At 73.9% G+C, this 57,671-nt stretch carries 46 protein-coding genes (1 of these 46 running past the window's edge); 32 read left to right on the top strand and 14 right to left on the bottom strand.

Annotated elements, in window-relative coordinates:
* Together I003_RS36380 and glnII are read right to left on the bottom strand one after the other, a co-directional pair.
* Positions 1-1,433 carry the 5' portion of a phosphoinositide-specific phospholipase C-related protein gene (locus I003_RS36380; protein ID WP_486584127.1) on the bottom strand. 1,408 nt of this gene lie to the left of the window's left edge, so the window shows 1,433 of its 2,841 coding nt (coding positions 1-1,433); the start codon lies at positions 1,431-1,433; its stop codon lies beyond the left edge, outside the window.
* A gap of 319 nt (positions 1,434-1,752) precedes the next feature.
* A complete protein-coding gene (gene glnII / locus I003_RS0107395) occupies positions 1,753-2,796 on the bottom strand; it encodes a glutamine synthetase (protein WP_027770940.1) in 1,044 nt (347 codons plus the stop codon).
* A gap of 318 nt (positions 2,797-3,114) precedes the next feature.
* Here glnII and I003_RS0107390 point away from each other — a divergent pair, with 318 nt between their 5' ends.
* The 9 genes from I003_RS0107390 to I003_RS0107350 all read left to right on the top strand — a co-directional run bounded on the left by I003_RS0107390 (position 3,115) and on the right by I003_RS0107350 (position 18,191).
* The gene (locus I003_RS0107390; protein WP_027770939.1) at positions 3,115-4,407 is read left to right on the top strand and encodes a sensor histidine kinase; all 1,293 of its coding nucleotides are present in this window, start codon (positions 3,115-3,117) and stop codon (positions 4,405-4,407) included.
* Positions 4,371-5,021 (top strand): response regulator transcription factor, encoded by a 651-nt coding sequence (locus tag I003_RS0107385; RefSeq protein ID WP_078563798.1) that lies wholly within the window; start codon positions 4,371-4,373, stop codon positions 5,019-5,021. Before I003_RS0107390 ends, I003_RS0107385 begins: the two co-directional genes overlap by 37 nt.
* A gap of 120 nt (positions 5,022-5,141) precedes the next feature.
* The gene (locus I003_RS0107380) at positions 5,142-8,246 is read left to right on the top strand and encodes an alpha-N-acetylglucosaminidase (RefSeq protein ID WP_027770937.1); all 3,105 of its coding nucleotides are present in this window, start codon (positions 5,142-5,144) and stop codon (positions 8,244-8,246) included.
* Between the two features lie 62 nt (positions 8,247-8,308).
* Positions 8,309-10,798, top strand: coding sequence for a hypothetical protein (locus tag I003_RS31670; RefSeq protein ID WP_027770936.1), 2,490 nt, complete (start codon positions 8,309-8,311; stop codon positions 10,796-10,798).
* 302 nt (positions 10,799-11,100) lie between these two features.
* Positions 11,101-12,462: a type I glutamate--ammonia ligase gene (glnA, locus tag I003_RS0107370; protein ID WP_027770935.1), complete on the top strand. Its 1,362-nt coding sequence runs from the start codon at positions 11,101-11,103 to the stop codon at positions 12,460-12,462.
* Between the two features lie 97 nt (positions 12,463-12,559).
* Positions 12,560-13,156, top strand: a complete 597-nt coding sequence (locus I003_RS0107365; RefSeq protein WP_027770934.1) for a MarR family transcriptional regulator — start codon at positions 12,560-12,562, stop codon at positions 13,154-13,156.
* Positions 13,149-14,093: an EamA family transporter gene (locus tag I003_RS0107360; RefSeq protein ID WP_027770933.1), complete on the top strand. Its 945-nt coding sequence runs from the start codon at positions 13,149-13,151 to the stop codon at positions 14,091-14,093. The genes I003_RS0107365 and I003_RS0107360 overlap by 8 nt, the downstream gene beginning before the upstream one ends.
* A 121-nt stretch (positions 14,094-14,214) precedes the next feature.
* A complete protein-coding gene (locus I003_RS0107355) occupies positions 14,215-17,313 on the top strand; it encodes a bifunctional [glutamine synthetase] adenylyltransferase/[glutamine synthetase]-adenylyl-L-tyrosine phosphorylase (protein WP_027770932.1) in 3,099 nt (1,032 codons plus the stop codon).
* 221 nt (positions 17,314-17,534) lie between these two features.
* Entirely contained in the window at positions 17,535-18,191 is a 657-nt protein-coding gene (locus I003_RS0107350) for a DUF11 domain-containing protein (protein ID WP_027770931.1), read from the top strand.
* A gap of 57 nt (positions 18,192-18,248) precedes the next feature.
* Here I003_RS0107350 and I003_RS0107345 read toward each other — a convergent pair whose 3' ends face one another.
* The 5 genes from I003_RS0107345 to I003_RS0107325 form a co-directional block, all read right to left on the bottom strand.
* Positions 18,249-20,315: an AAA family ATPase gene (locus tag I003_RS0107345; protein WP_027770930.1), complete on the bottom strand. Its 2,067-nt coding sequence runs from the start codon at positions 20,313-20,315 to the stop codon at positions 18,249-18,251.
* A 45-nt stretch (positions 20,316-20,360) separates the two neighbouring features.
* Positions 20,361-21,005: a TetR/AcrR family transcriptional regulator gene (locus I003_RS0107340; RefSeq protein ID WP_027770929.1), complete on the bottom strand. Its 645-nt coding sequence runs from the start codon at positions 21,003-21,005 to the stop codon at positions 20,361-20,363.
* A gap of 67 nt (positions 21,006-21,072) precedes the next feature.
* Complete coding sequence (locus tag I003_RS0107335) at positions 21,073-21,807, bottom strand: phosphatase PAP2 family protein (protein WP_027770928.1); 735 nt, start codon at positions 21,805-21,807, stop codon at positions 21,073-21,075.
* Between the two features lie 343 nt (positions 21,808-22,150).
* On the bottom strand, positions 22,151-23,002 hold the full coding sequence (locus tag I003_RS0107330; RefSeq protein WP_027770927.1) for a hypothetical protein: 852 nt from the start codon (positions 23,000-23,002) through the stop codon (positions 22,151-22,153).
* Positions 23,003-23,060: 58 nt separating this feature from the next.
* Positions 23,061-23,474 carry an HIT family protein gene (locus tag I003_RS0107325; RefSeq protein WP_027770926.1) on the bottom strand — a complete coding sequence of 138 codons (414 nt, stop codon included), beginning with the start codon at positions 23,472-23,474 and terminating at the stop codon, positions 23,061-23,063.
* Positions 23,475-23,713: 239 nt separating this feature from the next.
* Between I003_RS0107325 and I003_RS0107320 the strand changes: the two genes are divergently transcribed.
* The 3 genes from I003_RS0107320 to I003_RS31665 all read left to right on the top strand — a co-directional run bounded on the left by I003_RS0107320 (position 23,714) and on the right by I003_RS31665 (position 26,866).
* Complete coding sequence (locus I003_RS0107320; RefSeq protein ID WP_027770925.1) at positions 23,714-25,753, top strand: hypothetical protein; 2,040 nt, start codon at positions 23,714-23,716, stop codon at positions 25,751-25,753.
* Between the two features lie 39 nt (positions 25,754-25,792).
* Positions 25,793-26,497 carry an NADPH-dependent F420 reductase gene (gene npdG / locus I003_RS0107315; RefSeq protein WP_027770924.1) on the top strand — a complete coding sequence of 235 codons (705 nt, stop codon included), beginning with the start codon at positions 25,793-25,795 and terminating at the stop codon, positions 26,495-26,497.
* 135 nt (positions 26,498-26,632) lie between these two features.
* Positions 26,633-26,866, top strand: a complete 234-nt coding sequence (locus I003_RS31665) for a hypothetical protein (RefSeq protein ID WP_037720316.1) — start codon at positions 26,633-26,635, stop codon at positions 26,864-26,866.
* A gap of 27 nt (positions 26,867-26,893) precedes the next feature.
* On the opposite strand, the gene I003_RS0107305 is transcribed toward I003_RS31665, so the two are convergent.
* Together I003_RS0107305 and panB are read right to left on the bottom strand one after the other, a co-directional pair.
* Entirely contained in the window at positions 26,894-27,217 is a 324-nt protein-coding gene (locus I003_RS0107305) for a hypothetical protein (protein WP_027770923.1), read from the bottom strand.
* A gap of 162 nt (positions 27,218-27,379) precedes the next feature.
* Positions 27,380-28,261 (bottom strand): 3-methyl-2-oxobutanoate hydroxymethyltransferase, encoded by an 882-nt coding sequence (panB, locus tag I003_RS0107300; protein WP_027770922.1) that lies wholly within the window; start codon positions 28,259-28,261, stop codon positions 27,380-27,382.
* 226 nt (positions 28,262-28,487) lie between these two features.
* On the opposite strand from panB, the gene I003_RS0107295 reads away from it, so the two are divergent.
* Both I003_RS0107295 and I003_RS0107290 read left to right on the top strand, forming a co-directional pair.
* On the top strand, positions 28,488-30,053 hold the full coding sequence (locus I003_RS0107295) for an MFS transporter (protein ID WP_027770921.1): 1,566 nt from the start codon (positions 28,488-28,490) through the stop codon (positions 30,051-30,053).
* Between the two features lie 270 nt (positions 30,054-30,323).
* Positions 30,324-31,361 carry an endonuclease/exonuclease/phosphatase family protein gene (locus tag I003_RS0107290; RefSeq protein WP_027770920.1) on the top strand — a complete coding sequence of 346 codons (1,038 nt, stop codon included), beginning with the start codon at positions 30,324-30,326 and terminating at the stop codon, positions 31,359-31,361.
* 27 nt (positions 31,362-31,388) lie between these two features.
* Here the strand turns inward: I003_RS0107290 and I003_RS0107285 are convergent, their stop codons facing one another.
* Positions 31,389-33,140: an NAD+ synthase gene (locus tag I003_RS0107285; protein ID WP_027770919.1), complete on the bottom strand. Its 1,752-nt coding sequence runs from the start codon at positions 33,138-33,140 to the stop codon at positions 31,389-31,391.
* Between the two features lie 202 nt (positions 33,141-33,342).
* Between I003_RS0107285 and I003_RS0107280 the strand changes: the two genes are divergently transcribed.
* The 3 genes from I003_RS0107280 (at position 33,343) to I003_RS0107270 (ending at position 36,596) form a co-directional block, all read left to right on the top strand.
* Complete coding sequence (locus I003_RS0107280; protein ID WP_027770918.1) at positions 33,343-34,500, top strand: alkaline phosphatase PhoX; 1,158 nt, start codon at positions 33,343-33,345, stop codon at positions 34,498-34,500.
* Positions 34,501-34,607: 107 nt separating this feature from the next.
* Positions 34,608-35,225 carry a hypothetical protein gene (locus I003_RS0107275; RefSeq protein WP_027770917.1) on the top strand — a complete coding sequence of 206 codons (618 nt, stop codon included), beginning with the start codon at positions 34,608-34,610 and terminating at the stop codon, positions 35,223-35,225.
* 66 nt (positions 35,226-35,291) lie between these two features.
* On the top strand, positions 35,292-36,596 hold the full coding sequence (locus tag I003_RS0107270; protein WP_027770916.1) for an MFS transporter: 1,305 nt from the start codon (positions 35,292-35,294) through the stop codon (positions 36,594-36,596).
* A gap of 15 nt (positions 36,597-36,611) precedes the next feature.
* Here the strand turns inward: I003_RS0107270 and I003_RS0107265 are convergent, their stop codons facing one another.
* Positions 36,612-36,845 carry a hypothetical protein gene (locus I003_RS0107265; RefSeq protein ID WP_027770915.1) on the bottom strand — a complete coding sequence of 78 codons (234 nt, stop codon included), beginning with the start codon at positions 36,843-36,845 and terminating at the stop codon, positions 36,612-36,614.
* A gap of 79 nt (positions 36,846-36,924) precedes the next feature.
* Here I003_RS0107265 and map point away from each other — a divergent pair, with 79 nt between their 5' ends.
* Together map and I003_RS0107255 are read left to right on the top strand one after the other, a co-directional pair.
* Complete coding sequence (gene map, locus I003_RS0107260; protein ID WP_027770914.1) at positions 36,925-37,785, top strand: type I methionyl aminopeptidase; 861 nt, start codon at positions 36,925-36,927, stop codon at positions 37,783-37,785.
* Between the two features lie 102 nt (positions 37,786-37,887).
* Complete coding sequence (locus tag I003_RS0107255) at positions 37,888-38,868, top strand: aldo/keto reductase (protein ID WP_486584126.1); 981 nt, start codon at positions 37,888-37,890, stop codon at positions 38,866-38,868.
* 294 nt (positions 38,869-39,162) lie between these two features.
* Here the strand turns inward: I003_RS0107255 and I003_RS0107250 are convergent, their stop codons facing one another.
* A complete protein-coding gene (locus I003_RS0107250) occupies positions 39,163-40,191 on the bottom strand; it encodes a LacI family DNA-binding transcriptional regulator (protein WP_027770912.1) in 1,029 nt (342 codons plus the stop codon).
* A 150-nt stretch (positions 40,192-40,341) separates the two neighbouring features.
* Between I003_RS0107250 and I003_RS0107245 the strand changes: the two genes are divergently transcribed.
* From I003_RS0107245 to I003_RS0107225, 5 genes are all read left to right on the top strand, one after another.
* Positions 40,342-41,745, top strand: a complete 1,404-nt coding sequence (locus I003_RS0107245) for an extracellular solute-binding protein (RefSeq protein WP_027770911.1) — start codon at positions 40,342-40,344, stop codon at positions 41,743-41,745.
* 39 nt (positions 41,746-41,784) lie between these two features.
* Positions 41,785-42,717: a carbohydrate ABC transporter permease gene (locus I003_RS0107240; protein ID WP_027770910.1), complete on the top strand. Its 933-nt coding sequence runs from the start codon at positions 41,785-41,787 to the stop codon at positions 42,715-42,717.
* 3 nt (positions 42,718-42,720) lie between these two features.
* A complete protein-coding gene (locus I003_RS0107235; protein WP_027770909.1) occupies positions 42,721-43,626 on the top strand; it encodes a carbohydrate ABC transporter permease in 906 nt (301 codons plus the stop codon).
* A gap of 60 nt (positions 43,627-43,686) precedes the next feature.
* Entirely contained in the window at positions 43,687-45,240 is a 1,554-nt protein-coding gene (gene arfA / locus I003_RS0107230; RefSeq protein WP_027770908.1) for an arabinosylfuranosidase ArfA, read from the top strand.
* Between the two features lie 279 nt (positions 45,241-45,519).
* Positions 45,520-46,968: a sugar transferase gene (locus I003_RS0107225; protein WP_486584125.1), complete on the top strand. Its 1,449-nt coding sequence runs from the start codon at positions 45,520-45,522 to the stop codon at positions 46,966-46,968.
* 137 nt (positions 46,969-47,105) lie between these two features.
* Here I003_RS0107225 and I003_RS0107220 read toward each other — a convergent pair whose 3' ends face one another.
* Positions 47,106-48,044 (bottom strand): GDP-L-fucose synthase family protein, encoded by a 939-nt coding sequence (locus tag I003_RS0107220; protein ID WP_027770906.1) that lies wholly within the window; start codon positions 48,042-48,044, stop codon positions 47,106-47,108.
* Between the two features lie 50 nt (positions 48,045-48,094).
* Between I003_RS0107220 and gmd the strand changes: the two genes are divergently transcribed.
* The 8 genes from gmd to I003_RS34165 all read left to right on the top strand — a co-directional run bounded on the left by gmd (position 48,095) and on the right by I003_RS34165 (position 55,014).
* Complete coding sequence (gene gmd / locus I003_RS0107215) at positions 48,095-49,108, top strand: GDP-mannose 4,6-dehydratase (RefSeq protein WP_027770905.1); 1,014 nt, start codon at positions 48,095-48,097, stop codon at positions 49,106-49,108.
* 66 nt (positions 49,109-49,174) lie between these two features.
* Entirely contained in the window at positions 49,175-51,298 is a 2,124-nt protein-coding gene (locus tag I003_RS0107210) for a CBM96 family carbohydrate-binding protein (protein ID WP_027770904.1), read from the top strand.
* Positions 51,298-51,756, top strand: coding sequence for a hypothetical protein (locus I003_RS0107205; protein ID WP_027770903.1), 459 nt, complete (start codon positions 51,298-51,300; stop codon positions 51,754-51,756). The genes I003_RS0107210 and I003_RS0107205 overlap by 1 nt, the downstream gene beginning before the upstream one ends.
* Before the next feature lie 9 nt (positions 51,757-51,765).
* Positions 51,766-52,620 carry a glycosyltransferase family 2 protein gene (locus I003_RS0107200; protein ID WP_027770902.1) on the top strand — a complete coding sequence of 285 codons (855 nt, stop codon included), beginning with the start codon at positions 51,766-51,768 and terminating at the stop codon, positions 52,618-52,620.
* Between the two features lie 48 nt (positions 52,621-52,668).
* The gene (locus tag I003_RS36770) at positions 52,669-52,803 is read left to right on the top strand and encodes a hypothetical protein (RefSeq protein ID WP_486584124.1); all 135 of its coding nucleotides are present in this window, start codon (positions 52,669-52,671) and stop codon (positions 52,801-52,803) included.
* Between the two features lie 66 nt (positions 52,804-52,869).
* Positions 52,870-53,229, top strand: a complete 360-nt coding sequence (locus tag I003_RS36765; protein ID WP_486584123.1) for a Scr1 family TA system antitoxin-like transcriptional regulator — start codon at positions 52,870-52,872, stop codon at positions 53,227-53,229.
* Complete coding sequence (locus I003_RS0107190; protein ID WP_027770901.1) at positions 53,226-53,471, top strand: DUF397 domain-containing protein; 246 nt, start codon at positions 53,226-53,228, stop codon at positions 53,469-53,471. Before I003_RS36765 ends, I003_RS0107190 begins: the two co-directional genes overlap by 4 nt.
* 52 nt (positions 53,472-53,523) lie before the next feature.
* Positions 53,524-55,014, top strand: a complete 1,491-nt coding sequence (locus I003_RS34165; protein ID WP_051368130.1) for a serine/threonine-protein kinase — start codon at positions 53,524-53,526, stop codon at positions 55,012-55,014.
* 291 nt (positions 55,015-55,305) lie between these two features.
* On the opposite strand, the gene I003_RS0107180 is transcribed toward I003_RS34165, so the two are convergent.
* On the bottom strand, positions 55,306-56,448 hold the full coding sequence (locus tag I003_RS0107180; protein ID WP_027770900.1) for a glycosyltransferase: 1,143 nt from the start codon (positions 56,446-56,448) through the stop codon (positions 55,306-55,308).
* Between the last annotated feature and the right edge of the window lie 1,223 nt (positions 56,449-57,671).

Here is a 57,671-nt window from a genome sequence, read left to right as displayed (position 1 = left end):
GTGCCCGCGGTGAGGGCGCGCGCGGCGACGGTGCGGTGCAGCGTTCTGCGGGCGGCCGTGGCGGCGGTGAGGGCGGTGGCGGCGAGGGCGAGAACGAACAGGGCCGCCGCCCAGGCCAGGGCCGCGTCGCGGTAGAGGCCGGTCACCACGTCCGTGAGGAGGGCCGACACGCTCGGCGGCAGCCCGTCCGGCACCACCCGGCCGGACGCCGGCAGCGCCGCCCACACCGCCGTCCCCGCGGCGGCCGTCAGTACCGCCCCGCCCGCGCACGCCGCCGCGGCGGTCCGCGTCCGCGAGCGCCCGCCCCGGGCCGCCGCGCGCAGCGCCAGCGCCCCGGCCCCGAACGCCGCGGCGGTCACCGCGGCGACGGCCCACCACGACACGGAGGCGGCGAGCACGGTCCGTACCACCGCCCCCCGCTCCGGCAGCCACCCGACCGGTCCCGAAGAAGCGGCCGGAACCGGATCCGCACCGGCCCCGGCCGCGTCCTCCGCCACCAGCGGCACCCGCTCCTGCCCCGCGGCACCCGCCGGCGCAGCCTCCCGCCGTCCGGCCGCGTCCCCGGGCGCCGCGGACTCCGCCCCGGATCCGTCCCCGCGCGACGGCCCGCGCGACTCCGGCCCGCGCCCGTCCGGCGCGGGCGAACCCGCGGCACCACCCGCCGATTCCGCCGCCTGCCCCGCCGACGCCCCCCGCGGTGACGCCCCGTGCTCCACCCGTGCGTCCGCGCCCCGCCGGGCGACGGACCACGTCTCCGGCGGCTCCACAAGCGGCGGACGGATCTCCGCCCCCGCGTTCCCGTCCTCGGCCGGCGGCCGGGGCGGTTGTGCTCCCGGCAGCAGCCCGTCCAGGGCCGTCATGATGCGCCGTGCGGTGCTCGGGGGCCACGTGTCGTGGACGAAGCCCGCCACCGCCGCCCGCAGTGCCGACGCCGGGGCCGGCGACGGGCGGTGGGGGGTCACGTACGCCCGGAGGCGGTCGATGAGGTGGGTGAGACCGCGGGCCGCGGAGGGGTCCGCGTCGGCGCGCAGCGCGCGGAGTTGGTCGCTTCCCGCCTCGGTGGCGCTCTTCGTGACCGGGTCGCGCCAGTCGTCGCCCGGCGCCGGGCGGCCGGTGCCCGTCAGCGCCGCGACCAGGGCCCGCGCCTGCCGGTCCGCCGCCTCCTCCAGCGCGGGCCGCGGCACCAGCAGTGGCAGGTTGTCGACGACCGCGTTGCTGGGCAGCGGGATGCCGAGCGCGCCCGTGCGCAGCGCCCGGCGCACCTCGGGGTCCGGCAGCACCTCGTCGTAGACGCGCCGGTAGCCGTCGGCCTCGCGCACCGCCGCCGTGTAGTACGCCGGGTCGGCCACCGTGTAGCGGCACAGCAGCAGCATCGTCAGCGCGCTCAGCAGCGCGGCGGCGACCGCCGTCCAGATTCGCCGCGCCCCTGACATGCACTCAGCCTCGGCATCCCCCCGGCCGCGGGCCAGCGCAACGCGGCCGAACGGGCGAGCGGAAAAGCCGGTTGCACCAACGGTTACCGCCGTCGGCCCCACCGCCCGCGGGTGCGCCGTCGCCGAGGCCGGCCGCGCGCCCGCGGGCGCCGGCCACCGCTACCGCAGGACAGCGACCGCCGCGACGGCGAAGACCGCCGGGGCCGGGAGCGCAGCCGCGACACCGCTCGCCGAGCGCCGCGGGCCGGCGCGCTTCCGGACACCCGCACTCGCCGGCGCGGCTCCGGCCCGTCCCCGTACGACGGGCCGGAGGCGGTCCTCAGGCCAGTCCCGCCTTCTCCAGCGCCGTGCAGCAGGTGTCCACCATCAGCCGCGTCACCACATACGGGTCCACGTTCGCGTTCGGCCGCCGGTCCTCGATGTAGCCCTTGCCGTCCTTCTCCACCTGCCACGGGATCCGCACCGACGCCCCCCGGTCCGACACCCCGTACGAGTACTCGTCCCAGGGCGCCGTCTCGTGCGCCCCCGTCAGCCGGCTCTCCACGCCCGCGCCGTACGCGCGCACGTGCGCCAGCGGCCTGTCGCCCTCGCCCAGCGCCTCGCAGGCGGCGACGATCGCCTCGTAGCCCTCGCGCATCCGGCGGGTGGAGAAGTTGGTGTGCGCGCCCGCGCCGTTCCAGTCGCCCTTCGCCGGCTTGGGGTCCAGGGTGGCGGAGACGCCGAAGTCCTCGGCCGTACGGTAGAGGAGCCAGCGCGCGACCCAGAGCTGGTCCGCGACCTCCAGCGGGCCGAGCGGGCCGACCTGGAACTCCCACTGCCCCGGCATGACCTCGGCGTTGATGCCGGACAGGCCGATGCCCGCCTTGAGGCAGTTGTCGAGGTGGGCCTCGACGACCTCGCGGCCGAAGATCTCGTCGGCGCCGACGCCGCAGTAGTAGCCGCCCTGCGGGGCCGGGAAGCCGTTCTCGGGGAAGCCGAGGGGGCGGGAGCCGCGGAAGAAGGTGTACTCCTGCTCGATGCCGAAGACCGGCTCCTGGGCGGCGAAGCGCTCGGCGACCTCGCGCAGCTCGGCGCGGGTGTTGGAGGCGTGCGGGGTCAGGTCCGTGTCGAGGACCTCGCAGAGCACGAGCACGTCGGCGCCGCCGCGCAGCGGGTCGGGGCAGGTGAAGACGGGCTTCAGGACGCAGTCGGAGGAGCGGCCCTCGGCCTGGTTGGTGCTGGAGCCGTCGAAGCCCCAGACGGGCGGCTCGGCGCCGGCCTCGACGATCCTGGTCTTCGAGCGCAGCTTGGCGGTGGGCAGGGTGCCGTCGATCCAGATGTACTCGGCCTTGTAGCGCTCGGGGTGGCTCGATGCGTGGCTCACGGTCGCCGTCCTTACGTGCGTGCGGGCGTGGGCGGGTGCGGGCGCCCCGCCGTGGTGCGGTGTCGTCCTGCTGGCAGCCTGGCAAGCCGCGGTTTCCCGACCGTTGCCCGGAAGTAAACCCGGTGTGTCCCCGCCCTCCCGTACGGCGTGGTGGTGCTAGCTACACCCCGGTCACGGGGGTACGGGCCCGTGCCCCCCGCCGGGCCGGCGCGGCAGACTGTGGGAGGCGCCCGGAGGACGGGCCGCGCGAGCCGGCTCCGGCCGCACGACGGGCCCGCGACCGGCGCTGACCGGCAGGAACAGAGGGGAACAACGGAGATGATCTTCCGGAACTGGGCGCTCGCCGGGATACGGGCGCTGGCGCTGACGGTGCTGTGCACCGCGGCCTCGATCACGCTCTTCGCGCTGACCGTCGTCTCCGTCGTCCTCATACCCGTGCTCGGCATCGGCCTGATCACCACGCCCTGGGTGCTGGAGGGCGTCCGGATGCAGGCGAACCTGCGCCGGCTGCTCGCCGCGCAGTGGTCGGACGTGCGCATCCCCGCCTCGTACCGCCCCTGGCCGCCGAACCTGCAGGGCGGGCCCCTCGGCCAGGTGCAGCGGACCCGCCTCATGCTCACCGACCCGGCGACCTGGCGCGACGTGCGCTGGCTCTTCACCGACATGATCGCGGGCACGGTCCTCGCCGTCGTGGCAGTCGCGCTGACCTTCTATCCGCTGGAGGGGTACGTGATAGCCGCCGGCGTCTGGGACCCCGTGACCGGCGGCGGCGACAGCACGTACTGGTACGGCTTCGTGCCGGTGTCCTCGCAGAGCACCGCGTTCATGGCGGCCGGTCTCGGCACGGCGCTGCTCGTCGTCGGCCTCTTCACCAGCCACCGCCTGCTGGAGATGCACTTCCAGATGACCAAGGGCGTGCTGGCGCCCCGCGAGGTCGAGCTGGCCGAGCGGGTCGCGCGGCTGACCGAGACCCGCTCGGACGCCGTCGACAACTCCGCGGCCGAGCTGCGCCGCATCGAGCGCGACCTGCACGACGGCGCGCAGGCCCGGCTGGTCGCCATGGGCATGAGCCTGGGCACCATCGAGGCGCTCATCGAGAAGGACCCGGCGAAGGCGAAGGAGCTGGTGTCGCGGGCCCGCGGCGAGTCCGCCGAGGCGCTGACGGAGCTGCGCGACCTGGTACGGGGCATCCACCCGCCGGTGCTGGCCGAGCGCGGGCTCGCGGACGCGGTGCGCGCGCTGGCGCTGCGCATGCCGGTGCCGGTCGAGGTGGACATGGACCTGGGTACGCCGCCGGGGCGGGCGGCGGAGCCGGTGGAGTCGGCGGCGTACTTCGCGGTCAGCGAGGTGCTGACGAACGCGGTCAAGCACGCGGAGGCGAAGCGCGTGTGGCTGGACATGGGGTACCGCGACGGCATGCTGCGGATCGCGATCACGGACGACGGCCGCGGCGGCGCGGCGGTGGCCAAGGGTTCCGGGCTCGCGGGGGTGGAGCGCAGGCTCGGTACATTCGACGGCGTACTGGCCGTCAACAGCCCCGTCGGCGGCCCCACGATGGTGACCCTGGAGATTCCGTGCGCGCTGTCATCGCCGAAGACCTCTTCCTTCTGAGGGACGGTCTCGTCCGTATGCTCGAAGCGTACGACTTCGAGATCCTGGCCGCGGTGGACAACGGTCCGGAGCTGACCCGGGCGCTGGACGAGCTGGAGCCGGACGTCGCGGTCGTCGACGTGCGGTTGCCGCCGTCGTTCTCGGACGAGGGCCTGCAGTGCGCGCTGCAGGCGCGGGCGAAGCGGCCGGGGCTGCCGGTGCTGGTGCTCTCGCAGCACGTGGAGCAGTTGTACGCGCGCGAGCTGCTGGCCGACGAGCGCGGCGGGGTGGGCTATCTGCTCAAGGACCGGGTCTTCGACGCCGACCAGTTCATCGACGCGGTACGGCGCGTGGCGGGCGGCGGTACGGCGATGGACCCGCAGGTCATCTCGCAGTTGCTGAGCCGGCGGGCGGCGCAGGACCAGCCGGTGAACACGCTGACCCCGCGGGAGCGCGAGGTGATGGAGCTGATGGCGCAGGGGCGGTCCAACGCGGCGATCGCGGAACGGCTCGTGGTCACCGAGCGGGCGGTGGCCAAGCACACCTCGAACATCTTCGCCAAGCTGGGGCTGCCGCCGTCGGACGACGACAACCGCCGGGTGCTGGCGGTGCTGGCGTATCTGGACCGCGGCTGACGGCCGCGGACCCCGGCGGCGCGGCCGGAGACAGCGCTTGCCGTCCCGCCCGTGCACGGGCCGCTTTTCGCCCGTTTCCCTCCGTTGCCCCCGCGAGCCGCGCGTGGCTACGGTCCGCTGATGACGGAGATGACGCGACGCACGATCCTGGGTACGGCCGGTGCGCTCGGCGCCGGCGCGGCACTCGTCGGCGGGCAGGCGCACGCCCGTAGCGTGACAGCCGGAGGCGGTACGGCGGCGGGCAGGGGGTTCGACGTGGAGGCGGCCCGGGAAGCGCTGGAGCGGCTGCTGCCCGGTCACGCCCGGCAGTTCGCCCTCTTTGCCCTCGACGGCGACGAGCGGTTCACCGTGCGCGGCCGGGCCGGCCGGATCGAGGTCGGCGGCACCAGCCCCGCGGTGCTCCTCACCGGCGTGCACTGGTACCTGAAGTACACCTGCCGTGCCGTCGTCTCCTGGTCCGGCAGCCAGACCCGGCTGCCCGGCCGGCTCCCCGCACCCGACGCACCCATCGAGCGCCGCGCCACCGTCCCGGCCCGGTTCGCGCTCAACGACACCCACGACGGCTACACCGGTCCGTACCACGACTGGCCGCGCTGGGAGCGGTTCCTCGACGTGCTCGCCCTGCACGGCTGCAACCAGGTGCTCGTCACCCCCGGCACCGAGGCCGTCTACCACCGGCTGCTCCAGGACTTCGGCTACTCCGACGCCGAGGCCCGCGCCTGGCTGCCCGCCCCCAGCCACCAGCCCTGGTGGCTGCTGCAGAACATGAGCGAGTACGGCGGCCCCGTCAGCCCCGCGCTGCTGGCCGAGCGCACCGAGCTGGGCCGCCGCATCACGGGCCGCATGCGCGAGCTGGGCATCTCCCCCGTCCTGCCCGGCTACTTCGGCACCGTCCCCGGGGGTTTCGCCGACCGCAACCCCGGCGCCCGCACCGTCCCGCAGGGCACCTGGGCGGGCCTGCCCCGCCCCGACTGGCTGGACCCGCGCACCGACGTCTTCCGCGACGTCGCCGCCGCGTTCTACCGCCACCAGGAAGAGCTGTTCGGGCCCGTGCAGCACCTGAAGATGGACCTGCTGCACGAAGGCGGCGACCCCGGTGACGTGCCCGTGCCGGAGGCCGCACGCGCCGTCGAGACCGCGCTGCAGACCGCCCGCCCCGGCGCGACGTGGGTCATCCTCGGCTGGCAGGAGAACCCGCGGCGCGACCTGCTCGACGGCCTCGCCCACCCCGAACGGATGCTCGTCGTCGACGGCCTGTCCGACCTGGAGCGGGTCACCGACCGCGAGGCGGACTGGGGCGGCGTGCCGTACGCCTTCGGCACCATCCCCAACTTCGGCGGACGCACCACGATCGGCGCCAAGACCCACATGTGGGCGGAACGCTTCGCCGCCTGGCGCGACAAGCCGGGCGGTGCCTGCGCCGGCACCGCCTACATGCCGGAGGCCGCCGAGCGCGATCCGGCCGCCCTGGAACTCTTCAGCGAGCTGGCGTGGCGGGCGGAGCCGGTGGACCGCGAGGCGTGGTTCGACGAGTACGCCGCCGTGCGCTACGGGGGCGACGACGCGGCGGCGCGCGAGGCGTTCGCGGCGCTGCGCGAGACGGCGTACGCGATCTCCAGCGCCGACGGCCGCCCGCACGACTCCGTCTTCGCCGCCCGGCCGTCGCTGGACGCCCGCTCCGGTGCGTACTACGCGACCAAGACGCCGGCCTTCGACCTCGCCGACTTCGACAAGGCGTTCGGCGCGCTGCTGGGCGTCGCCCCGGCGCTGCGCGCCTCCGACGCGTACCGGCACGACGTCGTCGACCTCGCCCGGCAGGCGCTCGCGAACCGGTCGCGGGTGCTGCTGCCGCAGCTCAAGGCAGCGTACGGGCGCGAGGACGCGGAGACGTTCCGGACCCTGTCCGACCTGTGGCTGAAGCTGATGGCGCTCAGCGACGAGACCACCGGCGCGCACCGCGCGTTCCTCCTCGGACCCTGGCTCGCCGACGCCCGCCGGATGGCCGCGGACGACGCGGAGGCCGCGCACCTGGAGCGCACCGCGCGGGTGCTGGTCACCACCTGGGCGGACCGCCCCACCGCCGACGGCGGGCACCTCGCGGACTACGCGAACCGCGACTGGTCGGGGCTGATCCGCGACGTCCACGCGCCGCGCTGGCGCGCCTATCTGGAGGAGCTGCAGGACGCGCTGGCGGCGGGGCGGGAGCCGGAGACATTCGACTGGTACGCGGTCGAGGACCCCTGGACACGGCTGAACAACCGCTACCCCGAACGCCCTTCCGGCGACGCGCACACCCTTGCGCGGCGCGTCCACGACGTGCTGGCCACCGCCCCGTACCAGGGTGTCGTCACCGCCGTCGCGGATCCCCCCGCGCTGGCCCCGGGCGAAGCGGGGCGGCTGACCGCCGGGTTCCGCAACATGTGCGGGCTGGCCGCCACGGGCGCCGTGGAACTGGAGCTGACGGGCCTGGACGCCACGCCGCCGGGCCCGGCGTCGCTGCCGCCGGTGCCGGCGGCCGGGAGCGCGGAGTTCGCGTGGGAGGTCCGGGCGCCCGCCGGGCCGCCCTCGGAGCCGCTGACGCCGCTGTCGTACGAGGTGCGCACGGCGTACGGGATGGCGGGGCAGAAGCCGGTGACGGTGCACACGCCGGGGACGCTGTACGTCGCCGGGCCGCTGGACGACAGCGTCGCCACGGTCACGACCAACGACGCCGTCTTCGGGCAGCTCGGCGACCGCTTCGCGGTCGACGGGGGCGGGGCGGACATGTGGAAGGCGACGACCGAGTTCGGCGCGGTCTTCCGGCCCGGCGCGCTGGTCTCCGGCGGCTCGGTGACGCTGACGGTCGACGCGCAGGATCCGACCGGGCCGTGGGCGCGGGCGGGCATCGTCGCCCGCAACGAACTGCGGACGGCGGGGGCGGCCGGATTCCTCAACCTGGCGGTGACACCGGCGAACGGGGTGGTGCTCTCCTACGACTCCAACGGCGACGGCACACTGGACACCTACCGCCGGATCACGGGCATCACAGCGCCGGTCACGCTGCGGCTGACGCGTGCGGGCGAGGAGTTCACGGGCGCGTGCTCCACGGACGGCGGGGCGACGTGGCAGACGGTGGCGACGGTCACGGTGCCGGGAACCGCGGGGACGCAGGACGCGGGGCTGTTCATGTCGGCGGCGGCGGGGGTGCGCGGGACGGTGGCGTTCAGCGGGTGGACGAGCGGGTGAGGAAGGCGCGGCCGGCCCCCGCGGCGGGGTGACCATCCGAGGATTCACTCGTTCAACCCAGTGTGGATCAGCAGGCCGTCACCACCCCGGGGGCCGCGGGCCCGCCACCCGACGAGACCGTCGCCTCACCTGTCGACGTCGAGCAGGCCGAGGCCGCCGTCGTCGAGCACTACGGGCATCTGACGCGGCTCGCGTATCTGCTGCTGCCGGGCTGGGAGAGCCGCGGCAAACGGGTGCTGGCGGCACACGGCCTGGTCCAGCGCGCGCTGCCCCGCGGACGCACGGCACCGGGCGCGCCGACGACCCGCGGGGCGCGGGCCGGCGGAAGACCGCCGGGCACGGTGCCGGGCGCACGGGCGAACGCGGACGGAGGGCCGCCGGGCGCGGGCACGGTGAGCACGGGCGGCGGGCGCCGCCCCGCCGAAGGCCACACCGCCGGCGGGATCACCCGGCCCGGCCCCGGCCTCGGGGCCGCGGACGCGCGCGGGGGCCGACCAGGGGGTTCCCCGGCGGCGGAGCCGGGCGGCCCGTACGGCCCCCAGGCGGGGCCCGGCATCGGTCGTCCCCGCCGGCGGCCCCCGGACGGCCTCCCCGGCTCCAACGGGGGCGTGGAGCGGGGCGGCCCCGGAGGCGTGGCGAACGGCCGGGCGTACGGGCCGGAGGGCGGGCCCGGCGGGGGTGCGGCGTGGCGGCCGGCGGGGGAGGCCGAGGCGGGCTACGCCTACGTGCGGCTGCGGATCGTCCGGGCCGCGCTGGACGCCGGCCGGCCCCGCGGCCGGCTGGGGCTGCCGCGGGCCGGAGCGCTGCCGAGCCCGCTGCCCCGGCTCTGGGGGCTGCGGCTCCACCCGCGCCCGGGCGGCTGCGACGAGCTGGCTCTCGACCGCGCCCTCGCGGCCCTCCCCGCACCGGCCCGCGCCGCGTACGTGCTGCGCGGCCTGGAAGGGCTGCCCGACCCCGCCGTGTGCCGGCTCCTTGAGGCGGCCGGTGCCCAGGACCCCCGGGCGGCGCTCGCCGCAGCCGGCGCCGTCGCGGAGCCGCCCGGCAGCGCGGAGCGGCGGCTGCTGTTCTCCCCCGAGTTCGACCCCTGCGCGCTCCAGGCCCGCCCCACCGACCTGCTGCGGCGCCGCCGGCACAGCCGCGCCGCGCTCGCCGCCGCCGCGGCCCTCGTCGCCGTCGTCGCCCTGCTCGGCGCCCCCGGCGCCGGGGGCGGCACGGACGACGCGGCGGCGGCCCCGTACGCCCGCAACGCCTTCGCCGAGCAGGCGCTCGACCCGGCGCGGCTGGCGGTCGCGGGGCACGACGACTGGGAGCGCGCCGACCGCGCCGACTTCGCGGTCTGGCCCGCCCGCGGCACCCGTAAGGGCGACTCGGCGCTGCTCCGCCGGGCCCTGGCGGTCTGGGCCCGGCCGGGCGGGTCCGTACGGCTCTCCGCGACGCCCGGCACCGCCGCCGGCCCGCCCGCGGGACCGCCGCGGCTGCTGTACGCGGGGGACGTCGACCGGGCCACCGTCGTCCTCTTCCACGACGGCCTGCGGCTGGTGCGGTACGCGGAGGCGCGGGGCGAACCGGGCGCCGCGGGGCTGGACTTCGCCCGCGCCGACGCGGCGGACCCGGCGAGCGCGCTGGCCGTCGTGGTCGGCCGCAGGGACGGCAAGGTCCGCTATCTGACCGCCCCCTGGGTCTCCGGGGTCTCGCTGCGCGAGCTGCTGGACCCGGAGGCGGAGCCCCGGCGGGTCGGCCGCGGCACGGACGGCGTCACCGTCCCCGTCCCGAGCCCTCCGCTCCCCGCCACCGCGCCCACGGACTCAGGCTCCCCCGGGCCCGGCGAAGGGACGGACGCCACGGCGACGACCGACACACCCGCCGCCGAGCCCTCCCGCGGTGGCTCCTCCCCCGGCGTCTCCCCGTCCGCCGCCGACCGGCCCTGCACCACCTGGCCCGTCCTTGAGCTGCGGACCAGCCCTGCCGCCGGCACCGGCGCTCCCGCCCAGCTCACGACCGACCTCGGCGAGCTGGTACCGGCCAGGCTGACGTACGGCTCCCCGGCCGCCGCCGCCGACGTCGCCGGCGCCGCGGCCCGCGACCGCTGGGCCCGCACCGCGTGCCACCTGGCCGCGCTCCGCGCCCACGGCGTACGCACGGTCAACTCCTGGACGTTCGCCGGCCAGCGGCTGCCCGAGGCGGGCGGCACCGCCGCCTGGGTGTGCACCCGCGCCGACACCTGGCGCGGCACGGGCGGGGTGGCCCTGGCGCAGTTCCAGCCGCCGGCGACCGACCCGGGCCGGCAGGGGGCGGTGGCGGCCCGCGCGCGCGGCACGACGGCGTGCGGGCCCCGGGCGCCGCACGCGCTGGCGGGTGTGCTGTGGAAGGCGCGCTCGGGCACGTGGTACGTGCTGGCGGCGGGCAGCCGCGACGTCACCTCGGTCACCGCGTCCGGCGGCGTCAGCGGCTCGGCGGAAGGCCGGTTCCTCGCCGCGGCGGCGAAGCGCGGCGCCCGCGCCAGGCTGACCGCGACCCTCCCGGACGGCTCCACGCTCCGCCCCCCGTCGTAGCGCCCGGCCGCGCCGTCGACGCGGCCGGGTACCCGCCTGGCCGCCGTCAGGGGCAGCGCATGGTGGCCCGCAGCGCTGCAGACCTGCGCGAACGCGCCCCGGGGGCGCGAGCCCGGCCGGGGCGCGCCGAGGACGGGCCGGGCGGCCCGCCGCGTACTCCTCCCGCCGCCACCCGCGCCGGCCTGCGCAGCCGTCACCGCCGGCGACGGCACTGCGCGGGGTGCGAAACGCGGCGGAAACTCCCTACCGTGATACTGAGGGCTCGCGCCCACGCCACCGAGTCACCTGCGAGGATGTGGACCATGGAGAAGCAGCAGGAGTTCGTGCTCCGGACCCTGGAGGAGCGCGACATCCGTTTCGTGCGGCTGTGGTTCACCGACGTGCTGGGTTTCCTGAAGTCCGTCGCCGTCGCCCCCGCCGAGCTTGAGCAGGCGTTCGACGAGGGCATCGGGTTCGACGGCTCCGCCATCGAGGGCTTCGCCCGGGTGCACGAGTCGGACATGCTCGCCAAGCCCGACCCCGGCACGTTCCAGGTGCTGCCCTGGCGCGCGGAGACCCCCGGCACGGCGCGGATGTTCTGCGACATCCTCATGCCCGGCGGCTCGCCGTCCTTCGCCGATCCGCGGTACGTGCTCAAGCGGATCCTCGCCAAGACCTCCGACCTGGGCTTCACCTTCTACACCCACCCCGAGATCGAGTTCTTCCTGCTGAAGGAGAAGCCGGTCGACGGCAGCCGGCCGGTGCCCGCGGACAGCTCGGGCTACTTCGACCACACCCCGCAGAACGTGGGGATGGACTTCCGCCGGCAGGCGATCACGATGCTGGAGTCGATGGGCATCTCGGTGGAGTTCTCGCACCACGAGGGCGCCCCGGGCCAGCAGGAGATCGACCTGCGCTATGCGGACGCGCTGGCCACCGCCGACAACATCATGACGTTCCGCCTGATCATGAAGCAGGTGGCGCTGGAGCAGGGCGTGCAGGCGACGTTCATGCCGAAGCCGTTCTCGGAGCACCCGGGTTCGGGGATGCACACGCACCTGTCACTCTTCGAGGGCGACCGCAACGCCTTCCACGAGTCGGGCTCGGAGTACCAGCTCTCGAAGGTCGGCCGCTCCTTCATCGCCGGTCTGCTGCGGCACGCCGCGGAGGTGTCCGCGGTGACGAACCAGTGGGTGAACTCGTACAAGCGCATCTGGGGCGGCTCCCAGCGCACCGCGGGCGCGGGCGGTGAGGCCCCGTCGTACATCTGCTGGGGCCACAACAACCGCTCCGCCCTGGTCCGCGTCCCCCTCTACAAGCCGGGCAAGACCGGCTCCACCCGTATCGAGGTCCGTTCCCTCGACGCCGGCTGCAACCCCTACCTGGCGTACGCGATGCTCCTGGCCGCCGGCCTGAAGGGCATCGAGGAGGGCTACGAGCTGCCGCCCGGCGCGGAGGACGACGTGTGGGCGCTGACCGACGCGGAGCGGCGCGCCATGGGCATCGAGCCGCTGCCGCAGAACCTCGGCGAGGCGATCGGGCTGATGGAGCGCAGCGAGATCTGCGCGGAGACGCTCGGCGAGCATGTCTTCGACTTCTTCCTGCGCAACAAGAAGCAGGAGTGGGAGGAGTACCGCTCCGAGGTCACGGCCTTCGAGCTGCGCAAGAACCTCCCGGTGCTGTAGAGCGCGCGTCCGCCCGTCGTTCGCGTACGGCCCCTGCCCCGCATCGATCACGGTGCCGCGGGTTGAGGATGTCCGCGCGATGAACTATGCATGAGTTATGCATGAAACAGACGAGATCCGGACCGCGAACCTCCTCGGCGCCGCCGCGCTCGCCGTGGCCGACCGGATGACGGCCGCCGCCGCGGCGGCGGCAGGTGTCAGCGTCAGCGGGACGGCCGCGCTGGTCACGCTGCGGGGCGCGGAGGGCATCGGGGTCACGGAACTCGGGCTGCGGATCGGGCTGAGCCAGCCCGCGTGTGCCCGGATGCTCGACCAGCTCGCGGCCCGCGGGCTGGTCGAGCGCGAGCGGAGCGGCGGGCGGCAGGTGGCGCTGCGGCTCACCGGGGCCGGGACCGCCACCGCCGCGCGGGCGGAGGCGGCGCGGCGGGACGGGCTGCGCCGGGTGCTCGCGGGGCTCCCCGCCGAGCGGAAGGCGGCGCTGACGGAGGCGCTGGAGCTGCTGCTCACCGAGGTGTACGGGGAGGTCGGCTCGGAGGACGTGGTGTGCCGGCTCTGCGACCGCGGTGCCTGCCTGGCCGGGAGACACCTCTGCCCGGTCGGGCAGGCCGCACGCGCCGAACGGGCCGCAGGCGCCGGACAGGCGGCACGCGCCGGGCGGGGTGCCCGCGGTGGGCGGGGTGCCCGCGGTGGGTGAGGTACTCGCGCTCTCGTCCGCCGTCAGCTTCGGCCTCACGCACTTCGTCGCCGGACTCGCCGCCCGGCACACGGCGGGGGTGACCGTCGCGTTGTACGCGCAGGTGTGCGGCACGGCGGTGAGCCTGGCCGCCGTGCCGGCCGCGCCGGGCTCGGGCGCCCCGGACGCGGCCGGGGTGGGCTGGGGCACGCTGTCCGGGGTGGGCACGGGCGTGGGGGTGGCCTTCCTCTACCGCGCCCTGGCCAGGGGGGCGATGAGCGTCGTGGTGCCGGTCAGCGACGTGACGGCGGTGGCCGTCCCGGTGGTCGTCGGCATCAGCCTGCTCGGCGAACGCCCGGCCGCGGCCTCCCTCGCCGGTATCGGGGCGGCGTTTCCCGCCCTGTGGCTGGTGTCGCGGGGCCCGGACGTGCGGGAAACGAGGGCGGGGCGGCGGGACCGGCCGCGGCGAGGCCGGGCGGAACGGGACTCGGTCCCGCGCGGGCACCCGGCCGGGGCGTACCCCGGCGGCGGGACCGGCCGCCGGCCGCGCGGGTCCGCCTCGGCGGACGCGCTGATCGCCGGCGCCGGGTTCGCCACGCACTTCGTCGCCCTCGCCCGGCTGCCCGCCGAGGGCGACCTGTGGGCCGTCACCCTCAGCCGCGCCGTGTCCGTCGGCGTCGTCGCGGTCGCCGTGCTCGGGGTCGGGGCGCCGTGGCGGCTGCCCCGGCGGTGTGTGCCGCACGCGGCCGTCGCGGGCGCGCTCGGCACCCTCGCCACCGTCCTGTACCTCTACGCGGCCCGCGCGGAGTTGATGGCCGTCGCCACCGTGCTCGCCGCGCTCTACCCGGCGATCCCCGTGCTGCTGGCCCTGCTCGTGCTGCGGGAGCGGCTGACGCCGCTGCAGTCGGCCGGGCTGGTGTGCGCGGGGGCGGCGATCGGGCTGATCGCGATGGCGTGAGCACGGGGGCGGCGAGGGCCGGCGCCGCATCCCTCCGGGCCCCCGCGGCCGTCCCCGCGGCGAGTCCCGCGTCGTAAGCTCGTAGCCCGGCGTGATCACGGGACGGGAGGCGGTGCGCGCGATGGCGGTTCCGCAGGGGCGCAGGAGCAGCGCGTTCACCCGGCTGCTGCGGTACGGGTTCGCCGAGCCGGCCGACGCCGGGCGGCTGCTGGAGTCCGCGGCGCTCGACGGCGTACGGGACGATCCCGTCCTGCTCGACGCGCTGGGCGGCACCGCGGATCCGGACCGGGCGCTGCTGGGTCTGGTGCGGCTCTCCGAGGCGCTGCGGCCGGAGCGGCGGCAGGCGCTGCTCGACACCCTGGTGACCGCCAAGCCGCTGCGTGACCGGCTGCTGGGGGTGCTCGGCGCGTCCGAGGCGCTGGGGGACCATCTGGCGCGGCACCCGGACGACTGGGAGTCGCTGGTCACGTACGAAGCGCCCGATCTGCATCCGACGACCGCGGAGTTCGAGCGGGCGCTCGCCGAGGGCATCTGGGGCGCGCGGGGCGCGGAGCTGCCGCGGGCCGACGCGCTGCGCGTGGCGTACCGGCGGGCGCTGCTGGGGATCGCCGCGCGGGACGTCTGCGGCACGACGGACGTGGTGCAGGCCGCGGCGGAGCTGGCGGACCTGGCGACGGCGACGCTGCGGGCGGCGCTGGAGATCGCCTGCGAGGAGCAGCCCGAGGACGCCGCGCTCTGCCGGCTGGCGGTGATCGGGATGGGCAAGTGCGGCGGGCGGGAGCTGAACTACGTCTCGGACGTCGACGTCATCTTCGTCGCCGAGCCGCACGAGGACGGCAACGGGGGCGAACCCGCCGACGAGCGCGCCGCCGTGCAGGCCGCCACCCGGCTCGCCGGCCGCCTCATGCGCGTCTGCTCCGACACCACCGCCGAGGGCACCATCTGGCCCGTGGACGCCAACCTCCGCCCCGAGGGCCGCAACGGTCCGCTCGTCCGCACCCTCTCCTCCCACCTCGCGTACTACCAGCGCTGGGCCAAGACCTGGGAGTTCCAGGCCCTGTTGAAGGCCCGCCCGGTCGCGGGCGACACCGAGCTGGGCGCGGCGTACGCGGAGGCCATCGCCCCGATGGTGTGGCAGGCGGCGGAGCGCGACAACTTCGTGCCCGACGTGCAGCAGATGCGCCGCCGGGTGGTGGCGAACATCCCGGCGGCGCAGGTCGACCGGGAGCTGAAGCTGGGCCCCGGCGGGCTGCGGGACGTGGAGTTCGCGGTGCAGTTGCTCCAGCTCGTGCACGGCCGCGCCGACGCCTCGCTGCGCAGCGGCACGACGCTGGACGCGCTGGCCGCGCTCGCCGCCGGCGGGTACGTGGGCCGCGCCGACGCCGCCGCGCTGGACGCCGCGTACCGGTTTCTGCGCTCGCTCGAACACCGCATCCAGCTCCAGAAGCTGCGCCGTACCCATCTGGTGCCCGAGGGCGAGCAGGAACTGCGCGCGCTCGGCCGCTCGCTGGCGCGGCTGCTGCCCGAGGAGGGCCGCGGCGACGACCCGGTGTCGCAGTTGCGCAAGGCGTGGCGGCGGCACTCCTTCGAGGTGCGGCGGCTGCACGAGAAGCTGTTCTACCGCCCGCTGCTCGACGCCGTCGCCCGGCTCGCGCCCGGGGAGGTGCGGCTGACGCCGGACGCCGCCCGGGAGCGGCTGGTGGCCCTGGGGTACGAGGATCCGGCGGCGGCGCTGCGGCATCTGGAGGCGCTGACGTCGGGGATGAGCCGGAAGGCGGCGATTCAGCGGACGCTGCTGCCGGTACTGCTGGGCTGGTTCGGTGACTCGGCCGACCCGGACGCGGGGCTGCTGAACTTCCGCAAGGTCTCGGACGCGCTGGGCAGTACGCCCTGGTACCTGCGGCTGCTGCGGGACGAGGGCGCGGCGGCGGAGAACCTGGCGCGGGTGCTGTCGTCGGGCCGGCTCGCGCCGGACCTGCTGCTGCGGGCGCCGGAGGCGGTGGCGCTGCTCGGCGACGAGCAGGGGCTGCGCCCGCGCGGGCGGGCGCACCTGGAGCAGGAGATCCTGGCGGCCGTGGGCCGGCACACGGACCCGGAGTCGGCGGTGGCGGCGGCCCGCGGGGTACGGCGGCGGGAGCTGTTCCGTACCGCTGCGGCGGACCTCATCACGGCGTACGGGGCGCACACGGAGCCCGGCGAGGAGGACACCGGGGCCGCGCGGGAACCCGACGGGGACGAACACGCCCGGATCGCCGCCGCCGTCGACCGCACCGGCGAGGCTCTCAGCGACCTCAACGCCGCCACCGTCGCCGGCGCCCTGCGCGCCGCGACCGCCGCCCGCTGGGGCGACACGCTGCCGACGCGGTTCGCGGTGATCGGCATGGGCCGCTTCGGCGGCCACGAGCTGGGTTACGGCTCGGACGCCGACGTGCTGTTCGTGCACGCGCCCCGCGAGGGCGTCTCCGACGAGGAGGCGGGCGCGGCGGCGTTCGCCGTGGCCAACGAGCTGCGCCGGCTGCTGCAACTGCCCAGCACCGACCCGCCGCTGCTGATCGACGCCGACCTGCGCCCCGAGGGCAAGTCGGGGCCGCTGGTGCGCACCCTCGCGTCGTACGCGGCGTACTACGAGCGCTGGTCGCTGACGTGGGAGCGCCACGCGCTGCTCCGCGCCGAGCCGGTCGCCGGCGACGCGGGTCTGGGCACACGGTTCACGGAGCTGATCGACCCGCTGCGCTACCCGGCGGGCGGGCTCGGCGAGGACGCCGTCCGCGAGATCCGGCGGCTGAAGGCGCGGATGGAGGCGGAGCGGCTGCCGCGCGGCGCGGACCCGGCGCTGCACGCGAAGCTGGGGCGCGGCGGGCTCGCGGACGTGGAGTGGACGGTGCAGTTGCTGCAGTTGCAGCACGCGCGCGAGGTGCCCGCGCTGCGGACGACCCGCACCCGCGCGGCGCTCGCCGCGGCGCTGGAGGCGGGGCTGCTGGACGCGGAGGACGCGCGGATTCTGGACGACGCCTGGCTGCTGGCCACGCGCCTGCGCAACGCGGTGATGCTCGTCCGCGGCCGGCCCGGCGACACCTTCCCCGCCGCTGAGCGCGAACTCGGCGCGGTGGCACGCTACTTCGGCTACGGCCCGGGGCAGTCCGGCGAGTTGCCGGAGGAGTACCGGCGGACGACGCGGCGGGCGCGCGCGGTGGTGGAGCGGCTCTTCTACGGCGACTGACGCCGCCGCACGACCGCCCACAAACTGCCGCAGGCACCGCCGGAAGACCGGCGGGATACCGGCGTACACGCCGCCCGGCCCGTTCCTCCGAAGGGGGGACCGCCCGGCGGGCCGTTCGTAGCATCGGCACCTTGATCGCGCGATTCGCCCTTTTTCTTGACGACGCCCGCTGGTAGACCGGCCGCACGGACCGGGTGGCACCGACAGCGAGGTGGCAGGGCATGCGTACGGCGATCGCTTCCGCGGCGATGCTCGCCGGCGCGCTGGCGGCCCTCGCCCCCTCCCCGCCGCTCTCCCCCGGCACGCCCCCGCCCGTCGCCCCGCCGTCGCCGATCCGGCTCGCCCTGGACAGCCGGTCGGCGGCGGGCGGCGGCACGACGTACGCGATCACGGTGCACAACACCTCCGGGACGGACGCGCCGCACGGCCGGGTCACCCAACTCCTGCCCGACTCCCTCGCGTACGTCTCCGCAAGCCCGCGGGCCGAGACGGCCGGGCAGCAGGTGACCTGGCGGATCGAGCTGCCCGCGGGCACGAGCCGGGAGCTGACGGTGACCGCCGCTCCCGGCCGTGCCGAGCGGAAGGGCAAGGATCCGCACGCCGCACGCGCGTCCGAGGACGCACGCGCCCCGCGCGGGACCGGTACCGGGAAGGGCGCGCCCCCCTCCGCCACCACGGTCTGCTTCCAGGGTGGCACCCGCGGCGAATGGCTCACCTGCACCAGCGCCGACGACGAGTGGTCCCCGGAGCCCTGGGTCTCCTCGAACAAGGTCTACGCCGCCGGCAGCGCCGCCGCCGCGCTCCTCGTCGGCATCGCGGGGATCGTGATCCTGCGCCGGCGCCGGTCCCGGGACACGGAGGACGACCAGGGGCAGTGACCCGCGGGGGCGGGACGAGTGGTTCCCGCGGGTTCGGCAGCCGCAGGCGGCACCGTCTCAGGTGGCCTTCGCCGGGAACGGCAGCGGGCGGCTGTGCACCACGTCGAGGCGGGAGACGGCGCGGGTCAGCACGACGTACAACCGGCGCAGGCCGGTCCGCCCGTCCTCGGCGTCGGCGATCGCCGCCGGTTCCACCGCGACGACATGGTCGTATTCGAGGCCCTTGGCGGCGGTGGCGGGCAGGACGGCGACGCGGGCGGCGAGGTCGTCCGGGCCCGCCGTCGCGATGCCTGCTTCCTCCAGAACCGAGCGCACCCGGTCGACGTCGGCCGCGGCGGCGACCACCCCGATCGAGCCCTCGCTGCCGAGAGCCTGCCGTACCGCGTCCCGGGTCGTGGTGAGCACGTCCGGGGTGGGCAGTATCCGAAGCGCGCCGTCCCGGCGCAGGGAGCGGGCGGCGGGGACGTCGACGTCGAGGTGGCCGAGGAGGCGGTTGGCGAGGTCGACCACGGCGGCCGGCACCCGGAACCCGGTGGTGAGCGCCGCGATCTCGGCGTTCGGCCGGCCCAGGTGGGCGAGGAGTGAGGGCCAGTCACGCGCGGCCCACGGCGTCGTGCCCTGTGCCAGATCGCCGAGCACCGTCAGCGAACCGAACTCCGCGCGCCGCGCGATCACCCGTGCCTCCATGGGGGAGAGGTCCTGCGCCTCGTCGACGACGATGTGACCGTAGCCCGCGGGGCGGTCCAGGAGCCCGGACAGCTCGTCGAGGAGTACGTGGTCGGCGGCGCTCCACTTCGCCGACGTGAAGGACCGCGGCGGCTTCGTCCACAGGAGCGCCCGCTGTTCGCCGGCGTTCAGGATGCCGTGGGCGGCGCGGGCCAGTTCGCCGGCGTCGGTGAACAGCGCGGTGAGCACCTCCGCGGGCTTCACCCTGGGCCACGCGGCGTCCAGGAAGGCGCCGATCGGCCGGGCCCGGCCGGTCCGCTGCGTCCAGGCGGCCGTGACGGTCACGGCCCGGCGCTCGGCCTGCCGCCGGATACGGTCCACGATGCGGCTGCGCACCCGCTCGCGGCCGACCGCGTACGGCGGCCGCTCGTCGCGTACGCCCGCGACGATCTCCGCGAGTTCCGCGTGCGGCACCCGCCACCACACGGAGCCGTCGCGGATCGCCACCCCCTCGGTGATCCCGTCCGCCGACACCCGTGCGTACAGCGCCCGCCGCAGCACCTCGGCCATCCGCACGTCGTGCTTCAGCGCGGCGACCGACGCGCTGTCCTCCGCACGCACCGGCTGCTCCCCTGCCGCCAGTTCCGCGACCGTCGACTGCCGCACCCCGGTCTCGCCGAGCGCCGGCAGTACGGCCGAGATGTACGACAGGAACGTGCGGTTCGGGCCGAGGACGAGCAGACCGCCGCGCTGGATCTGCCGCGCGTAGGTGTAGAGCAGATACGCGGCGCGGTGCAGGCCGACGGCGGTCTTGCCGGTGCCCGGGGCGCCCTGCACACAGACGGAGACGCCGAGTTCGCGGCGTACCAGGTCGTCCTGGTCGGGCTGGATGGTGGCGGCGATGTCGCGCATCGGGCCGGTGCGCGGGCGCTCGATCTCGCCGGTCAGGATACGGCCGCCACGGGTCGCCTCCGCGGCGGGCCGTTCGTCCTCCAGGCCGGTGAGTTCGCCGGAGGCGCCGGTGCTGCCGGGGGCCCAGCCGAACCGGCGGCGGATCTCGACGCCCTGCGGGTCCTTCGGTCCCGCCTGGTAGAAGGCGCGTGAGACGGGTGCGCGCCAGTCGATGACGAGGGGCGGTGCGGACGGGTGCGCGGTGATGCGCATCCGGCCGATGTGGTAGCGCTGTCCGGCGTGGTCGCCCGCCTGCCCGGCGTCGTCGGCGAAGTCGAGGCGGCCGAAGAACAGCGGCCCGGGCGGCAGTTCGCGCAGTTCCTTCGCGTGGCCGCGCAGCTCGTAGCCGAGCACCTCGGCGTCGGCGCCGGACGCGGACGCCTGCTCGCCGAGGACCACCTGCCGGTCGGCGCCCGCGAGCATCGCGTCGAGGGCGGCGCGGCAGGTGTCGTGATAGCGGCGTTCGTCGGCGAGGGAGGTCTCGGCGGGGGTGTGTGCGGTGCCCATCCACCCAACATAACGCAACTCGGTTACATTTTTTACTCGGTAACGTTATGCGGCGGGGTTCCGTCCCGGTTCGATCCCTTGCGCAAGCTGCCGGAACGCGAGCTCGGCCGCCCCCCTCGCCTCCGGTGCCACCGCGTCCGCACTCTCACCGTCCGCGATCCGCCGCGCGTTCTCCTCCGCGAGAATCCGCTGCACCGCCGCGATCTGCCCGGCCGCGAGCCGGGCCGGCACCGCGGGCCCGCCCAGCGCGCCGGCGAGCGCCCGCTCCGCACGCTCCTGCCAGCCGGCGAGCCGCGCGACGAGGGAGGGCGTCCCGTAGAGGAGCCGCTGGTACGCGATCACCTCCGGGTGGTCGCAGAGGCCGGTCACCGGGTCGCGCCGCTCAAGCCCTTCCAGGAAGTTCCGGCGCAGCGCCGCGAGCGGCGACTCGCCCTCCTTGCGGGCCGTCACGACCCGGGCCGCTTCGTCCTGGTGATCGGCGAACCGGTGCAGCACCAGGTCCTCTTTGGAGGGGAAGTACCGGAAGAGTGTCGGTTTCGACACGTCCGCCGCAGCCGCGACCTCCGCCACGGACACCGCGTCGTACCCCCGCTCCAGGAAGAGCCGGACCGCGGTCTCGGAGAGCAACTGCCGCGTGCGCTGCTTCTTGCGTGCGCGCAGACCGGGAACGGGGGTGTCGGGGCGGGTCATGGGGTCGAGGATAGGAGGCGGCGATCGGCTGCCGTCCCTCGCAACCGTGCCGCGGAAGGCCGCGAAGCTAGGTGGACGCGACCCTCTGTGGCAGCCGGTAGGCGAGCGTGCCGTACCAGGCGTACGAGACCGCGAAGCCGAAGGCGAGGCAGATGAGCCCGCCCACCGCGTCCATCCAGAAGTGGTTCGCCGTCGCCATGATGACCAGCAGCGTCAGCACCGGGTAGAGCACGCCCAGCGCCTTCACCCACAGCGGTCTCGCCAGTACGGCGATGGTGATGCCCGCCCACACGGACCAGCCCACGTGCATCGAGGGCATGGCGGCGTACTGGTTCGAGACGTTGGCGAGGTTGCCGGACGACATCGAGCCCCAGGTCTCGTGCGCCCGCACGGTGTCGATGAAGTCCATGCCCTCCATCAGCCGCGGCGGCGCCAGCGGGAAGCTGTAGTAGCCGACGAGGGCGAAGCAGGTGGTGATGGCGAGGGCCAGGCGTACGGCGGCGTAGCGGCCGGGCTGCCAGCGGTAGAGCCAGACGAGCACGCTGAGGGTGACGACGTAGTGGAGGATGCCGTAGTAGTAGTTCATCGACACCACGAGCCAGGTGACGCCGTCGACCGCGTGGTTGAGCGAGCGCTCGAAGGCCAGGCCCAGGCTCTCCTGGAGGCTCCAGATCCGGTCCGCGTTCTTCAGCGCCTGCGTCTCCTGCTCGGGCACCGCGTTGCGGATGATCGAGTACGTCCAGTAGACGAGCGCGACGAGCATGATCTCGAACCAGAGCCGCGGCGGGCGCGGCGAGCGCATCCGGTCGAGGAGGACGCCCAGCCGCTCCCGCGACGGTGCCGGAGATCTGCGTTTCTCCTCGGCCTCCGTGTCCGCCGAGGAATCGGGTGTCCGCCGGTCCTGGAGAGTCCTCGCAATCTCCGCTGGCCGGGGAGCAAGGTCCCGGGAATACGACGCGCCCATGGGCAGACAGTTTGCCAGACGGACGGCCGCGTCAAATCATCCCCCGGTGCCGCATGAGGACGGGTATATCCGCCCCGGGCCGTGGACCACGGCGTGTCGGCGCGGGACCCGGCGGGCGAGGGCGGGTCCCGCGCCGGATGGGGAGGGACGGCGCGGGACCCGGGTCGTGGGGTGGTGCGGGTCAGCCGACGGGCTTGAGCCAGCCGCTCAGCCGGACGGTGTCCTCGCCGTACGTGCGGTCCAGCTCACGCCGCAGCTCGGGGGTGGCGGCGACGACTTCGAGGGTGACGGCGTTGTGCACCGGGTCGACGCCGGAGGTGAGGAGCCCTTCGACGTCCTTGTCGAGCTGTCGCTGGATGCGGGTCAGCTCCTCCTGGGTGTGCTCGGCGCCGACGACGCACAGCGGGCCGTCCCAGACGTCGCGCAGCGCGCGCTCGGCGGCGTCGGGACCGCCGTCACCGTCACGGGTGTCGGCGACCCTGACGTTGACGATGGCGCCGTCGAGCCAGGAGCCGGCGTAGCCGGGCATCTTCTCGGCCTCGCGCAGCACCCGCTGATGGTCGGCGTCACCGGAGGCGCCCGGGTCCTTCCCGCCGTCCTTAAGCTCCGTGCAGGGGGTGTCGAAGTCCGCGCCGGCCCCGGGTTCGGCGGCCCCGTCCGCGGGGCGCGGCTTCTCGGCCAGGGTGAAGCGTCGGCCGTCCCAGGTGCCGACGAGCTCCAGCGGATCGGTGTACGTGGTGTCCCTCGCGCGGTGCGCGCGTACGTCGTCCCAGTCCCAGCCGACGACGTCCGGGCCGGCGCACTGCGGCGGCATCGACTCGGCGAGCGTGCGGCAGATCTGCGGGCCGTGCTCGCCGTTCGCCAGGACGGTGGCCTGGACGCGGTAGAGCTGGGCGGAGGGGTCGACGTCCCCGCGGCCACCGTCACCGGCGGACCCGGAGGCGTCCTCCGAGCCGCAGCCGGCGGCGATCACCGCGGCGGCGAGGGCGGCGGCGGTGGCCGCCGAGGTGCGTAGGGGGGTCGTTCGGTTCATGTCTCTCGGACGGCGCCGCTCCGTATCGGGTTCCCTCCCGGCCGATCGGGCGCGGCGATCACTCGTCGAGCGCCGCGCGGATCAGCCGCGCCGTCCCGGCGGCGTGTTCCTCGTCCCGGTACCTGGTCCGGGGCCAGAAGAAGCCGCGCAGGCCGTCCTTGCGGTTGCGGGGTACGACGTGGACGTGCAGGTGGGGCACGGACTGGCTGACCCGGTTGTTCATCGCGACGAAGGACCCGGCCGCGTCCATGCCCCGCTCCACGGCGCCGGTCAGCCGGCGGACCCGGACGAAGAACGGGCCGACCTCGGGCTCCGGCAGATCGGTGAGCGTCTCCACGTGCTGGCGCGGGATGAGCAGGAGGTGACCGGGGAAGAGCGGCCGGGCGTCGAGGAAGGCGACGGCCACCTCGTCCGCGAAGACCCGGTGGCTCGGGAGGTCACCGCGGGCGATGGCGCAGAAGGTGCAGTTCACCCCTCCAGTCAACACCGGGCCGATGACATCGCAGGGCACACGGCGGGCAGATGCACCGCACGCGACCGCAGCTCGGACAGACGGGTACAAGCGCGTTCATGACTCCAATGTCCCCTACCGGCCTGAGAATTGTGTGAGAACCGCGTGCATTACCGCTGAAGCCTCCGCCATTGACAGCACCCGCTGCCCTGACTAAGTACCTCGGTGAACTGTTCGGTAACCACCCGTTGGAGGCCCCGGTGCGCGCTCGGCTCACGGTCCTGACCACCGTCGCGGCACTCGCGCTCGGCTTCCTCGCCCCCACCGCGCTCGCCGATCCGGCCGGACAGCCCGTACGGGCCGGGGAGCCCCGCGGCGGGGAACGCCCCGGCTGCGACCCCATCGGCCCCGCCGACTGCCTGCTGCCGTTCCCCAGCGACTGGTACACCGAGCCCGACCGCCGTACGGACACCGGCCGCCGGGTGGCGTTCGAGCCGTCGGCCATGCCCGCCAACGCCGCCGGCACCCGCATCGACCCCGCGGAGTGGAACCGCAGCGACGGCTTCTCGCCCGGCTCGATGATCCTCGCCCACGTGCCCGGCCTCGACCTCGGCGAGACCGGCGCCGCGCCGCTCACCGACATCGGCGCCTCGCTCGACCGCGACGCGCCGATCGTGCTCCTCGACGCCGACACCGGCAAGCGCCATCCGTACTGGGCCGAGCTGGACGCCAACGCCACCGACCCCGCCCGCCAGGCCCTCATCGTGCGGCCCGCGCGCAACCTCGAAGAGGGCCACCGCTACGTCGTCGCCCTGCGCCGCCTCAAGGACGCCGAGGGCCGCGCCATCCCCGCCCCCGCCGCCTTCCGCCGCGTCGACGGCCCCGCGCTGCGCCGGAGCGACCCCCTCTACGAGCGCCAGCGCGACCACCGCCAGGTCCGGCGCGACCTCGACCGCGCCGGCGTCCGCACCGGCGGGCTCCACCTCGCCTGGGTCTTCACCGTCGCGAGCGAACGCAGCCTGAGCGAGCGGATGCTGCACATCCGCGACGACGCCTTCGCCGGCCTCGGCAAGGGCGTGCCGGAGCACCTGGTGTACGAGGTCGAGGAGCACCCCGCCGACGACCCCGTCGCCCGTACGGTCCGCGGCGTCTACAACGTTCCCAGCTACCTCGACGCCCCCGGCGGCCCGCCCGGCGCCGGCTTCCACCGCGCCGGCGCCGGCAAGGACGCACTGCCCGCCCGGTTGCCCGGCAACAACCAGGTGGTGCCGTTCCAGTGCGAGATCCCGCGCACCGCCCTCGGCGGTCCCGGCGGTCCCGGCGAGGCGGGCCGGCCCGTCCTGTACGGCCACGGGCTCCTCGGCAACGAGACGCAGGTCGGCTCCCGTACGCAGCGCGAACTGGCGGCCCGCGGCAACTTCGTCATGTGCGCCACGAAGTGGCAGGGCATGTCCGACGAGGACATCCCGTTCGTCGCGAGCACGCTGCAGGACCTCGGCCGCTTCCCCGCGGTCGCCGACCGGCTCCAGCAGGGCGTGCTCAACACCCTCTGGCTCGGCCGCCTCATGCGGCACGCGGACGGGCTCGCCGCGGACGACGCCTTCCGCGGCGCCGGCGGCGCGAGCGCGATCGACGTGCGCGCCCGCCTCGGCTTCGTCGGCCACAGCCAGGGCGGCATCATGGGCGGCATGTACACCGCCGTGGCGCAGGACAGCACGCGCTCCGTGCTCGGCGTACCGGCGATGAACTACAGCACGCTGCTCAACCGCAGCGTCGACTTCGCACCGTTCCAGCAGGTGCTGGACCAGGCGTACCCCGACAAGCTGCACCAGCAACTCGGCTTGGCGCTCATGCAGATGCTCTGGGACCGCGGCGAGGCGAACGGCTACGCGCAGCACATGACGTCCGACCCGCTGCCGCGCACCCCGCGCCACCAGGTGCTGATGCACGTCGCGTACGGCGACCACCAGGTCTCCCCCACCGCCGCCGAGGTGCAGGCCCGTACGGTCGGCGCCCGGATCCACCGCCCCGCGGTGGCCGAGGGGCGCAGCCCCGACGAGGAGCCGTACTGGGGGATACGCAAGCTGCGCTACCCGTCCACCGGTTCGGGGATGCTGATCTGGGACAGCGGCAGCCCGTACCAGCCGCTGACGAACACCCCGCCCACGGAGGGCCGGGACCCGCACGGCGACCCGCGCAGCTCGCCCGCCGCGCAGCGGCAGATGGCGGAGTTCCTGAACTCCGGCAGGATCGTGGACGTCTGCGGCGGCGCGCCGTGCACGGCGGATCCGGCGGGGTGAGCCGCTGCCGGTGAGCGGTGATCGCCGTACGATCGGCGCATGACTTCGAGTGAGCAGAACACCCCGCCCGCGCGTAAGGACCCGTGGGCCCTGCCCGACGTCTCGGGCCTGGCCGTCGGCGTGCTGGGCGGCACCGGTGACCAGGGCCGGGGGCTGGCCTACCGGCTGGCGCGGGCCGGGCAGCGGGTCGTCGTCGGCTCCCGGAAGGCGGAGCGGGCCGAGGCGGCGGCGGCCGAGCTGGGCAGCGGCGTGGAGGGCGCGGACAACGCGGAGTGCGCGCGGCGCAGCGACGTGGTGATCGTCGCGGTGCCGTGGGAGGGGCACGAGGCGACGGTCTCGGCGCTGCGTACGGAGCTGGCGGGCAAGCTCGTCGTGGACTGCGTGAACCCGCTGGGGTTCGACAAGAAGGGCGCGTACCCGATCCGTCCCGCCGAGGGCAGCGCGGCCGAGCAGGCGGCGGCGCTGCTGCCCGAAGCGCGGGTCACGGCGGCGTTCCACCACCTGTCGGCGGTGCTGCTCCAGGACCCCGCGGTGGAGCGGATCGAGACGGACGTGATGGTGCTGGGCGAGTCCCGGGAGGACACGGACGTCGTGCAGGCGCTGGCCGGTCTGATCCCGGGGATGCGCGGGGTGTACGCGGGCCGGCTGCGCAACGCGCACCAGGTCGAGTCGCTGGTGGCGAACCTGATCTCGGTCAACCGCCGCTACCGGGCGCACGCCGGGGTGCGGCTGACGGACGTCTGACGGACATCTGACGGACGTCCGGGAGTCACGCGGGCGGCGCCGGCAGGCGGGTGCCCGGCGTCGAGGGCCGGTGCCGGACGGGTGCGGCGTGGGGGCACAATGGATCCGCACGCCACACCCGAGGAGCCCGCCCCCATGCCGTCCGAGCCCCGCCAGCCCACGTCCTTCCTCGCCGGGTCCGACCGGCTCGCCGTCTTCACCGCCGTCGTGTGCGTGCTGTCGGTGGCCGCGGCCGTGGTGTCCTTCGTGAAGGGCTACTGGATCGGGGTGATCTGGGTGCTGCTGGCCGGGCTGTCGTCGAACATGACGTGGTTCTACGTACGCCGCGCGCGGCTGGCCCGCGACCAGGACCGGGGTCCGGCGAGCTAGTCCGGGCGAGCCCGGCCGGCGGGTGGGTCAGGCCGTACGGCGCCGGCCCCAGCCGAAGAGGTACACGGCCGCGCCGAGCGAGACGGCGAAGACGCCGCTCGCGGTGATCGCCGGCCAGGCGTCGTCGCCGCGGACGGCGGGGGCGCCCGGGGAGCCCATCGCGGGCGCGCGGCCGGGGTTCTTGCCGTCGACGGTGGTGTGCGGTGCGTCCTCCTGCTGGACGGGGACGGCGGCCCGCGGCGTGACGGCGGGCGGCGCCACGGCCGCGGCGGGGGCGATGACGGCCGCCCAGAGCAGCGGCGCGGCGAGGCCGGCGAGCAGCAGGCGGCGGCCGGGGTGTCCGGGGGGCATGGGCGGGGGTCCTCTCCACGGGGCCGACGGGCGTCTTTCCGCCAGCGTCCGCGCGGCCCCCGCCGGTGCCGTGTCGCCACGACGGCGGGCACCCGCATGCAGTTAATAAGATCACCGCATCGGCGCATCTCCGGCGCCCGGGTGCCCGCCGCCCCCGCGGGCTCAGTGGAAGCTGTGCTCCTCGGCCGGGAACGCCGCCGAGCCGACGTCCTCGGCGAAGGCCCTGGCCGCGTCACCGAGGCTCTGCCGCACCTGCGCGTACTGCTTGACGAAGCGCGGCAGCTTGCCGCCGGTCAGCCCCACCATGTCCGTCCAGACGAGCACTTGGGCGTCGGTGCCGGACCCCGCACCGATGCCGATCGTCGGGATCTCCAGCGAGCGCGTCACCTCGGCGGCCAGCTCCGCCGGCACCAGCTCCAGCACCAGCGCGAACGCGCCCGCGTCCTGCGCGGCCTTCGCGTCGCGCAGCAGCCGGTGGGCGTCCTCGTCGGAGCGGCCCTGCACGCGGTAGCCCATGGCGTTGACGGACTGGGGGGTGAGACCGAGGTGCGACATCACCGGGATGCCGGATTCCACCAGCAGTTCGGTCTGGCGCAGCGACCGCTCGCCGCCCTCCAGCTTCACCGCACCCACGCCGGCGTCCTTGACCAGCCGCGTCGCCGAGCGGAGCGCCTGGACCGGGCCTTCCTGGTATGAGCCGAAGGGCAGGTCCCCGACGACCAGGGCGCGCCGGGTGCCGCGGACCACCGCGGCGGCGAGCATCGTCATCTCGTCCAGCGTGACGGGCACGGTCGTGTCGTACCCGAGGTGGACGTTGCCCATGGAGTCGCCGACCAGCAGCACGGGGATACCGGCCTCGTCGAAGATGCCGGCGGTGGTCGAGTCGTACGCGGTCAGCATGGGCCACTTCTCGCCGCGCCGCTTGGCGGCGGCCAGGTCCCGGACGGTCACCCGGCGGCCCCGGCCGCCCCCGTCCCCGCCGTACAGCGCCGGGGCGGAGTCGGCCCCGGCGGGCGTCGTGCGGGCATGCGAAACGTGCGTCATCGCAAACGCTCCTTCGTCATCTCGAGGCGCCCTGACGGCGTCCCCGGACCACTTCCATGCTGGCACGCCGCAACGGCGAACGACACCCCGTCCGGGCACGTGTGCGGAAGGTCGCACCCGCCCGCATGTCGGGCCTGTGACCTGCTGCTCTTCTCCCGGTCCCGGCCCCGGCGACCCCTCCGGTACGAAACGGCGCCGTACCGGAATGCACGCTAGCGTGGATTTCATGGACACCGCGCAACGGATTGCCCCGGAGGTCCACCGCCGCCGCTGGGTCATCCTCGGGGTGCTCGTCTTCAGCCTGCTCGTCGTCGTCCTCGACAACTCCATCCTCAACGTCGCGATGAAGACGATCGCCAGCCCCGCCCCCACCGGCCTGGGCGCCAGCCAGAGCGAGCTGGAGTGGGCGATCGACGCGTACACCCTGGCCTTCGCGGGCCTGCTGTTCACCGCGGGCGTCCTGGGCGACCGGCTGGGGCGCAAGCGGGTGCTGCTGGGCGGCATGGTCGTCTTCGGCATCGGCTCGGTGCTCGCCGCGTTCTCCGGCAGCCCGGGCGAGCTGATCGCCTTCCGCACCCTGATGGGCCTGGGAGGCGCCTTCGTCCTGCCCGCCACGCTGGCGATCATCGTGAACGTCTTCGAGCGCGACGAGCAGCCCCGGGCCATCGGCATCTGGGCCGGGGCCGTGGGCCTGGCCATCGCCATCGGGCCGATCACCGGCGGGCTGCTGCTGGAGCACTTCTGGTGGGGTTCGGTCTTTCTGGTCAACGTCCCGATCATCCTCGTCGCTCTGACCGGGATGACGCTGGTGGTCCCCGACTCCAAGGACCCGGCCCCCGGCCGGATCGACCCCCCGGGCGTGCTGCTGTCCATCACGGGCCTGGTGCTGATCGTCTACGGCGTGGTCCGGGGCGGTCAGCGTGCCGACTTCGGTGCGCCGGAGGTCTGGGGCACGATCGTGGGCGGAGCGGTCGTCCTCGCGCTCTTCGTCCGGTACGAGCGCCGCAGCCGGCACCCGGCGCTCGACGTCCGGTGGTTCCGCAACCCGCGCTTCTCCGCCTCGGTCGCCGTCATCGGCCTGGTGTTCTTCGCGCTCATGGGCGTGACGTTCTTCATGGTCTTCTACATCCAGAGCGTGCGCGGCCTGTCGCCGCTGGACTCCGGGCTGCTCCTGCTGCCGCTGGCCATCGCCCAGTTGATCTTCGCACCGCGGTCCAGGCTGGTGGTCAACCGGTTCGGCGCCCGGGCGGTCTGCACCGTGGCCATGGTCGGCGTCGCCGTCGCCTTCGCCGGCTTCCTGCTGCTGGACGAGTCGTCGCCGCTGTGGATCCTGGAGGTGCTGTTCTTCCTCATGGGCAGCGCGATGGCGCACGTCATGCCGCCGGCGACCACCTCGATCATGCAGTCGCTGCCGCCCGAGAAGGCCGGCGCCGGCTCCTCGGTCAACAACACCTTCCGGCAGGTCGGCGGCGCCCTCGGGGTCGCCGTGCTCGGCTCGCTGCTGTCGTCGGTCTACCGCGGCCAGGTGTCGCTGCCCCCGCAGGCGCCGAGGGCGGCGGGCGAGTCCATCGAGGCCACCCTCACCTTCGCGGAGCGCGCCGGACCCGCCGGGAAGAAGCTGATCGCCCAGGCCGACGACGCGTTCATCCACGCGATGCACGTGACGTCCCTGGTGGCGGCGGGCGCGGCGCTGATGGGCGCGGCGGTGGCCGCGGCGTTCATGCCGGCGAAGGGCCGCGACACCGCCGCGCCGGCACGGGGCCGGGAGAATACGCCGTCCACGCGGCACTAGCGGCGCACGAGGGCGGTGTACGAGGGGCGGCGCACGGCATGGTGGCCCGCAGGCCGTACGCTGCCCGGGACGGCCGCCGCCCGCGGAACAGGCCGCGCGGGTCGTCGGCGCCGTGCCCGGCGGGGTGCCTTCACCGGTCCGATGAAATGTCCCGGTTTCGCTACGGTGACCTTCGCGCGCGCCCTGTCCGCAACTCACGGCGCCGTCCCGTTCGTCAGGTAGGGGGGAACGGGGGCGGACCGGCGACTGCAGTGACGTGAGGAACAGCGCATGACGCACGTGGACATGGCGGAAACCGGACGCGGCAGCGGGACGACGCACGCGCCCGCTCCCGCGGAGTCGCGCGCGGTGTACTGGCGCCGCCGGCTCCGCGAGGGCCTGGGCCCCGGCACCTGGCGCCGCGGCCTGGTGGTCGCCGCGCTCGCGCTGCTGGACGGCCTCGTGATGATGGGCCACGCGGCGATCCCCAACCGGGTCGGCAGCCTGGGCAGCCTGGTCGAGACGTTCCTGCCGTGGTTCGGGCTGGCCGTCCCGGTGCTGCTGGTGTGCGCGCTGTGGCGGCGGTCGATGACCGCCGTGTGCGCGCTGGTGCTGCCGGTGTTCGTCTGGTTCAACCTCTTCGGCGGCCTGCTCACCGACAAGTCGTCGGGCGGCGGCGACCTCACCGTCGTCAGCCACAACGTCGCCGAGGAGAACACCGACGTCGCCGGCACCGCCCGCAAGCTGGTGGACTCCGGCGCCGACGTGCTCGCCCTGCAGGAGGTCACGCAGGACAACAGGGCGGCGTACGAGGACGGCCTCGCGGAGGCGTACCCGTACCACGAGGTGGCGGGCACGGTCGGGGTGTGGAGCAAGTACCCGCTGTCGAAGACCCGGCCGGTGGACCTCCACATGGGCTGGACCCGCGCCCTGCGCACCACCGTCGCCACCGACAGCGGCCCGCTCGCGCTCTACACCGCCCACCTGCCGTCCGTGCGGGTGAAGGCCGACGCGGGGTTCACGGCCAACCGGCGCGACGCGAGCGCCCACGCGCTCGGCGAGGCCATCAGGGGGGAGGCGGCCGAGCGCGTGGTCCTCCTCGGCGACCTCAACGGCACCATGAACGACCGGGCGCTGGCGAACGTCACCTCGCAGGTGCGCTCCGCACAGGGCGCGGCGGGCAGCGGCTTCGGCTTCAGCTGGCCGGCGGACTTCCCGATGGCGCGGATCGACCAGATCCTCGTGCGCGGGGTGGAGCCGGTCAGCTCCGACGTGCTCGGCGCGACGGGCAGCGACCACCGCCCGGTACGGGCCTCGGTGAACCTGTGACGCCCGCGCGCCGCGCGGCCCCGCCGGCTAGACCCGCTCCCGCCAGCGGTTGGTGATCGGCAGCCGGCGGTCCTTGCCGAAGCCCTTGGGCGAGATCTTCGTCCCCGGCGGGTACTGCCGGCGCTTGTACTCCGCCGTGTCGACCATCCGCAGCACCCGCTCCACCAGCTCCGGCTCGTACCCGCGGGCGACGATCTCCGCGCTGCCGCAGTCGCGGTCGACGTACAGCTCCAGGACCGCGTCGAGCACGTCGTAGTCCGGCAGCGAGTCGGTGTCGAGCTGGCCGGGGGCCAGCTCGGCGCTGGGCGGCTTGGAGATGGAGTTCTCCGGGATCGGCGGGATCTCGTTGCGCCCGGCGGCGACCGCGTTGCGCCACTTCGCGAGCCGGAAGACGACCGACTTGTAGACGTCCTTGATCGGGCCGTAGGCGCCGACGGAGTCGCCGTAGAGCGTGGAGTAGCCCACGGCCAGCTCGCTCTTGTTGCCGGGGGCCAGGACGAGCTGGCCCTCCTGGTTGGAGACGGCCATGAGCAGCGTGCCGCGCAGCCGGGACTGGAGGTTCTCCTCGGCCAGACCGGTCAGCGCCAGGGATTCCATGTAGGCGTCGAACATCGGGCCGATGGGGACGCTGCGCAGGTGCAGCCCGGTGCGGCGGGCGAGCTCCGCGGCGTCGTCGCGGGAGTGCTGGGAGGAGTAGCGCGACGGCATGGAGATGCCGTACACCTGCCCGGCGCCGACGGCGTCGCACGCGACGGCGGCGACGAGGGAGGAGTCGATGCCGCCGGAGAGCCCGATGAGGACGGAGCCGAAGCCGTTCTTCTCGACGTACGCGCGCAGCCCGGTGACCAGCGCCGTGTACATCTCCTCCTCGTCGGAGAGGCTCTCGGCGACGACCCCCGGGTACCGGCGCGCGTACGGCGCGACGGGTTCGGCCGAGAGCGTGACGTGCTCGATGCGCAGCCCGTCGTCGGCGACGCCGGCCGGCGGCTGCGCGGGGGCGGCGGGCAGGTCGAGGTCGACGAGCAGGCACTCCTCGGTGAACTGGGTGGCGCGCGCGACGACCTCGCCGCGCCCGTCGACGACGATCGAGTCGCCGTCGTAGACCAGCTCGTCCTGGCCGCCGGTCATCGCGACGTACGCCGTCGTGCAGCCCGCCTCCTGGGCGCGCTTGCGGACCAGCTCCAGGCGGGTGTCGTCCTTCTTCAGCTCGTACGGCGAGGCGTTGACGGTCACGAGCAGCCCGGCGCCGGCGATCCGCGCGGACGGCACCCGGCCGCCGTCCTGCCACAGGTCCTCGCAGATCGCCAGCGCGACGTCGACGCCCCCGACCCGCACGACGGGCATGGTGTCGCCGGGGACGAAGTAGCGGAACTCGTCGAAGACGCCGTAGTTGGGCAGGTGGTGCTTGGCGAAGGTGAGAACGACCTCACCGCGGTGCAGCACGGCCGCCGCGTCCTTGGGGGAGCCCGCGGGCTGCCCGAAGCGGTGGCGCGAGTCACTGCGGTCGAGGTAGCCGACGAGGACGGGGGTCTCCCCCAGGCCCTCGTCGGCCAGCCGCCCGGCGAGGGTGCGCAGCGCGGCGCAGGACGCCTCGACGAAGGAACGGCGCAGGGCCAGGTCCTCGACGGGGTAGCCGGTGAGGACCATCTCGGGGAAGGCCACGAAGTGCGCGCCGCGGTCGGCCGCGTGCCGGGTCCAGCGGACGACGGCGTCGGCGTTGCCGTCGAGGTCGCCGACGGTGGCATCGATCTGATTCAGCGCGAGGCGAAGTTGAGGCACACGGCCATTTTATCGTCTCTCTGACGCGATGTCGTGTGCGGGCGGCGCGGGCTGCGTCACAGCCGCGGACCGCCGATCACAGAAACTCCGCGCAGATTTGTGATCCGGTCCAGTTCACCCGTCACGGCCGCGTGGGCATCGTGGCGCGGGCACCCCTTCGCCCCCGCACGCAGCCACCGACACCCGGACCGGAGGACCCCTCATGGAGCGCCGCTCGTTTCTCCGCGCAGTCACCGCAGGCACCGGCGCCGTCGCCGTCACCGGCGGACTCTGGCACGCCGCCGCGGCACCGGCGGCGGCAGCCGCGGCGGACAGCCCGTACGGGCCGCTGCTGGCGCCCGACGCCAACGGGCTGGCGCTGCCGGAGGGCTTCACGGGCCGCGTCGTCGCCCGCTCCACCCGCCCGGTCGGCGGCATCACGTGGCACGGAGCGCCCGACGGCGGCGCGTGCTTCGCCGACGGCGACGGCTGGATCTACGTCTCCAACTCCGAACTCCCGCTGATCGGCGGCGTGTCCGCGCTCCGCTTCGCCGCGGACGGCTCGGTGACGGCGGCCCGCCGCATCCTGAACGGCACGAACCTCAACTGCGCGGGCGGGGCGACGCCCTGGAACACGTGGCTGTCGTGCGAGGAGACCTACCGCGGCAGGGTCTACGAGACCGACCCGTACGGCAACCGCTCGGCGACCTCCTACGGGGCGATGGGCCGCTTCAAGCACGAGGCGGCGGCGTGCGACACGGACCGGCGGGTGGTCTACCTCACCGAGGACGAGGACGACGGCTGCTTCTACCGCTTCACGCCACAGTCGTGGGGAGCGTGGGGCGCGCTGTCGTCGGGCCGGCTCGACGTGCTGTGCGACGCGGGCGGCGGGGCGGTGGAGTGGCGCGAGGTCCCGGCCCCGGACGCGCCGTGGCCATGGGAGCAGACGCGCGCACAGGTCGACCAGGCGCTGCACTTCGACGGCGGCGAGGGCTGCTACTACTCGCCGCAGGCGGGTGTCTGCTACTTCACGACGAAGGGCGACAACCGCGTCTGGGCCTACGACGCCGGCGCCCACTCCCTCGCCGTGGTCTACGACGCGGACGAGCCACTGGGCACGGTCGACAACATCACGGGCCGCGCGGGCGGCGACCTGTACGTCGCCGAGGACGGCGGCAACATGGAGATCAACATCATCACCCCCGAGGGAACGGTGGCCCCGGTGGTCCGGATCGACGGTCACCCGGAGTCGGAGATCACGGGCCCGGCGTTCTCCCCGGACGGCTCGCGGCTGTACTTCTCGTCGCAGCGGGGGGAAAGCGGCTTCGTGGCGGGCACGGACGGGGTGACGTACGAGGTCCACGGCCCGTTCCGGGCCTAGTACGGGCTTCAGGGGCGACAACCCCGCCCTCCGCCGCAGGCCCCCGAAACGGTGATACCCGCGCCTTTCCCTGCGCGCCGCGGCCCTGTCCGGCAGCATCCCGCCGCATGGATGCCGTGCGCGTGGCGATGCTGCGGGAAGTGCTGGCCGGGACCGAGTGGCCCGGGGCGGCGCGGCGGTTCGCCGGGGCGCTGCGGAGGTCCGTCGAGGGACAGGGGGGCGGGTTGTTGCTGGTGGGCACCGAGGCGTACGAGCCCTGGCACCTCGCCGCCCACCTCGACGACGAAGCCGTCTGGTCCGGCCTGCCCGCTCTCTCCCCCACCCTCGTACGCCACCGGGTGCCGAAGGACGGCCCCGTCCATCTCGGCGTCGGCCTCGGCCGGCTGGAGGCCGCCGGCCGCGGCGAGACCCTGCTCGTCGTCGCCCCGGACGAGCCCGGCGGGGCGCTGCTGGAGCGCGTCGGCGACGCCCGCCGCGCCGGGGCCGCGGTGCTGGCGCTGGACGGCGGCTCCACGGAGCTGCCGGCCCTCGCCCACGAACTGCTCACGGTGCCCGGCGACAGCGGCGACATCGACCTGGAAACCGTGCAGCACCTCGTCAGCGCCGCCGCCGGGGAGAACGGCGCCCCCTCCGCGCCCCCCGCCGCCTCCGGCCGCTCCGGTTTCCGCGACCGCCTCGCCCGCCTCGCCGAGGTGCTGTCGTCCCCGCCCCCGTCCCGCTGGTAGCGCCGCCGGCGGCCGGTCCGAAATTCCCTTGCGGCCCGCCGTGCGCCCGCCCGAGCATGGCCCCTCGTGGCCGACGAATCCCGCACCTACCGCGACCTCCTCCCCGACCTCGCCCCCTGGCACGCCTCGCGCGACTTCCGCCTGATGTGGGTCGCCGGCCTCATCACCTCCTTCGGCAGCTTCCTCACCTTCGTCGCGCTGCCCGTGCAGGTGAAGGAGCTGACCGGCTCCGCCCTCGCGGTCGGCGCCATCGGCACCGTGGAGCTGGTTCCGCTCATCGTCTTCGGCCTCTACGGCGGCGCCCTCGCCGACGCCATGGACAAACGGAAGCTGATCCTCTCCAGCGAGGCGGGGCTCGGTCTCGCCTGCGCCGTGCTGCTCGTCAACAGTCTGCTCCCGGAGCCGATGCTCTGGCCCCTGTACCTCGTCGCCGCGCTCACCAGCGCGCTGACCGGCATCCAGCGCCCGGCCCTCGACTCGATCGTCCCGCGCATCGTGCCGCACGAGCACCTGCCCGCCGCCGCCGCGCTCAACTCCCTGCGCTGGCAGCTCGGCGGCATCGCGGGACCCGCGCTCGCCGGGTTCATCGTCGCGTACGCCGGGCTGCCGTGGGCGTACGCGCTGGATGCCGGGACGTTCGCCGTCTCCGTCGGTCTCGCGCTGATGCTCGCCCCCTCCCCCGCGGCGCGCGAGGCGGTGGCGCCGAGCCTGCGCGCCGTCGCGGAGGGCGCGCGCTACGCCTGGCACCGCAAGGAGCTGCTGGGCACGTACGCCATCGACCTGACGGCGATGTTCTTCGCCTTCCCCCTCGCGCTCTTCCCGTTCCTCGCGGACGATCTGGACGCACCGTGGGCGCTGGGGCTGATGTACGCGGCGCTGCCCGCGGGATCGCTGCTGGTGAGCCTGACCAGCGGGTGGACCCGTCGGGTGCACCGGCACGGCCGGGCGGTGATGCTGTCGGCTGCCGGGTGGGGGCTGGCGATCACGGCGGCGGGGGTGATGCCCCACGCCTGGACGGTGCTGCTGCTGCTCGTGGTGGCGGGCGCGTTCGACATGGTGAGCGGGGTGTTCCGGTCGGCGATGTGGAACCAGACCATCCCCGACGAGCTCCGCGGCCGGCTCGCGGGCATCGAGCTGCTGTCGTACTCCGTCGGCCCGGTGGCCGGGCAGTTCCGCTCCGGCGGGGTGGCGGCGCTGACGAGCGTGCGGACGTCTATCTGGTCGGGCGGGGCGATGTGCGCGGGCGCGGTGGTGCTGCTGGCGGTGTGCCTGCCGAAGCTGATGACGTACGACGCGCGCACGAACGAGCACGCGGTGCGGGAACGGGAGCGCCGCGCCGCGGCGGGCCCGTCACCGGCCGCCGCGGCGTGAGCGCACCCTGGTCCCTCAGCGCCCCGGCCCGCCGTCGCGGTCCGCGTCGTCGTTCCAGCGCGCGTCCTCGTCCCACTCCTCGTTCCGCGCCTCCGCCGTCTCGATCGCCCGCGCCGCCTCCTCCGGCGTCGCGTACGGCCCGAGGCGGTTCAGGGCCTTGCACTGGGGCCCCTCCTCGACCCGCTCGTGCTCCAGGCAGTAGTACCACTCGCCCGGTTTGCCCGCCGTCTTCTTCCTGAACAGCGCCATCTCACTCCTCACCTGCGCCGTGCCGGCCCGCTCTGCCGCCGCCCATCGTGCCCGATTCCCCGCGGTTAGACTCGGATGCATGTCTGGCCAGTCGTCGCTGCTCGCACCCGGAACGCTCTCCCCGCCCCGCGCCGTTCCCCCCGCCATCCCACGCCCCGAGTACGTCGGGAAGAAGGGCCCCGCACCCTACAGCGGGCCCGAGGTCCAGGACGCGGAGACCGTCGAGCGGATGCGCGTCGCCGGGCGGATCGCCGCGCGGGCCATGGCCGCCGCCGCGGAGCACATCGCGCCCGGGGTGACGACGGACGAGCTGGACCGGGTGGCGCACGCGTACCTGTGCGACCACGGCGCGTACCCCTCCACCCTCGGCTACCGCGGCTTTCCCAAGTCGCTGTGCACCTCGGTCAACGAGGTCATCTGCCACGGCATCCCGGACTCCACCGTGCTCCACGACGGTGACATCGTGAACCTCGACGTCACCGCGTTCATCGGCGGCGTGCACGGCGACAACAACGCCACGTATCTCGTCGGCGACGTCGACGAGACCTCCCGGCTGCTGGTCGAGCGCACCCGCGAGTCGCTGAACCGGGCGATCAGGGCGGTCCGTCCGGGCCGGCAGGTCAACGTCATCGGCCGGGTCATCGAGTCGTACGCCAAGCGCTTCGGCTACGGCGTCGTCCGCGACTTCACCGGCCACGGCGTCAACACCGCCTTCCACTCCGGCCTGATCATCCCGCACTACGACGACCCGCGCGCCACCACGGTGATGCGGCCCGGGATGACCTTCACCATCGAGCCGATGCTGACGCTGGGGACGCACGAGTACGACATGTGGGACGACGGCTGGACCGTGGTGACCAAGGACCGCAAGCGCACGGCCCAGTTCGAGCACACGCTCGTGGTGACGGAGTCCGGCGCGGAGGTGCTGACTCTGCCGTAGCCGCCGGCCGGGCGGTCTTTGCGGAAGCCGGCGGGGTCCGCCCCGCCGGCGGCCCGGAAACACCTTGCGTTCGAGCGCGCTCGAAGGTGCATGCTCTGTGCCATGGAGAAGCGCACTCTGGGACGTACGGGCATCGAGGTCAGCGCACTCGGCTTCGGCTGCTGGGCGATCGGCGGCGAGTGGTGGGACAGCGGGGGCAACCCGCTGGGCTGGGGCAAAGTCGACGACGAGGAGTCCGTCCGGGCCGTGCACCGCGCGCTCGACGGCGGCATCACCTTCTTCGACACCGCCGACGTCTACGGCACCGGCCACAGCGAGACCGTGCTGGGCCGCGCGCTCGCGGGCCGGCGTGACGAGGTCGTCATCGCCACGAAGTGGGGCAACACCTTCGACTCCGGCCGCCGGACGATGCTCTCCCGCGACCTGTCCCCCGGCCACGCGCGCCGGGCGCTGACCGCCTCGCTGGACCGGCTGGGCACCGACCACATCGACCTGTTCCAACTGCACATCGGCGACGCCGGCGTCGAGGAGGCGGTGGAACTGCGGGAGGCGTGCGAGGACTTCGTACGCGAGGGACTGATCCGCGCCTACGGCTGGAGCACCGACGACCCCGGCCGGGCGGCCGTCTTCGCCGAGGGCCCGCACTGCGCGGCGGTGCAGCACCGGCTCAACGTGCTGGAGGACGCCCCGGAGATGCTGGCGCTGTGCGCGGAGCGCGGCCTGGCCTCCGTCAACCGCAGCCCGCTGGCGATGGGGCTGCTCTCCGGCGCGTACGACGCGGGCTCGCGCATCGGCACCGGCGACATCCGCGCGACGCCGCCGGCGTGGCTGACGTACTTCGACGCGGACGGGCGGGTGGCGCCGGGGTGGCTGCCGCGGATCGAGGCGATCCGCGCCCTCCTCACCTCGGACGGACGCACCCTCGCGCAGGGCGCGCTGGCCTGGATCTGGGCCCGCAGCCCGCAGACGGTCCCGATCCCCGGCTTCCGCACGGTGGCGCAGGCGGCGCAGAACGCGGGCGCGCTGGAGGCGGGCCCGCTGACGGCGGAGCAGGTGACGGAGATCGAGCGCCTGCTGTCCTAGTCCCGCCGGGCGGGCACGAGCCCCGCGACGGACCGTGGGCGGGCCCGTGACCGCGGACGACCAGCCGCGGCCGGGGCCCGGGCCCCGCCCGGCACCCCCCGGCGTGCCCGCCCATCCCGGGCCCCGCCCTCGGGAGACCGGCCTCATCCGCTGTGACCGGCTCGCCGAGGCTCCCCAGCCGCGGCCGGCGGCCCGAGCCCCCCGCGGCGCAGCGCCCCGGCGTACCCGCTCACGCGAAACCACCCCCCGCCCAGGGCCCCGGGGCCCCCGCCCCCGGGAGCCCCGCCTCGGCCGCTAGGGACGGCTCGGTGAGAGCTCCGTCGACTCCCGCACCGCCAGGTCGTATCCCGCCAGCAGCGTCGCCGACGGCGCCTCCGCCGGGCCCTCTATCCGCGCCAGCAACGCCTTCACCGCCAGCCTGGCCAGCTCCTGCTTGTCCGGCGCGACGCTGGTCAGCGACGGCACCATGTACCCCGCCTCCTGGATGTCGTCGAAGCCGACCACCGCCAGGCCGGCCGGGATCGCCAGGCCCGCGTCATGCGCGACGCGCATCGCGCCCGACGCCATCAGGTCCGTGAAGCAGAACACCGCGTCCGGCGGCTGCGGCAGCGCCAGCAGCTCCCGCATCGCCGCCGCGCCGCCCGCGCGGGTGTACGCGCCCACGGCGGGCGCCAGCTCCGGGTCGTACGTGAGGCCGGCCTCGGCCAGCGCCTCGCGGTGCCCCTGCATGCGCTGCAGGGCGGTGGCGGTCGCGCGGTCGCCGTGCTGCCCGCCGATGACCCCGATGCGGCGGCGGCCGAGGCCGATCAGGTGCCGGGTGGCGTCGCGGGCGGCGGCGACGTTGTCGATGAGCACGTGGTCGGCGGGGACTTCGTAGTCCCGCTCGCCCAGCAGCACGAGCGGGACGCGGCGTTCGCGGGCGGCCAGCGCCGTCTGGTCCAGGCCCAGAGGGCTGAGGAGCACGCCGTCGATGAGCGGGTCGCTCAGGCCGCAGGCGATGCGCAGTTCCTCCGCCGGGTCGCCGTCGGTGACCTCGATGAGGACCGTCTGCCCGCTCTCCTTGGCGGCGGCGATGACGCAGGTGGCCAGCTCCGCGAAGTAGGGCGCGACGAGTTCGGGGACGGCGAGCGCGATGACGCCGCTGCGGCCGGTGCGCAGGTGGCGGGCGGAGGCGTGCGGGCGGTAGCCGAGTTCGTCGATGGCGCGCAGGACGCGCTCGCGGGTCGGCTCGGCGACGCGCGCGGCGCCGCGGACGACGTTCGAGACGGTCTTGATCGAGACACCGGCGCGCTCGGCGACGTCCTTGAGGCGGGCCCCGGACACGGCTTCCTCCCGATTCCTCCGCGGTTCTGGTGCGCACACCCTACGCCTTGCTGCGCGGGCTGTTGACGTGGTGCCCACGACGATATACAACGTTGCACCAAGAGCGCATTACAACGTTGTACAAGTTCGCCGCGGAAAGGGACATCCGCCATGCTCCGACGCCTCGACTCCCCAGGCCGCGCGGCCTCCGGCCCCGCCCGCGACACCCCCGCGGCCCAGCCCGCCCCCTCCCGCCGCGCCCTGCTGCGCGGCGTCGCGGGCCTCGCCGCGGGCGCCGCCGCCACCGCGGCGCTCAGCGGCTGCGTCTCGACCATCGCCCAGGGCTTCACCGGCGGCGAACCCCCCGCGAACAGGCTGAACTTCTGGAACCCGTTCACCGGCGGGGACGGCGAACGCATGGTCGCCATGCAGGAGTCGTACGAGAAGGCGCACCCCGAGAGCACCCTGCGGGCCACCACCTTCGTCTGGGGCAACCCGTACTACACCAAGCTCAGCCTCGCCACCGTCGGCAAGCGCCCCCCGCACGTCGCCATCGCGCACCTGTCGAAGCTGCCGGTGCTCGCCCAGGCCGGGCTGCTCAGCGAACTGCCCGCCGACGCGCTCGCCAAGCAGGGCATGACGCCGGAGAAGTTCGACGCCAAGCCCTGGCGCAAGTCCCACGTCGAGGACCGCCTCTACGGCATCCCGATCGACACCCACCCCTTCGCGCTGTACTTCCGCACCGACATCGCCGAGAAGGCCGGCCTGCTCGACGGCGGGGTACTCGCCGACCTCGACGGCCCGGACAAGTTCGCCGACGCGCTGCGCGCGGCGAAGGAGGTCACCGGCGTCTGGGGCGGCTCGGTCGCCTCGATCAAGGACACGGCCACCCAGTTCCGCATGTTCCTGTCCTTCTACACCCAGCTCGGCGGCCGGCCGCTGGTCGCCGACGGCGGTTCCACCGTGCAGGTCGACCTCGGCGCGGCCGAGGAGGCGCTCGCGTACATCCAGCGCCTCGGCAAGGAGAAGCTGATCCCCACGGGCGCCAACGGGCAGGCCGCGATCACCCTGCTCACCAACGGCGAGGCGGGGTTCCTGATGGACGGCGTCTGGCAGATCGTCGCCGTCCTCGGCTCGGGGGTGACGTTCGACATGCGCCCGCTGCCGCGGGTCTTCTCCGACGCCCCCTACGCCTGCTTCGCCGACAGCCACGCCCTCGTCCTGCCGCGGCAGCCCCGAGAGGACGACGACCGGCTCGATCTGTCGCTGGAGTTCACCGCCTCGCTGCTGAACTCCAGCAAGCTCTGGGCCGAGGGCGGGCACGTCCCCGCGTGGCTGCCCACACAGCGTTCGGCCGCGTACCGGGACCTGGAGCCCCAGTCCCACTACACCTCCGCCGCCGAGGGCGCCGTGTACGACCCCGTCGCCTGGTACGGCGGCGCGGGCAGCAACCTGCAGAACCGGGTGGGCGACGCGGTCAGCGCCGCCCTCGCCGGCCGGTCGACCCCGCGCGCCGCCGCGGACCGGGTCCGCTCGGTGCTGCGCACGCTCGCGGACGTCGAGTCCCCGATCTGAACCCCGCCGCCCCCACTCCCCCGAACGAAAGGCACCGCCGTGGCGAGTACAGCCGGCACCGGCGCCCGCACTCCCGACCGGTCAGGCGCCGGCCCCGTCCGCGGCCGGCTCGCGGGCCCGGCCCTGATCGCGCCGTTCGCGCTCTTCTACATCGTTTTCCTCCTCGGCCCGCTGATCTACACCTTCGTGGCGGGCTTCTTCAACGGCAGCCTGCTGCGTGAGGGCTTCGGCAAGTGGGTCGGCTTCTCCAACTACGCCGACGTCCTGGGCGACTCCGAGTTCTGGCGCACGCTGAAGCACACCCTGTGGTTCACCGTGCTCACCACGATCCCGCTGGTGCTGCTGGCGCTGGTGCTGGCGATCCTCGCCGACCGGTTCGTACGCGGCCGGTGGTTCCTGCGCTTCGCCTTCTTCGCGCCGTACGTCATCCCGTCCGCGTCGGTCTCGCTGATCTTCATGTGGGGGGTGCTCGCCGACCAGACCGGCCTGGCCCAGGACTGGCTGAAGGCGCTCGGCGTCGACTCGCCGCCGTCCTGGCTCGGCGATCCGAACTGGGCGATGTGGTCGCTGGCCGGCGTCACCGTCTGGTGGACCATCGGCTTCAACTTCGTGCTCTACCTGGCCGGTCTGCAGGAGATCCCCCGGGACGTGCACGAGGCCGCCGCCATCGACGGCGCCGGGCCCTGGCAGCGGATCCGGCACGTGGTCATCCCCATGCTGGGACGGACGACGACGCTCGTCACCGTCCTGCAGATCGTCGCCTCGCTGAAGGTCTTCGACCAGATCTACATGATGACCGCCGGCGGCCCCGACGGCTCCACCCGCCCGACGCTGCAGTACATCGTCGACACCGGCTTCACCGACGGCCGCACCGGCTACGCCTCGGTCGTCTCCCTCTTCCTCTTCCTCGTCATTCTGCTGATCTCCCTGGTCTGGTTCTTCCTCGTCCGCCGGGCAGAGAAGGAGAGCTGAGCCATGGCCCACACCACGAAAAGCCCCGCCACCGCCACCGCCGCCGCGCCCGCCCGCGCGGACGCCGCCCCCGCGCCCCGGCGCGGCTACGACGCCGAGAAGCTCTTCAACCGCGTCGCCCTCGGCGTCCTCGTCGCCTTCGCCCTGCTGTGGCTGGTGCCGCTGCTGTTCGCGACGGCGATATCCCTCCGGCCGGCCGACGAGATAGCCGTCGACCCGACGTCCTGGTTCACCTCCCACCCCACCTTCGCGGCGTACGAGGACCTCTTCGACAAGGGCAAGCTGCCCTACTGGTACGCCAACAGCTTCATCGTCTCGCTGCTGACCACGGTGCTCACCGTCGTCACCGCCTCGCTCGCCGCCTTCGGCCTCTCCCAGGTGCGCTTCCGCTTCCGCCGCGGGGTGTTCCTGCTGCTGCTCGCCGGGATCATGATCCCGATGCAGGTGCTGATGATCCCCCAGTTCCTCGCGCTGCAGGAGGTGGGCCTGCTCAACACCTACTGGGGCGTGGTCCTGCCGCAGGTGCCGAACGTCGTCGCCGTCTTCGTCTTCAAGCAGTTCTTCGACGGCATCCCCCGGGAGCTGATCGAGGCCGCCCGCGCCGACGGCGCCGGCTGGCTGCGCACGTACTGGCAGATCGTGATGCCCGTCTCCCGGCCCGCGGTGTCGGCCGTGACGATCTTCGTCTTCGTGGCCGTGTGGAACAACTTCCTGTGGCCGCTGCTGGTGGTCACCGACCCGGAGATGATGACGCTCCCGGTCGGGCTCAACTCCGTACAGGACGCCTTCGGCATCCCGTACGCGCAGCTCATGGCCTCCGCCGTGCTGGGCGCCATCCCGCTGCTCGTCGTCTTCGCCCTCTTCCAGCGCCGCATCGTCGAGGGCATCGCCGGCACGGGCCTGAAGTAACCCCGCGCCCGCGGCTCCCGCACGCGCACCACCGTCAACGCCCCCGGAGAAAGGCACCGCATGCCGCACACCGCCAGGTTCACCGTCGACCCCGAGTTCGTCATCGGCGAGGTGGACCCGCGCCTGTACGGAACGTTCGTCGAGCACATGGGCCGCTGCGTCTACACCGGCATCTACGAGCCCGGCCACCCCACCGCCGACGCCGCCGGCTTCCGCGGCGACGTCGCCGCGCTGGTCCGCGAGCTGGGCACCGGCCTCGTCCGCTACCCCGGGGGCAACTTCGTCTCCGGCTACCACTGGGAGGACGGCGTCGGGCCCGCGGCCGAGCGCCCGCGCCGCCTCGACCTCGCCTGGCGGTCGGTGGAGACCAACCAGGTCGGCACGAACGAGTTCCTGACCTGGGCCCGGGGGCTGGGTCTGGAGCCGATGATGGCCGTCAACCTCGGCACCCGCGGCATCGACGCCGCCCGCGCGCTCGTCGAGTACGTGAACCACCCCGGTGGCACCGCCTGGTCCGACCTGCGGATCGCGCACGGCGTCGCCGAGCCGCACGGCGTACGGCTGTGGTGCCTGGGCAACGAGATGGACGGCCCGTGGCAGACCGGGCACAAGCCCGCCCGCGAGTACGGCCGGCTGGCGGCCGAGGCCGGCAAGGCCATGCACCAGGTCGACCCGTCGATCGAACTCGTCGCCTGCGGCAGCTCCAACGCCGGGATGCCGACGTTCGGCACCTGGGAGCGCGAGGTGCTGGAGGAGACCTACGACGAGGTCGACTACCTGTCGCTGCACGCCTACTACGAGGAACTGGACGGCGACCGCGCGAGCTTCCTCGCCTCCGGCGCGCACATGGACCAGTACATCTCCGACGTGGTGTCCACCGCGGACCACGTACGCGCCGTACGGCGGGCGGACAAACGCATCCGGCTCTCCTTCGACGAGTGGAACGTCTGGTACGCCGCCCGCTTCCCCGGCGAACGGAACCTGGCCACCGCCGAGGCGCCGCGGCTCATCGAGGACACCTACTCGGTCACCGACGCGGTCGTGGTGGGCTCCCTGCTCATCACCCTGCTCCGGCACGCCGACCGGGTCGCCGTGGCCTGCCTGGCGCAGCTCGTCAACGTCATCGCGCCGATCCGCAGCGAGCCCGCGGGCCCCGCATGGCGTCAGGCGACCTTCCATCCGTTCGCGCAGGCCGCCCGGTTCGCGCGCGGCACGGTGCTGCGCTCCGAGGCCGACCGTACGTCCTCGCGCGTCACGACCGCGCGCCACGGCGACGTCCCCGCGCTCGACCACGTGGTGACGTACGACGAGGAGAGCGGGGACCTGACGATCCTCGCGGTCAACCGGGCGCAGGACGAACCGCTGCGGCTGTCGGTCGCGTTGCGGGGGTTCGGCGCGCAGGGCGGGACGGACGCCGGGACGGACGGATACACGGTGATCGAACATCTTGTCCTCGCCGACGACGACCCCGACGCGGCGAACACCGAGGCGGATCCGGGGCGGGTGCTGCCGCGGTCCGTCGCCACCACCCGGATCAGCGCAGACGGCGAGCTTGAGGCCGAACTGCCCAGCATTTCCTGGAACGTTGTCCGGCTGCGGAAACGGGGTGCGTGACCACGGGCAGCAGGCAATCGAAACTGCCGTAAAAAGCCGTACATCCCTCGACCCCTCTCGGGAGTCGTACGTCGTGACCCGCACGGCGGCGCCGACCTGGTGTGAAGCTCACTACACTTAAGGCCCTTTTTGCATGGAACCAGGGGCGTTCTTCGCAAATCTGGCTTAAAGTTCCGAGCGGAAGGTGCGCGTCGACCGGGGGAGGATCGCGTGCGCCTCAACAGTCGCGATGGGCCAGGGGGGAACATGCGGCGTATCGGAGTAGCCGATACCGGGATCATGACGGCGGAGCCGAGACGCGGGACCCGCGTCCGCTCCGCCGCGGCAAAACCGGCCTGGTACCTGCCGGCCGCCCTCGTCACCGACGCGGCGGGGATCGCCGTCCCCGTCGTGCTCGTCTTCGTCACCACCCGGCAGCCGTATCCGGCGCTGTGCGCCGCCCTGGCCGCCGGCGGCTGGCTTGCCGTCCGCGCCGCGCGGCGCCGCTACTCCGCGCGGCAGCTCGGCGAGTCGGGCGCGGTGGTGCCGCTGCTGCAGGACTGGCTCCTGCTCTTCGGCGTACTCGCCGTCGTCCGCGCCTTCACCGCCGACCGCGCCGCGGAACCGCAGCCGGCGCTGCTCGCCCTGCTGCCGGGGCTGGCGCTGACCGTCGTCACCGCCAAGCTGCTCCACCACCATCTCGTCGCGTCCCGCCGGGAGGGCCTGGCCGTACGGCGCGTGCTCGTGGTCGCCGAACCGGCCACCGCCGACCACGTCGTGGGCCGACTGGCCGCACGCACCGACCACGAGTACGTCGTCGTCGGCGTCGTCCCGGTCGGCGAGGCCCCGCTGTCCTGCGGCGCCCCGGAGGCCGCCCGGCTGGGCCCCGTCCCTTCGGACCGGGCGGGCTGGGACGCCCAGGCGGTCCTGACCGCCGCCCGCGAGCACGGCGCCGAGCTGGTCCTCGCCGCCCCGGGACCACTCCTGCCCGCGGCCCGGCTGCGGCAGTTGGCCTGGGCCCTGCACGACGCGGAGCTGCCGCTGGCCGTCCTGCCGGGCATCGCCGAGGTCGCCGAGCGGCGGCTGCGGCTGTCGGTGGTCGCGGGCCTGACCCTCCTGCACATCGCGCCGCCGCTGCGGCGGGGGGCGCAGTCGACGCTGAAGGCGGCGAGCGACCGCGTCGCCGCGGCCGTCGGCCTCGTGGTGCTGTCGCCGCTGTTCGCGGTGATCGCCGCGGCGGTGAAGTTCACCTCGCCGGGACCGGTGTTCCACAAGCAGACCCGCCTCGGCCGGGGCGGGGCCCCGTTCACCATGTGGAAGTTCCGCAGCATGGTCGAGGACGCGGAGCAGCAGAAGGCCGCGCTGTCCGTGGTCAACGAACACGACGGCAGCCCCATCTTCAAGATCCGCCGCGACCCGCGGGTGACCCGCGTCGGAGAGGCGCTGCGCCGCAGCTCACTGGACGAGTTGCCGCAGTTGTTCAACGTGCTGCGCGGGCAGATGTCCCTCGTCGGCCCGCGCCCCCCGCTGCCGGAGGAGGTCGCCCGCTACAGCGACACCGAACTGCGCCGGCTGTCGGTGAAGCCGGGGATAACGGGCCTGTGGCAGGTCAGCGGACGCTCGGACCTGACCTGGGACGAGACGATCGCGCTGGACCTGCACTACGTCGAGAACTGGTCTTTCGCCCACGACATGGACGTGATGGCCCGCACCCTCCGCGCGGTCGTCGACGGCAGGGGGGCGTATTGACCCCCGAAACGCCGGACCACAGATGCCGGGCGCCCCTCGCCCCACCCACCCACGGCGAAGCCGCGACGCCGACCGGGGTGCCCGAGGGGCGCAGCCCCTCGGAGACCCGGGGCGGGGTGCCCGAGGGGCGCAGCCCCTCAGCGCTCGCGCCAGGACGCGTACACCGCCGCGATCCCCTCCCGCAGCGGGATCTCCGGCCGCCAGCCCAGCTCCGTGATGCGCGAGACGTCCAGCAGCTTGCGCGGCGTGCCGTCCGGGCGGCTCGCGTCGAAGGCGATGCGCCCCCGGTAGCCGACCACGTCCCGTACGGTCTCCGCCAGTTCGCGGATCGTCAGGTCCTCGCCGCAGCCGACGTTGACCGGCTCGTCCGCGTCGTAGCCGCGCAGCAGTGCCAGGCACGCCGCCGCGAGGTCGTCCACGTGCAGGAACTCCCTCCGCGGCGTCCCCGTACCCCAGAGCACGACCTCCGCTGCGCCGGTCTCCCGCGCCTCGTGGAAGCGCCGGATGAGCGCCGGCAGCACGTGCGAGGTCTCCAGGTCGAAGTTGTCGCCGGGGCCGTAGAGGTTCGTCGGCATCGCCGAGACGTACGCCGCGCCGTACTGCCTGCGGTACGCCTGCACCTGCTCGATGCCCGCGATCTTCGCCAGCGCGTACGCCTGGTTCGTCGGCTCCAGCGGCCCGGTCAGCAGCGAGTCCTCGCGGATCGGCTGGTCCGCCAGCTTGGGGTAGATGCACGACGAGCCGAGGAACAGCAGCCGCCGGACGTCCGCCGCGTGGCTGCCGGCGATGACGCTGAGCTGGATGCGCAGGTTGTCCTCCAGGAACTGCACCGGGTAGCGGCTGTTGGCCATGATGCCGCCGACCTTGGCCGCGGCCAGCACCACCGCGTCGGGCCGGACGGCCGCCAGCCAGGCCGCCGTCCGTTCGGCGTCGCGCAGGTCCAGTTCCGCGCGGCTGCGGGTGAGCACGTCGTACCCGTCGGCGGTCAGCCGGCGGGCGACGGCCGAGCCGACCAGGCCGCGGTGGCCGGCGACGAAGACGCGCGCGCCGGACGGGAGCAATTCGTCAGATGGCATCACACGTACGGATTCTGCCATCCGGCGGAATGATCAGAGGGAAGGATCCCATGGGCAAGACGGCCCTCATCACCGGCGTCACCGGCCAGGACGGCTCGTACCTCGCCGAACTGCTGCTCGCCAAGGGCTACACGGTGCACGGTCTCGTGCGGCGCTCGTCGTCGTTCAACACCGGCCGCATCGACCACGTCTACGAGGAGCCGCAGGACCCCGGCCGCCGGCTGGTGCTGCACCACGCGGACCTCACCGACGGCGTCGCGCTGGTGAACCTGCTGCGCGACCTGGCGCCCGACGAGGTCTACAACCTCGGCGCCCAGTCGCACGTCCGGGTCTCCTTCGACGCCCCCCTGTACACCGCGGACGTCACCGGGCTGGGCTCCATGCGGCTGCTGGAGGCGGTGCGCGCCGCCGGCATCGACACCCGGCTCTACCAGGCGTCGTCCTCGGAGATGTTCGGCTCCGCGCCGCCGCCGCAGAACGAGCGGACTCCCTTCCATCCGCGCAGCCCGTACGGCTGCGCGAAGGTCTTCGGCTACTGGTCGACGGTGAACTACCGGGAGGCGTACGACCTTTTCGCGGTCAACGGCATTCTGTTCAACCACGAGTCGCCGCGCCGCGGTGAGACCTTCGTCACCCGCAAGATCACCCGCGCGGTGGCGCGGATCAAGGCGGGCCTGCAGGACCGCCTCTACATGGGCAACCTCGACGCGGTCCGCGACTGGGGCTACGCCCCGGAGTACGTCGAGGCCATGTGGCTGATGCTCCAGCGCGACGTGCCGGACGACTACGTGGTCGCCACCGGCGAGGCCGGCAGCGTCCGCCAGTTCCTGGAGGCCGCGTTCACCACCGCGGACCTGGACTGGACGGAGTACGTCCGCTTCGACCCCAAGTACGAACGCCCCAGCGAGGTCGACGCGCTCATCGGGGACGCCACGAAAGCGGGCGATCTGCTCGGCTGGAAGCCGCAGGTCAAGTGGCCCGAGCTGGCCCGGATCATGGTGGAGGCGGACATCGTGGCGCTCGACGCCGAACTCGCCGGTGCCACTGTCAGGATCGACAGGTAATAAACGGATATTCTCTCCCCGGACTCGCGACGCGCGGCCGCAGGGGACGACGGCCCAGGGGGGCACATGCACAAGCACAGAAGAACACGGAAGTGGGGGGCGCTCGGCGTCGCCCTCGCGGTGGTGACCGGGACGCTCGTGACGGTCGGCGTCACCTACTCCTCGCCCGAGGCCGAGGCGGTGACGCCGCCGGTGGCGATGACCGCGGACGATCTGTCGACCTGGCAGACCAACGGCGTGGTGTGGTCCATGGCCGAGGCGGACGGCGTGGTCTTCGCCGGCGGTACGTTCTCCGCCATCCGCCCGCCCGGTGCGGCGGCCGGCACCGACGAGACGAAGGTCGCGAACTTCGCCGCGTTCGACGCGGCGACCGGCGAGCCGACGGACTGCAAGCTGAACTTCACCATCGGCTCCGGCACCGCCACCGTGCGCGCGCTGACCGTCTCCCCCGACGGCAAGACCCTCTACGCGGGCGGCGAGTTCGGTTCCGTCGACGGCGTCTCGCGCAGCCGCGTCGCGGCCGTCGACATCGCCTCGTGCACGGTGAAGACCGGCTTCAACGCCGGCGCCGTCTCCGCCCGCGTCTACGGGCTGGACGCCGCGGCGAGCGGCCGGCTGTACATGGCCGGCGACTTCAAGACGGTCCGCGGCGAGAGCCGGGTGAAGTTCGCCGCCGTCAACGCGTCCACCGGCGCCCTGAACTCCTGGAAGGCCAACGCGGGCCCGGACCGGGCCGGCCGGGTCATCGAGGAGACCCCGGACGGGCAGCACGTGGTGGTCGGCGGCGACTTCAACGGGCTCAACGGCGACAGCAGCGTGCACGCCCTGGCCGTCGTCCGCGCCGACACCGGCGCGACCGTGCGGGCCTTCAAGGGCGTCAGCAACAACCAGAACAACCCGTACGAGCTGCACTGGAACTCTCTCGTCAAGGGCATCCACATCGACGAGACCGGCATCTACACCGCGCACGAGGGCCACGGCGGCGGCGTCTTCGACGGCCGGCTGGCGATGAACCTCAACAGCAGCTTCACCCAGCGCTGGCGCGACACCTGCCTGGGCGCCACCCAGGACGTCACCGTCTACAAGGACGTGCTGTACAGCGTCTCGCACGCGCACAACTGCAGCAGCATGGGCCAGTTCCCGGAGCTCAACGAGCGCCAGCACATGCTCGCCGAGTCCGTGTCCGCCCCCAAGCCGCTGCTGTCCTGGTTCCCCGACACCGACGACGGCCCGTCCGGCACCGAGCAGATCGGTCCGCGCGTGATGGTCACCTCGTCCAGCGGCGGCAAGGACTACATGTGGATCGGCGGCGAGTTCACCCGGATCCAGTCCAACGGCAACAAGCTCCAGCAGGGCCTGGTCCGCTTCGCCAGCGCCCCGGACTCCCGCAAGCCCGTCGCCGGCGCCACCGGCGTGACCGCGGCGAACGTCGACAGCGGCGTGCGGCTGCGCTGGAAGGCCGGCTGGGACCGCGACGACAGCAAGCTGACGTACACGATCTACCGCAACGGCGAGGCGCTGGCGACCAAGCCGACGCTGGACTCGAACTTCTGGACGCTGCCCCAGGGCTCCTTCACCGACACCGAGGTCAAGGCCGGCACCACGTACAGCTACCAGATCACCGCGAGCGACGCCGCCGGCAACACCACCGCCAAGTCCGCGGCGGTGACGGTGACCACGCCGGGCACGCCGTCCGAGACCACGGTCGAGCGCACCGCGACCGCCGACGCCTACGTCAACGGCTCGGCGGTGAACGCCAACTACGGCACGCACAATCAGCTCCTGGTCAGGAAGACCTCCCCCTACCTCAGCTACCTGCGGTTCTCGCTGCCGCAGGCGCCCAGCGGCATGACGCTGAAGTCCGCGAAGCTGACGCTGCGCACCACCGGCGACGCCAGCGCCGGCACCCCGGACACGATCAGCGTGCAGCCGGTCACCGGCTCCTGGTCGGAATCGGCGGTGACGTACGCGGAGCGGCCGGAGCTGTCGTCCACGGTGCTGGGCACGTTCACCGGCGCGACGGAGCTGGACACCGACTACACCGCGTCGCTGTCCGCCTCCGGGGTCGCCGGTTCGCTGGGCGACACCCTCGACGTGGCCCTGACCAGCGACGGCACCGACGCCTGGTGGGTACGGGCGCGCGAGACCTCGTACGCCCCGAAGCTCACGCTGACCTTCGGAGCGGGCTGATGCGGCCCCGTACCGCACGAAGGCCGCGGGCGGCGCTCGCGACGGTGGCCGCCGCGGCGGCCACCGTCCTGGCCCTGGCGGGCTGCAGCGGGGGCGACGACGGTGACGACACGGCCGGCAAGCCCCCGGCGTCCCAGCAGGACGGCGACCGCACCCCGAAGGACCCGGGCCCGGCCGGCGACGAGAAGGCCGACGACACCGAAAAGGTGCCGGAGGAGGAACTGGAGCCCGCCGAGGGCGAGTTCTCTGAGAAGGAAAAGACGTACCTGAAGGACCGGGTGCCCGAGGGTGTGGACCCGGCGGCGATCCTGGAGGCCGGCGAGGAAGCCTGCGCCAAGATCAAGAGCGCCGCGGCGACGGACGACGAGCTGGCCCGCGAAGCCATCCGCTCCGGCGACATCGCCAACGCCGAGGACGCGATCCACACCCTCTGCCCCCAGTACGAAGACCTGCTGTAGGAGTGCGGCTTGAAGAGACTGCCCATCGTCGTCGCGATACCGACCAAGAACGAGGCCGAGAACATCGCGACGACGGTGCGGTCCGTCATCGACCACTTCGAGGCCGTGGTGGTGGTCGACTCGGACAGCACGGACGACACCCGCGCCCTCGCGGCGGACGAGGGCGCCGAGATCGTCCCGTACACCTGGGACGGCACGTACCCGAAGAAGAAGCAGTGGTGCCTGGACCACATCCATCCCGAGCTGGACTGGATGCTGTTCATCGACGGCGACGAGACGCCGAGCCCGGAGCTGATCACCGAACTGCACCGCATCTTCGACCCGGCGGCCGACGGCTCGCTCAAGGTGGCCCCGGCCGCGTTCGACATCCCGCTGGGCTACTGGTTCGCCGGCAAGCGCCTGCGGCACGGCTACACCATCATCAAGCGCGCCCTGATGGACCGCACCCGCGTCCGCTTCCCGGAGCTGGGAGACCTGGACGCGCCGGGCATGGGCGAGCAGGAGGGCCACTACCAGCCGCTGGCCGACGGAAGGGTGGTGCGGCTGAAGGCCACCATCGAGCACGAGGACCTGGACCCGGTACGCACGTGGTTCGAGCGGCACAACCGCTACTCGGACTGGGAGGCGTGGCTGGAACTCCACCCGGAGGTCCGCGAGGAGATCCGGCAGGCCAAGACGCGGCAGGGACAGCTCTTCCACAAGGCGCCGCTGAAGCCGCTGGTGTCCTTCGCGTACGCCTACGTGTACAAGCGCGGCTTCCTCGACGGGCGCGCGGGGCTGGACTACGCGCTGGCGATGAGCTTCTACCGCTGGCAGATCGGCCTCAAGACCCGGGAGAACGCCCAGCTTCCCCTCACGGAGTGACGTCGATTCGCTACTGTGAGTAGAGAGACGAGGGGTGAGGTGAACGCGGTGACGACGCTGGAGAACTCCCAGCCGCCGGTGCAGTGGCGGTACTGCGGCAACCAGACCAAGCGGTGGCGCACGCGGGCGGGGGTGAGCCGCGAGGAGCTGGCGACGGAGGCGGGTACGCCTACGACACGGTGAAGATGATGGAGCAGGGCCGTCGCCGGCCGACGCCGCGGTTGTTGCAGGTGGCGGATGAGGTGTGCGATGCGCAGGGGATGTTGGTGGCGGCGCTGGGAAGCGGTGCTGCGGTGCCGCTTCGGTGACGAGGAGGCATGCCGTCGGCAGCAGCACCGGCTTCTTGAGGCTGCCGAGCAACGCAATGTCACCCTGCATGTGATGCCTCGCAGCCGGGGGCTCCATCCCGGACACCTTGGCCCCTTCGTTGTGCTGGAAACGCCGGAGCACGAGCATCTCGTCTACGCTGAAGGGCAGGCAGGCGGGGTGCTCTACGCTGACGCCGAGAGGGTCAGTGTCGTGATGCGCCGCCGTGACCTGATCGTGGGTGAGGCCCTGTGCCCCCGAGACTCCGCACAGTTCATCACGCAACTGCTGGAGGAGCGATGAAGGACAAGCTCGACTGGTTCAAGTCCAGCTACAGCGACAGCTCTGGTGGCGCCTGTGTCGAAGTAGCCGTCGCCTGGCGCAAGTCCACCCACAGCGACAACGAAGGCGGCGAGTGCGTCGAGGTGGCTCCCGTCCCCGGTGCCGTCCATGTCCGGGACTCCAAGGACCCCCACGGCCCCCACCTCTGCTTCACCCCCGAAGCCTGGTCCGCCTTCCTCACCCACGCCGCCACCCACGCCTGAGGCGGTCTCATAGGCTGGCCCCTGCCATGTCAGGGACAAGCGAGGGACGGGCGTGGAGCGGGGAAAGCTGATCGCGGACCGTTACGAGCTGATCGGCCGTCTGGGCCGCGGGGGCATGGGCGAGGTGTGGGCCGCGCGGGATCGCGTGCTCCGCCGGGAGGTCGCGCTCAAACTGCTGGATCTCGACGGCATCGGCCAGGCCGAGCTGCACCGGAGGTTCGAGCGCGAGGCGGTCGCCGCTGCCCAGATCGTCCACCCCAACGTCGCCGCCCTGTACGACCGGGGCGTTCACAACGACGTGCTGTTCCTGGTCATGGAGAAGGTGGAAGGCCAGACGCTCACAGCGCATCTCCAGGCCGAGAGTCCCTTACCCCTACCGCGTGCCGTCTCCCTCGCCGGCAGCGTCTGCGCCGCGCTGGAGGCCGCCCACCGGGCCCGGGTCATCCACTACGACATCAAGCCCCACAACGTCATCCTCACCGGCGACGGACTGGTGAAGGTCGTCGACTTCGGGATCGCCGGGTTCGTGCAGGCCGCGTTCACCGTGGCGCGCTCCTCCCGACTGGCCCCGGCCGGGACGCCGGAGTTCGGCGCGCCGGAGCAGTTCCTCACCGAGCGCGGCGACGAACGCTCCGACCTGTACGCACTCGGCGGGATGCTCTTCGCGATGCTCGCCGGCCGGCCGCCGTTCTCCGGGCAGAACGGCATCGCAGTCGTGCGGCGCAAGCTCGACGAGGAGGCCCCGCCTCTCGACGCGTTCCGCCCCGGCCTGCCGCCGGAGGTGACCGCGCTCGTCGCCGAACTGCTGGAGCGCGATCCCGACCGGCGCCCTCAGTCGGCACAGCAGGTCCAGCAGCGGCTTCAGGCACTCCTGGCGTTGTGCGCGGCAGCGCAAGCTCCCACCGAGGTGGTGCCCCCGGCTCAGCGCACCCGCCTGATGGACGACACGCGGAGCGAGTCTCGGCCGCTCTCTCCCGACTCCTGGGACCGGGCTTCCACCGACGAGACGCCGTTCACCGTGGACGCCCTGCTGCCGCGGGGGTTCACGAACGACATGGACATCGAGTTCGCGCGGATCGCCGGGGAGACCCGCCTCTCCCGTGAAGCGGGCCGCAGCGACGTGGTCGGGGAACTCGCGGGCCGTGACTGCACCGAAGTCGTGGCCGGCGTCTACGCGGAGCAGGCCGGTCCCCACGCCACGCCCGAGAACCCCGTCTACGTCTCCGTCCAGGTCTTCGCGTTCCCCGATGCGGCGACGGCCCGGGACGCGCACGGGTACCTGGGCGACGGGGGAGGCGCATGGCGCCTCACCATCTGGAGCGCCCGCGACGGGGGCGGCCTCGCCCCGTGCCCCGACGAGGTCTACCGCAGCCTCCGATGGCGATACAGCCGGAGAGTCCACCGCTACCTGACCGTGGCGCTGGCCTACCGCGCCGACCTCACCAACGACGGCTCCCTCAAGCCCTGGCTCGCCGCAGCCGCCCGCAGGGCCGCGTTCTCCGCCGGACCGCAGAACCACCACGGCGTCCAGCCTGGTCTTTAACCTGTAGGAGCCTTCGGGGACGGCCTTCGTTCTGATCGGTGCACCTTGGTCGGAGCACATGATCAGACGAAGGCCGTCTCAGCGTCCGGAGAACGGCCAAGTGAGCGCCCCGGTTCGAGATACGTCATGTCAACCAGCACGGAGCGGAAGTACGACGGCGGCTTGAGCGCGCAGTGGACTGCTGGCCGGCTGGGTGAAGACCAGCACGGCGCAGTCAAAGAAGGCGCGGAGCATCCTGGAGCGCGCCGAGGGCCCAACGGTCACCGCGGTGCGGAACGGGAGGCGGACGGCTCAGCGGCGGACCTCGTCGTAGACGTCGAGGAGGGTGTCCACCACGCCGTCGATGGCGAAGCGGTCGTTGATGAGCTGCCAGGCGGCCTGCGACGCCTCCTCGTTGGCCGCCGGGTCCAGGAGTTCCAGGACCGCCTGGCCGACCAGCGGGCCGTTGTCCGCGTCGGCGCGGCTGTCGAGGACGCGGCCCGCGCCGGCCTCCGCGACGTCGGGGCCGAGGCCGCAGGTGCGGGTGATCACGACGGGGACGCCGACCGACATGGCCTCCAGTACGGAGACGGGGAACGGCTCGACGACGGAGGGCAGGACGTAGACGTCGGCGGTGCGGTGCTGGGCCAGCACCTCGTCGGGGGTGAGGGAGCCGACGTACGACACCGAGTCCGCCACGCCCAGTTCCGCCGCCAGCCGCATCATCGGCTCCGCCAGCGCGCCGGTGTCCGGTCCGGCGAGGACGAAGCGGGCGTCCGGGTACTTCGCCAGCACCACGGGGATCGCCCGGATGAAGTCCTGCGGCCGCTTGCGTTCCTGCACCCGCGCGACGTACACGACCGTCGGCGGCCCCGACGTCCGCGCCGTTCTGCGCTCCTGCGGCAGCACGCCGTTGACCAGGCGCCGCGGCCGGTTCAGGGGCGTGTCCGGGATGACGGCCTGGATCTCGCCGTGCTCGAACTCCGTGAGATACAGCGTCGCGTCCGCCCTGCGCAGCGCGCGGCGCAGCCCGAGGACGTCGACGGCGCGGGCGACCGGTTTCTCGGTGGGGTCGATCATGCCGTGGGTCTGCAGCACCACCGGCACCCCGGCCTGCTGCGCGATGAGCGCGAAGGGCAGCGTGATGAGGTCCCGCATGAGGTGGACGTGCACGACGTCCGCGGAGCGGACCAGGCGGCGGGCGCGGGCCAGCAGAGCCGGGGAGGTGATGCCGCTCACCTCGAACCGCGGCAGCACGTGCTTGGCCTGGTACATCCACGCCGGCACGCCGTCGATGTCGCGGGGCAGCGGGCCGTCGAAGCCGTCGCCGAGGGTGGCGATACGCGAGTCGACGCCCCGGGCCCGCAGCCCCTTGGACAGGTTGAGCGCGACGCGCGTGGGCCCGCCGAAGTCGTTCGTGGGCGTGTGCAGCGTGACGACATGCAGAACTCTCAAGACGGTCCCCTCCCAGGCGCCCCCCGGCACCGTACCTACGTTCACGGAGCCTACCGTTGTTGGCGTCCTTGGGCAGTGTTGGCTGAATCGGCGCAGACCGGACCGGTGATCCGGAGACGAGTACGGCGGTGCTCGAACGCAGCCGGAGGGTCCGATCTGGTGTCGGCGTCCGGGGGGAACTTCATCGGGTACCGGCTCGGACCGGTCAACGGCGCACCCGACAGCGCAGGTGAAGCACCGGGTTGCCCCGCATCGCCACGTCAGGATGCCCCGGCCGATGCCGCGCGTGGACCGACCCGAAGGAGCGCTTGCCGGACCAGGCCACGACGGGCGCCGGCGGCTGAGCCGTCGTGTGCGCGAGGCGGGTCGGGGGGCACGCGCCCGGGGCGGTGGTTCGCCGAACGGACCGGCATACGGGGTGGGCCCCAGGGCGGACGATGCGACGCGGGACGGACGCCAGGGCAGACAGTGCCACGCGCGGCAGACGCCAGCACGGACGGTACTGCGCGCGGCGGACGCCAGCACGAACGGTACTGCGCGGGTGGGCCGGTCCGGCGGGGGCGGCATCGGGGCAGGCGGTCGTTGCTCGCCCAGACCCCCACGTCCCCTCACACCCGCCCAAGGGTATGCGCCCGTACTGACAGTGAGCCCGGGTCGTCGGTGTCGGCGGCTGGCCGGCGGGGTGGGTGGAGCGGGTGCGGGGTTACGGGCCGGGTGGAACGGTGCTGCGCCGAGCAGGCCGGAGTACGGGGTACGTGCCGGGGCGGGCGGCGGTGCGTGAGGTAGGCCGGTGTGCGGTGAGGCCCCGCCTCGGGGCAGGCGCCCGTCCGTGACGGGGGCTGGTCCGGGGGTGCCGGTGTCGGGGTGGGGCGGTGTCGTGGGGGCTCCCCCCGGGCCACCCCGCTCTTGCATTGTCGGGCCTGCGTCCGGCGTCAAGGGCGCCCCCTTCCGCTTCGCTGCGGGGGCGTCGCTGCGCGATGGGGCTTCGCCCCACCCTTGACCCCGGACTCCGGCCCGTGACAGACCGGCAGCTAAGGGTGGCCCAGGGGGAGCGGGCACCCTCCGACAGGGCTACGAATGCCGACCCCGGCGGACGGGGGCCGTCGGCCGGGGTTGGGGCTGCCCCGATCGCGGGTGCGCCCGGTGGTCGGGGTGGCAGCCCGGTGCTGGGCTTGTGCGGGTCGCGGATGTGCCGGTGGGCGAGGGCCGGACTACCGGAGCTG

The sequence above is a fragment of the Streptomyces sp. CNQ329 genome, from assembly GCF_000482585.1.
Note: the sequence above shows the minus strand (reverse complement) of the source record. Positions and strands in the feature narration are given on the sequence as shown.

Coding starts and splice junctions, on each gene's coding strand:
- I003_RS0107390 (WP_027770939.1), top strand. CDS start 3,115: ATGATCTTCCGGAACTGGGCGCTCGCCGGGATACGGGCGCTGGCGCTG.
- I003_RS0107380 (WP_027770937.1), top strand. CDS start 5,142: ATGACGGAGATGACGCGACGCACGATCCTGGGTACGGCCGGTGCGCTC.
- glnA (WP_027770935.1), top strand. CDS start 11,101: ATGGAGAAGCAGCAGGAGTTCGTGCTCCGGACCCTGGAGGAGCGCGAC.
- I003_RS0107365 (WP_027770934.1), top strand. CDS start 12,560: ATGCATGAAACAGACGAGATCCGGACCGCGAACCTCCTCGGCGCCGCC.
- I003_RS0107355 (WP_027770932.1), top strand. CDS start 14,215: ATGGCGGTTCCGCAGGGGCGCAGGAGCAGCGCGTTCACCCGGCTGCTG.
- I003_RS0107350 (WP_027770931.1), top strand. CDS start 17,535: ATGCGTACGGCGATCGCTTCCGCGGCGATGCTCGCCGGCGCGCTGGCG.
- I003_RS0107345 (WP_027770930.1), bottom strand. CDS start 20,315: ATGGGCACCGCACACACCCCCGCCGAGACCTCCCTCGCCGACGAACGC.
- I003_RS0107340 (WP_027770929.1), bottom strand. CDS start 21,005: ATGACCCGCCCCGACACCCCCGTTCCCGGTCTGCGCGCACGCAAGAAG.
- I003_RS0107335 (WP_027770928.1), bottom strand. CDS start 21,807: ATGCGCTCGCCGCGCCCGCCGCGGCTCTGGTTCGAGATCATGCTCGTC.
- I003_RS0107330 (WP_027770927.1), bottom strand. CDS start 23,002: ATGAACCGAACGACCCCCCTACGCACCTCGGCGGCCACCGCCGCCGCC.
- npdG (WP_027770924.1), top strand. CDS start 25,793: ATGACTTCGAGTGAGCAGAACACCCCGCCCGCGCGTAAGGACCCGTGG.
- I003_RS31665 (WP_037720316.1), top strand. CDS start 26,633: ATGCCGTCCGAGCCCCGCCAGCCCACGTCCTTCCTCGCCGGGTCCGAC.
- I003_RS0107305 (WP_027770923.1), bottom strand. CDS start 27,217: ATGCCCCCCGGACACCCCGGCCGCCGCCTGCTGCTCGCCGGCCTCGCC.
- panB (WP_027770922.1), bottom strand. CDS start 28,261: ATGACGCACGTTTCGCATGCCCGCACGACGCCCGCCGGGGCCGACTCC.
- I003_RS0107295 (WP_027770921.1), top strand. CDS start 28,488: ATGGACACCGCGCAACGGATTGCCCCGGAGGTCCACCGCCGCCGCTGG.
- I003_RS0107290 (WP_027770920.1), top strand. CDS start 30,324: ATGACGCACGTGGACATGGCGGAAACCGGACGCGGCAGCGGGACGACG.
- I003_RS0107280 (WP_027770918.1), top strand. CDS start 33,343: ATGGAGCGCCGCTCGTTTCTCCGCGCAGTCACCGCAGGCACCGGCGCC.
- I003_RS0107275 (WP_027770917.1), top strand. CDS start 34,608: ATGGATGCCGTGCGCGTGGCGATGCTGCGGGAAGTGCTGGCCGGGACC.
- I003_RS0107265 (WP_027770915.1), bottom strand. CDS start 36,845: ATGGCGCTGTTCAGGAAGAAGACGGCGGGCAAACCGGGCGAGTGGTAC.
- map (WP_027770914.1), top strand. CDS start 36,925: ATGTCTGGCCAGTCGTCGCTGCTCGCACCCGGAACGCTCTCCCCGCCC.
- I003_RS0107255 (WP_486584126.1), top strand. CDS start 37,888: ATGGAGAAGCGCACTCTGGGACGTACGGGCATCGAGGTCAGCGCACTC.
- I003_RS0107245 (WP_027770911.1), top strand. CDS start 40,342: ATGCTCCGACGCCTCGACTCCCCAGGCCGCGCGGCCTCCGGCCCCGCC.
- I003_RS0107235 (WP_027770909.1), top strand. CDS start 42,721: ATGGCCCACACCACGAAAAGCCCCGCCACCGCCACCGCCGCCGCGCCC.
- arfA (WP_027770908.1), top strand. CDS start 43,687: ATGCCGCACACCGCCAGGTTCACCGTCGACCCCGAGTTCGTCATCGGC.
- I003_RS0107225 (WP_486584125.1), top strand. CDS start 45,520: ATGACGGCGGAGCCGAGACGCGGGACCCGCGTCCGCTCCGCCGCGGCA.
- I003_RS0107220 (WP_027770906.1), bottom strand. CDS start 48,044: ATGCCATCTGACGAATTGCTCCCGTCCGGCGCGCGCGTCTTCGTCGCC.
- gmd (WP_027770905.1), top strand. CDS start 48,095: ATGGGCAAGACGGCCCTCATCACCGGCGTCACCGGCCAGGACGGCTCG.
- I003_RS0107210 (WP_027770904.1), top strand. CDS start 49,175: ATGCACAAGCACAGAAGAACACGGAAGTGGGGGGCGCTCGGCGTCGCC.
- I003_RS0107205 (WP_027770903.1), top strand. CDS start 51,298: ATGCGGCCCCGTACCGCACGAAGGCCGCGGGCGGCGCTCGCGACGGTG.
- I003_RS36765 (WP_486584123.1), top strand. CDS start 52,870: ATGCGCAGGGGATGTTGGTGGCGGCGCTGGGAAGCGGTGCTGCGGTGC.
- I003_RS0107190 (WP_027770901.1), top strand. CDS start 53,226: ATGAAGGACAAGCTCGACTGGTTCAAGTCCAGCTACAGCGACAGCTCT.